We start from the raw sequence: 54,507 nt of genomic DNA on the forward strand, positions 1-54,507 counted from the left end.
CTTCATCATGCCGCTCCTTGCAGGGGGCGTCCTCCCCAGCGGATGCCTTTCTCGCTGCGGATGCGGGCGCGTTCGCGTCGTTGGGCGGCCAGGACGTAGGCGTGCAGCGCCCGAGTCTGGACGGTGTGGTTGGGGTGGTTCGAGTTGGCGAGGGTGAACTGCCGTAGCGGTCCGAAGTGGGTCTCGATGGGGTTGGGGCAAGAGGCGTAGGTCGAGGTGAAGCACAGTTCGACCTTGTTCTCGGCCGCCCATCGTTTCATCCACCAGTTTGTGTGGGCGGAGAGGTTGTCGAGGATTACGACTTGGTCCGCGATAGTGCTGTCTCGTGAGTGATCTACCGCCCGGTAGATGGTTGTGGGCGAGTCGTCATGCGGTGGCGGTGGTCAGTGACCTGATGTTTGGATGCCCCGCGTGACTTCTGCGGATCTTGATGATCGCCCTGAGCGGGTACTGCAGGATCGCCTTGAGTGGTACTACGACGCGGTGCCGCGCCATGGTGCCCGGGTCGAGGACTTCGGGCCGCTGACTCTGTTCGTGCGGGAAGGCCAGGGATGGCCGTTCTACGCACGTCCGGCTCGGGGATGGTCAGGCGCGGTGAGCGCCGCCGATGTGACCCGGGTCCGCGCCCGGCAGCGTGAACTCGGGATCCCGGAGAGTTTCGAGTGGATCGCCGAGACCACGCCCGCGCTGCGGACCGCGATCGAGGACTCGGGGCTTGTGGTTCACGAGCACCGCTTGATGGCGCTTGACCCGGGCGCCCCGATACCCGCTGCGGACGAGTTGTCCGGCGGATTGTGGGTGCGGACCCTGGGTCCGGACGACCCGGCGCTGGCGAGCGCGCTGGCCGTGCCGCATCTTGCATTTGCGGAGCCCGGAACGGGTGTCGGCTTGGCGGGAGTCACCGAGCTGGGAAGCCCGCAGCATCCTGGCCGCGGCACCGACCACCACCATGGCCGCGAAGCTGACCCGCAGGCGTCTGCAGTCTCTGCTCAAGCAGGCCGGCCGCGTCCGCGGCATCCAGGGCGAAGCCGAACGGCTCCACGAGGTCTTTAGCCGCGACTACCTCCACCAGCTCCCGCAGGTCGAGGCGGCTCTCGGACATCAGACTTCCGCTCTGCTCAGGCAGCTGGACACCGCCTGCGAAAACGCCGACCAGCCCGAAGAAGCCGTCACGCAGGCCTTCGAGGAACATCCGGACGCGCCGGTCTTCCGCAGCTTTCCGGGTCTCGCCGCACTGACCGGCGCCCGGGTCCTGGCGGAGATCGGCGACGACCGCACCCGGTTCGCCACCGCCGGATCTCTCAAGGCCTACGCGGGAAGCGCCCCGTCACCAGGGCCAGCGGCAAGAGCTGCAAGGTCATGAGCCGGAAGGTCAAGAACCAGAGACTGGCCCCCGTCGGCTGCGTCTGGGCATTCGGCGCTCTCACCAGGTCGCCAGGCGCCAGAGCCCACTACGACCGCCCGCTCTCGCGGATGATCCACAAGAAACGGCCTAGCAGGCGGGGGAGGAGCCCTTCTGGCCCTTGAGGTCGCGGTTGTACAGCCACCCGGTGGCGTTCGTGCCCTCCACGCGCACGAACGTCCACTGATTGCCGTACGAGTTGACGATGTAGCACTGGTACCAGAGCTTGGTGCCGTCCTTGACCAGGCTGCCCTGCGAGCAATGTTGGTACGGCGCGGCCAGCAAGTGGTGGTCGCCGGAGATGTAGCCGTAGGTGCCCGGGGCCGGGTCCCTGTGGGTCCAGCCGGCGCAGTCCGTCGGTACGGGGCTCGGCTCGGCCGCGGCGGGCGAGGAGCCCTTCGGGGAGGGCGATGACGAGTCGGCCTTCTTCGAGGCGCTCGCGGATGGCTTCGCCGTGGGTCCGGAGCCGGAGGGAGACGGTGCCGGGCTCTGCGCGTCCGGCTGCCCGCCGGCGGCCGGGGAGCCGCCGGGTGCCCCAGTCGGAGCCACCGTCCGCGCCTGGTTGCCGTCGCCGCCCGAGGTCACGGCGTAGGTGACGCCGCCGGCGGCGAGTACGGTGGCGACCGCAACGGCCACCGCGGCACGGCTGCGACGCCGCGCCCGGTCCACGGCCGCCGGGCCGGACTGGTCGACAGTGAACGGCTGACCGGACGGGGGGCCCTGCGCGGGTCCGTGCGACGGGAATCCGGGCTGCGGGGTGGGGGCGTAGGGCTGCGGAATCGATACGGCGCCGGCGTCGAAACCAGCCGGGGGCGGGGGCCCGAAGCCGGGAGCGGGCGCGGACACGGGCTGCGCGGTGGGGGTCGGCGGGACTGTGGCGGGCGCGGCCGTGGGGACAGCGCCGCCGCCGGCCGCCACCTGCTCCAGCATCGCGCGGGCCCGGTCGGCGGTGGGCCGGTGTTCCGGCTCCTTCGCCATCAGTGCCCGCAGCACCGGGGCGAGCGGCCCCGCGCGCCGAGGCTCGGGCAGCGGGTCGCCGACGATCGCGGCCAGCGTGGACCACACCGAGGTACGGCGGAACGGCGAGACCCCCTCGACCGCCGCGTACAGGGTCATCCCGAGCGACCATATGTCGGAGGCCGGTCCGGGCTCCCTGCCCTGCGCGCGCTCCGGCGGCAGGTAGTCGAGCGAACCGACCAGCTGACCGCTGCGGGTCAGCTTCGCCATGGCCTCGTCGTCGGAGGTCTCGATGGCGGCGATGCCGAAGTCCGTGAGCACGACCCGGCCGTCGCGCTCCAGCAGCACATTGCCCGGCTTCACGTCGCGGTGCAGGACGCCCGCGCGGTGGGCGGCGTCGAGCGCGTCCATCAGCTTGGCGCCGATCGCGGCGGCCTCGTACGGGTCGAGCGCTCCACGCTGCGTCAGCACCTCGTCGAGCGAGGGGCCGTCGACGAGCTCCATGACGATGACGGGCAGACCCTGCTCGTGCGTCACGTCGTGCACGGTGACGACGCCGCCGTGCCGAATGCGGGCAGCGGCCTGCGCCTCACGCCCCATCCGGGTGCGCAGGTCGGCCAGTTCGGCGTCACTGGAGTCGGTGTAGGCCCGCAGGACCTTGACGGCGACCTCGCGGGCGAGCAGCTCGTCGACGGCCCGCGCGACCACGCCCATGCCGCCGCGGCCGACCACGGAGGTCACACGGTAGCGTCCCCCGAGCACCTTTCCGATCAGGTCCCCGTCGTTCGCTTCCCCCGCTTGACCCGCTGGCACCACATGCTCCGTTCCACGACCGGTCGTCCGTCTCGACTCTCTGACGTGCACAAGCGTAGATGCATGATCCGCACGCCGACCACGCCGCTGCCCACCCCGCGGCGCGCGGCAGACGCGCCTCCGCTCACTCGCGGCTGCCCGCACCGTCGGGCCGGCCCCGCAGGAGGCCGCTCGCCGGGTCGCCGGGGCCGGGGCAGAGCTCGGCAACCTGGCAAGCATCGACTCGGAGGGGTGGGGACGTAGCCCCATCGGGGTGGCTCCCTCACCGCTGCTCCGAACCCGGCCCTCAAGAGCCTTCCCACGCGAAGCTGCCGGAGCCATCCGGCCACGACCACACGGCCTTGGACTTCAGGCGCCGGAGGGTGCCGGCACCGCCGCCGTGGCGCAGCGCACGGTGCGCGTCTACCACCTTCCGCACCGGCTGACCCGGGCCCTGCCCGTACGCCTTCCAAGGGCATCGACGTCGCTCGGATCCTCGCCGGCGCGCACGCGGCGGGGGCGGCGTGGACCAGGCCGTCACCGCGGCCCCGCCCCAACGCGAACGGCGCGCCGCCTCCCAGGGCAGGGACCGTTCTGCGTTCTGGTGCTCGGTCAGGGGAGTTCGGCGGCGCCCTTCTCGTAGTCGGCTGCCTGTGCCGGGGTGAGGAGTCGCCTGACGCGGATCAGGGTTGCGCCGTGGCGGTAGTCGTATGCGGTTCGGTCAGCCGGCCGCGTTCCGAGGCTGTGCGCGTATTGTCGAGGAGCCCTGCGTTCTGTGTAAACAGCCGCCGTCGGTACTTCCCTACGCTCGGGACCTGCAAGCCGCAGCCCCTCGAAGGAGCGGCCCGCTGGCACCGGCCATGAGGCCGGACGCAGAGGGAGGGACGTATGAAAACGGTCAAGCGCGTGGGAGCGGTCCTCGGGACCACCGTGCTGACGGCAACCACCCTGCTGGGGGTGTCGACCTCGGCCCAAGCATCGAGCTGGAACTGCTGTTCGGAGGTTACGGCCGACAGGCAGAGTGCCTACGCGTTCTGCGACGGAGACGGGCCCATGCGGGTCGCCGCCTACTGCGACCTGGACAGGTACCCGTACCGGACCACTGTCTACGGCTCCTGGGGCGGCAACGGGAGCTCCGTCCACGTGAGTTCCTGCTACATCAGCAAGGCGTGGTACGAGGTCCCCTGACGGCCTCGTGATTCCTGCACCTCCCTTCATCTCTTCGGACGCGGTGCAAGACCACAGCCGACCCTTGAGGAGAACAGACCATGAAGCTCCGACAGGCCGCGACCTTCCTCGCGACCGCCGCTCTCACGGCAACGACCTTGCTGGGAAATGGCTTTGTAGGCGAGTTTCAGGAACGTCTGCTGCTCAGCGGCAGGAGCACCCGATTCCACTGAAGAGTGATGTCGCTGAGTTTCGGGTTCTGGCACAGATCTTGGGGAGCGATCGCGGAGAGTCATCGCGGTGTTCGAGGACGGGGATGTCCTACCTCGTCCAATCGAGGCGTCTACTCAGCGAATCCCGTTGCTTGGCTGGCGCGGCCCGTCATTTAACCGTCCGAGTGTTCGCGGTGCAGGTGCTCAGAGCGGGACTGGAGGATGTCCAGGGCCTCGTGGATCGAGCAGCCGAGGTGGTCTCGGAACAGCTTGATGGCCTTGATGGTCATGCCGCTGAGGATCTCTTCGTCCGCGAAGGAGAGCGGGCCGGCCGTCCAGGGTGCGGAGGCGGGGTCTCCACCTGGCCAGTCGACGTCGGTCAGGGTGGCGAGCAGGCGGCCGTCCGCGAGCGCCACCGCCACGTCCATGCCGCGGGCCGCCTTCTCCGTGAAGGCAGCGGGTGCAGTGTGGTCCAGGAGGAAGACGAAGTGCTGGGCAATACGTTGCCGCCATTCATCGAGCTCGCCGTCGGCATCCAGGCGGAGGTTGGAGTTCCAGGCTGCCTGGACGAGAACTGATACGAACAGTCCGAGGAAGTCCGATTTCAGCAGGTCGTCCGCGTGCTCGATCAGGATCGCGAGGTCCTGGTTACCGTGGCCGGGACCGTGCCAGTCGTGGAGGCAGTCCACGAGCGCGTCCCAGTTGTGGCCGAAGTAGCCGAGGAACGACAGTTCCCGGGCGAAGGTGCGAAAGACGGACGCCGGATCCCGCATTTCCCGGCCGTCCATCCGCAGGACCAGACCGTTTCGCTGCACGAGCGCGGCCGTTTCCGCCGCCAGCCACGGGTCGGCCGGGGAGGTGAACACGACCCATGGGGAGCGGTGTTCCGTCAGCGTGGGCTTGGTCATCATGGGTGAGATCCTTGCACGGCATTTGCTCGGAGCCCGAGCGATTAAGGGAGGGGAGATCGTCCTCGACGAGCACCGTCCGCCCAGGTCAGGAGGCTGCCGATGACCTTCTTCAATCCTTGGGTCGCGGGGCTACTGCAGCAGGATCATCTTCCGCAGCAGGTGGAAGCCGGCTCGTCCGTAGAGCTGCCTTTTGATCTTCTTGATGCGATTGACGGCGCCTTCGATGCTGCCGGAGCTCCAGTGGAGGGTGAGTCCGGCTGTCACGGCGTCGAGGTCTCGGAGCAGGTGGAGTGCGAAGCCGGTGAGGCCGGGCAGTTGGCTTGCGTCGACTGCGTCGATCCAGGCAAGGAGCCTGGCGCCGAGGCGGGCGGTGAGTATTTCGCCGAAGTCGCGGACATGTTCGGCGGCGGTGTCCAGTTCTGGGCAGCGTGCCAGGACACCCTTCTGGCCGGCGCGGTCGTCCTCGCTCAGCGCGGTGGGGTGTCGGGTGAGCCAGTCGGTCACCTGCCGCACCGGCGGAGGCCGGGGCGGCGCGCCGGCCGGAGCCCCGCGGAGGGTGGCGATGTGGCTGCGGACCATCTGGTAGGTGACGGGCGCGTTGTCGGCGACGAGTTCGTTGTGGAGGTGGGTGACGCTGGTGCCTCCCTCGGTGAAGCGTCGCTCCAGGTGGGGCTTGTAGGGGTCCAGCCCGCTGGGTCGGGGCCGGTTCTCGCGAATGGTGTCCTGCCAGCGTGCGGCGTTCGCGTATCTGAGCACGGTGTTGAGGCCCCAGCCCAGGTGCCGGGCAATCGCTCGGCGCGAGTGACCTTGGGCAAGGAGCTCGTGGACCAGGGCGTGCGCGGCCTTCTTGCGCTCAGCCCGTCGGCCGATGGGTGCCGGGGCATCCTGCGGTCGGCCGGAAGTCAGTCGGGTGGCCTCCGGCAACGTGCTGCCGGGCGAAGGGGCGCGCAGGCAGTCGCGGTGGGCGGCAACGCAGGTTTCCACGGCTCGGCCGAGGCCCTGCCACAGGTGGAACCGGTCGGCGACCTGCAGAGCATCGGGGGCACCGCGCCGGGCACCTTCGGCGTAGGCGCCCGCCCGGTCCCGGCAGATGATCTCCACGCCGGGGTGGCGGATCGGCGAGGCGGCCAGAGGCGCGGCCTCGCGGGTCGGGAGCACGTCGAGGACGCGATGGTCTTCGACGCTGGTCAAGACGGTGGAGTAGGTCTGGCCGCGGCAGATCGCGAAGTCTTCCACGCCCAGGACGCGCGGAGTACCAAACTGCGGATCGGGCAATGCCATGACCCTCCGTAGCAAGGTCATCCGGCCCGCGCCGAAGCCCAGCTGGGCCGCCAGCCGGGCACCGGCCCGCCCGGCCAGCGCGAGCCCCACTCGCTCCAGGGCGTGGTTGAGCCGCGTGGTGAACCGTGCGTGCGGTGCAGCGAGCTGCGAGAACGGCTCGGCGAACGTCCGCCGCGGGCAGTCCACCGAGCCGCAGATGAAACGCCGAACCGTCAGCCGGATAACAAAGCCCTGCTCAGCGAACGGAAGGTCCTTCAGCCTGCGCTGGTAGCGGTCGTGGACTCGGTCCGAGAAATGGCCGCAGTCCGGACGTGCAGAGCCGGCCGCGCGGCCTCTCGCCGCCACCTCGACCGTGCCGAACGCGGCTGTGACCGCCTCGACATCCACGTCGTCGATTCCGTCGAACACGAGCGAGTCCCAGAACGGTGCATCGGTCTGCATGACCAGCACCATCACCGGCCACGACCGGCTGCAGCAGCGGGCGACAGGGACCTGGGGGAGCGTCAATTCTGATCGCTGGACGACAAGGCGTACGCGCTCTCACGCGAACCCGTCTCCTCGCAATCGAACAACGGGGTAACGCTCCGCGACGACTCCCCAAGATCTGTGCCAGAACCCCGTTCTCACGTACAAGGCCACCCACCACTGGGGGAGCTGCGAGCAGACGTAAGGGCGTACCCCCGGCAAGGCGATGGTGGCGGGGACGGTGCGCGGGGCCGGGAGGCGGTCTGCCGGTCGGGTGGGCGGACGTGGCCGAGCGCCAGGCGCTCCTCGGCTTCGCGGAGGACTGCCCGGTGACCTCCACCCGGCCCGCGTCTGCGGGAGGGCGGCGATACCTGCTCTGCGGGGGGTGGGTGGGGCGGTGCTGCGGCCGCTCGTTCATCGGGTGGGCGGACGCGCCATATAGCCGCGTTCGGACAGGACGGGCAGGCGGTAGCGATCGCGCGTGGACTCGTCGAAGTCGTCGAGGAACCCGTGGAGCAGGTCGGCGAGGTGGGCCAGGGATTCGACGGTGAAGAGGACGGGCTGGTAGCCGGCGACCTGGTACGGCATCCGGACCAGCTCGGCGAGGTCGAACGGCCGCAGGTCGGCCTTGGGGAAGCGCCCGAGCTCGCCGTAGGACGACAGCAGGGCCGCCCCGTACGCTCTGGGCCGCCGCTGCTTGAGGACGGTGCCGTATTCGAGGGTGAACCAGTACACGCGGCTGATCAGATCCAGCGCGTCGGCCGTCTCCACCCGGGCCGCGGCCCGGCCCACCGTGCGGTACAGGTCGGCGAAGAACGGATCGGCGAGATGGATGCCGTGCCCGAACACGTCGTGCAGGACGTCCGGTTCCGGCGTGTACAGGGGCATCGCTGGATGCCGTACGTACTGCACGGCATGGAAATACCCCTTGGCCATCGCGCCCAGGAAACGCTTGTTCGCAACGATCCCGCCTGCCAGCGTGAAGCGGAAACCCGTCAGGGCCTGCAGCCGGTTGGAGACTTCCTCGTGCTGCGGGACACCGCCGGCCGGAATCGGCGCGACGCCCCGGGCCCCCAGAACTTCCCGGCAGGCCCAGAGGTCCTGCGCGCGCAGCAGCGCACCGTGCACGGCGCGCCAGGTGGCATGCTCGGCGTCGGTGTAGTGCACCTCGGGTGAGGGCTCGCCCACCGGGTGGCCCTCCGCCCGTTCGGCGATCAGGTTCCTGCGGCGCACGTAGGCCGGGTCTGCGAAACCGGGATGTTTCCCGGCGCAGCCCACCGTGGTGCCGCTCGCGTCCAGCGGGGTCAGACTCATCCAATCGATCATGAACTGCATCGTGGACCGCCACCCGCTTCACCGCGCTGGCCGCGCCGTGCACCTCACCCACACCAGCGACCCGGCACCCGGTTGCGAGCACTCGCCGATTCGGTTCTCCTCGATGTTCTGGTCCAGGTGCGCGGCGCCAGGCCGGTGGTGCTGGCCGGGAGCTGCCGGGGTCGCCGGCCTGACCGGTGCGGTGGGCCTGTCCGGGGGCTGTGACGACACTGGGTGAAGGACACAGTGACCGGGGCTGCGGCGGTGCTCATGCTGGTGGTGGGGGCAGTACGAGGATGTGGTCGTCCAGGGTTTCGGTGGTGAAGCCTGCGGTACGGAGTGCGGAGTCCAGGGCGAGACCGGTGGCGTGGTGCAGCCCGGCCAGCCCCGTACCCGCCTCGCCCGGCGCGTGCGCACCACTGGTGCGGGCATGCAACTCGTCGATCTCTTCGGGCAGCCAGCCCACCATCACGCCCCGGGCATGGCGCACCAGATGCACGCCCTCCCCGCCCCCGCTTCCAGGGTCGAACCCCGCTTCGATGAGAGCGGTGCGCACCGCGTCCAGGAGGTCCGTCTCGTGATCATCCACAGGCGGCACTGTAGAGGACCGGCCAGGGCCGCCGGGGTGTCTGTGGCGCTGCCCGGGTCCGTGGCGGGACCCGGCCGGGGTGGCTTCAACCGGCCGGGTCCCGCGCGTGTGGACCTCTCGTCGCCCTGCCACCCTGACATGCACGAGGCCGGACTGCGCGCTGGGCTGGGGGATGGGTGGGCCGGGCGGGTGACACGCTCACACCTGCGGCTGCGCGGGAGCGCGGCTGGCATTTGGCCACCTGAGGATGGGGTTTCCGTTGTGCCTCTCGTCGAATGGAGCCCTTCATGTTGGAGCGCAGGTCGTGCAAGGACGGTACCGAGGTCACCTTCGTTCTGCCGGGGGAGGATCCGCCGGGGCCGGTGAGCGTGGTGGGGGACTTCAACGACTGGCAGCCCGGCGTGCACACGCTTCAGCCGCGCGAGGACGGCAAGCGGGCGGTCGCGGTCGCACTGCCGGGCGCAACGACGCAGTCTTTCCGCTATCTGGCGGCTGGCGATTACTGGTTCAACGAGGAGAGCGCCGAAGGCGACGGCGCCAACAGCCGCGTGCACACCTGACCCCCGCCCGCAGCATCCCCGAATCCGTCGGCGCCGCCGCGGATGCGTCGTGGACAGCGTTCTGTGTGTGGGAGTACCTTGCCGCCCATGGCGTGCTCCGCCAAGCGGGCTGCCGGATTCCGGCCCGAGGCCGTCGACCGGCGCAGATCCGACAGCGAGTCCGTGAAGCGGACCGATCACCTGCCCCCTCGCAACGAGCCCGCGCCGTAGACGAACACGGCGTGGCGCCGGGGGAGCGTCAGGCGAAGCGTGAGCCGATCCGGAACCGCAACTCGCTCGCGGCCCGGAGGATGTCCTCGCTCTGGGCGGTGTCGTCGAGGAGCCGGAGGAGCACCATCAACGCCCGTGCCTCGTCTGCGCTGATGATTTTCAGGCGGGGTTCGGTGACGCCGTCGAGGAGGGTGTCCAGCAGGTCCAGTGTCTCGTCCATGCCTGGGACAACGCTGCACGCGCTCGCACGGAGGTCTACGGCGCATTGTGCGGTCCGGGCCGTCGCGGCGCAGTGTCCGGCGGAGGTCAGGCCTTTTACCGCGCTCTGTCCCGGGTGAGTGCCTGCTGGAGTTCGTCGCGGGTCATGGTGAAGCGGCCGGGGATGCCAGCCGCCGTGGCCTTCTCATACAGCTTGGCAGCCCGTCCAGTTCTGTCGGCGCGGCGTGTGTCCGCTCCTTCGCGGGTGGTGCCTTCTTGGGCCGCTTGACGCCCGGAGCGGCGGCCTTCTCGCCGCCCGCTTTGAGGCCTTTGGCTTCTTCGGCGCTGGCGCGGAGGGCTTCCACGAGGTCGACGGCGCCGGTGCCCTTGGCTGGCGGCTCGGTCTTCTCCGCCGTCTCACCCGCCTGTTTCTCGGTGATCAGGGCGGCGGCCTTCTCACGGAACGGTATGCCTCGACGGCGGCTGGTGGCAGCGGCTGACCGAGCAGACCAGACTGCCTTTCTGTCGAAGCTTGCAGGCCGACTGGTCTGGCATCGGCATTCCTGAGTTTGGCCGTCCTTGGCGGAGCGCAGGATCGGGCCATGACCGAACACTGCGGACCCGTGGCCGGAATCGTGCGTGCCAGCTCGGCGGCACCTTTCCCGTGCGTGACGAGGTGAGGCTGCTGTCCGCAGAGGCTCGGACCGGTATGGTCGGGAACGCATCCGACCCTGCGGGACTGCCTCCTGCGGTGCGGGAGACAGTCGAGGCGATCGTGCGGGCGGTGGGAGCCGGAGACGACATCCTTATCGGCCGCCTGCTGAACCGGTTCACACAGATCGCAGACGTCGACGCCCTCGTTCACCTGCGCACCCGCCTGAACACTGCGCTGCGCGCAACAAGGGCGCGCGCCTGAACAACACGGTCCCGGTTACGCCCGGAGACCGCCGTTCGCTTCGCGGGTCCAGCAGCGTCGGGGTGTTCGGCCAGCAGGTGCTCGGTCTTCGTCTGGGAGGGGTGACGTGACGGCTGGCGGATCGTTTCAGCTGACGTGAATAATGGATTCCGTTTTTCCGGGCCGGGTTCCCGCTGTCCGGACCGCATCAGCCTGCCCGGTCGGGGCTTGCCGCCCGTAGCCGCCCGCATGCCGAGTCTGGGCAAGGGAGAGGCGGTGTGAGGGACCGGTCGTTTTACTGGTGTCGCTCCTGCCGCCGGCCGCTCTACGCCACGAGTTCCGCCACGCTGCCAGCTGGCTGGGACTGGGCGATCGACCACCAGCAGCCCGGCGACTGCTCCAACGGGCACCTGATGCCCCTGACCGGCACTGCCACCGTCCCTGAAGACCTGCCCAACGCCCCGCGTGTGCTGCGCGTCTTCGGATCCTGAGTTTGCCGTTCAACCTTCAGCGGTCGGCGAAGGAGGTTCGTTCCCGGTGGCGAGGGTGACTTGGGCGGTCCCCATGACCAGGGCTCCGGGGGCGGATCCCAGTGCACCTGAACGTCGGTGTCGTGGAAGTCGCGCGCGAGTTCCGTCACCATGCCGCTATCCAACATCGTCGGGATCGTGGCGATGAACTGGGGTGGAGGGGCCGCTGCCGCGGCGCGGTTTGGTGCCTGTCTTGTGGTGTGAGGGTCGGGTGTAGGACTCGCCTGTGGCGAGGATGCGTCCGACGTCGTAGCGGGTGGCGGGTCTCCGGTTCTTTGAGCCGAGGGGGCGGCCGGGGCCGGGGCGGGTGGGTTTTGGTGCACCGGCTGGCGTGCCGGTCTTCGCGCGCAGGTTCCTGAATCCGTGGCGGACCCGGGCAGGGGTGAGTCTGTTCGGTTCCGAACAAGTTCCCGACCCTCGTTCGGCGCCGGACCATAAACGACAAGCTCAGTCGGCTGACGAGGGCGCGACCGCCCGGCGCCAGACGGTGGCGTCGAGGGTGACGTGGAAGGCGGGGTCGGTGTTGGCCGTCTGTCCCCGGAAGGTGATCAGGCCGATGTGACCCGCCTTGGTGAGGACGCAGAACTGGGCGCCCGGGGACAGTTTGTCCAGGGGGATGTAGTTGGCGAAGCGCGTCTCGTCGCGGCAGGTCTCCAGGGATCCGGCCTGCCCCGGGTCGAGCAGCACGAGGTGGTTGCCCGCCTGGGTGCGCACGCGGTACGGGAGCGAGTGCCCGGCGAACTCCAGGTCGCCGGCGGAGCCGCCCGATTCCTGCGGCTGCAACTCACCGTCGCCGAACCTCAGGGTGTAGTTTTCCGGCAGGTTGATGCCCGTACGGGTGACCGGCTCCGGCGCCTTGGCCACGCCGGCCGGCGGCTGCGAGGCCTTCGGGGTGGACGAAACCCTCTTCCCCTTCCCGGCGGCCTGTTCTTCCGTGCCGGAGTTGCGGCTCACGAGGTACAGGCCTCCGCCGGCGAGCAGCGCCAGGGCGAGCCCGACCGCCACGGCGACGCCCGGCCGCCGGTTCGGTCGGCCCGGCGCGGACGGCCGGGGCGGGTAGCCCGGTGGCATCGACGGCTGGGCGTAGGGGCCCGGCGGGGGCGGCGTCGGCGGTCCGTACGCGCCCTGGACGGCGGGCGGCGCGGCGGGCGCGGCGGTCACCGTCGGCGTGTGGCCGGGCGGCGCCGGTGCCGGGGCCGCCGGAACCCGGGTCACCTCGGGCGGTGCGGGCGCCGCCGCGCGCAGCGTGATGTCGGCGGCGACCGCGCCGGGCAGCCAGGCTTCGGGGCGGCGCAGCGGCGCGTCGCCGTTGGCGGCCCGGCACAGCGCGAGGACCTCGTCGACCGAGGGCCTGGCCGCCGGGTCCTTGGCGAGGCAGCGGGCCACCAACTCCTGCAGCTGGGCCGGGAGGCGGGTGAGGTCGGGCTGCTCGTGGACGATGCGGTAGAGCACGCCGTGCGAGGTGCCCTCGCCGAACGCGGGCAGGCCGGTCGCCGCGTACGCTGCGACCTGGCCGAGCGCGAAGATGTCGGTGGCCGGGGTGACCGCACCGCCCGCGGCCTGTTCGGGTGCCATGAAGGTCGGGGTGCCGATGGTGACGCCGCTGCCGGTGAGGGCGGTCGCGTCGGCGGCCCGCGCGATGCCGAAGTCGATGACGCGGGGCCCGTCGCCCGCGAGCAGGACGTTGGACGGCTTGAGGTCGCGGTGGACGATGCCGGCCCCGTGGATGACCTGCAGTGCCTCGGCGACGCCCGCGACCAGGAGCAGCACGGTGGGCACGGGCAGCCCGCCGTGCCGCTGCACGGCGTCGGCCAGTGAGGGCCCGGGGACGTAGGCCGTGGCGAGCCAGGGGTGGCGGCCCTCGGTGTCGGAGTCGATCACCGGCGCGGTGTAGAGCCCCTGCACGCGCTCGGCGGCCCGCACCTCCTGCTGGAAGCGGCGGCGGAACTCGGTGTCCTCGCCGAACTCCGGCCGGATCACCTTGATCGCGACGGGCCGTCCGCCCGGCGTGTACGAGAGGTACACCTTGCCCATGCCGCCGGCGCCGAGCCTGGCCGCGATGCGGTATCCGGCCACGGACCGCGGGTCGTCGCCCTCCAGCGGATGAAAGACGGTGTCCAACTCGATTCCCCTACAGTCGTTTTCGGCCCGCGCCGCGGCATCCGCCCGGCGCACGCGGAACTTTACCGAACGCAAGATCCTCTGCCGGTCAGAGCCTGTGTCTGAATCCCGTTCGGATCAGCGTGCGTGCCAGACGGCGTACGTCCGGGCGGGTTCAGATGCAGGCTCTCAAGATGTCTGGCTGGCGCGGGCTTTCGCGATGAGGCGTTCGGCGGTGCGGGTGCTGACGTCGTAGCGGGAGGCGAGGGAGTTCGCGGTGACGGCCGGCCCCTGTCCGGTCTCGGCGGTGGCGAGGGGCGGCGGCGGTCTCGGGGACTCGAGTATCGGGCGTGGTGCGGCGGGGCGTGCGGTCTTTGGCGCCGGGGGTGCGGCTCTTGTACTGGACAGGGCGGGCGGCGCGGGCCTCGGCGGCCGCACGCGTCCACCACCTCCGTCCGTGCAGTTCGACGCCAGGGTCGATGAGTCCGGGGGCGGCGTCGGCGCGGATGGTCGAGGCGCTCAGTCCGGCGACGACGCCGGCCTGGGCGTCGGGCAGCAGGTCGCCGGGGTGCGGCTCCTGGGGCAGGGGCGGGACGGGCGTTCCGGCGAGGTGCGCGTGGACCTGCTGACGGCGCCAGCCGGCCGGGGCGGGTATCGGGCGGCCGGTGGGGGCGGGTTGGGGTGGGAGCGGTAGGGCCGGTGGATGCCGTCACCCCTTGGGGTGTCCCACCGGCCCCTTTTCGCGTACCGGGCCCTGGCCACCCTGGCCGCCCCGCCAAACGGTGGGGCGGCCAGGGCCCGGAGTTCAGGCGGTTGTCTGGCGGAGGGTGTTCAGGACGGCGGCCAGGAGGGCGGCGGTTTCCGCCTGGTACGGCATCGCCTGGTCGTAGGTGTCGTACACGACCTCGTAGAGGAGTGAGGACCGTTCCGCCCCCACGCGAGGAGGGGGGAAGTCCCGGGGAGGGGTGGTTAGAAGAGCCCGATTATGGACAGATCCGTGCCATGATTTTTGAATTCACCGGCGTGCTCCTCCGCGCCGCCGGCAATCAGCGGACGGTCTCGATCGCGGCCACCACCCTCTCGGAGGCCCTGACCGAGGTGGCAGCAAAGTTCCCTCAGCTGAAGCGCCTCCTGCTCGACAGCAACGGACAGCTGGGTGCGGCCCACAGGGTTGTGCTCAACCGTGAGGTGATCTTGCGTCCCGACGGGGCGATGCCGCTCGGTGACGACGACCAGATCGAGTTCCAGACTGTCATCGCTGGTGGCTGAGGCAGCCACCGCGTCAGCGGGGATGGGTCGAGGCCGCTGCGGCGTGATGGCTGCGACCTCGCCTTCCCGACGCTTGGACTTGCTGGAGGTCCTGACGTACATCTAGCTCGGCTGCGCCCACCCCACACCGGGGGCGGCCAGGGCGGCGAGCTGGCCCGCGTCGAGCCTGTCGCGGCGCTGCTTCTGGTTGGCGATCCCCCCCGGTCCGATGCTCTGACTAATCCGGCAGAAGTTCGACATGTGCTCGGGCGGGCAGGGCGCTGCCTTCACGTTCCTGGTACTGCGCGCGGGCTTGAACGCCCTTCTTGAAGGCTTCCGCGCCCCGCCCGGACGTGGCTGGTCGCGCCCGGCGTCGCGCTCGCGCGGGCGGTTCGTGCAGGTCAGCCCCGGCGGTGCGCGGGCAGGGTGTTTTGCGCCATCGTCGGGTTCCGGCCGTTCGCGCGGGAGTTCCGGCCCGGTGGTGATCTTCGGTGGAAGGCTCTGACCGGGAAGGCAGCGTGCCGTCCTGTGAGGAGAGACCATGCCCGACGAAGTGACCGACCTCGGCGCGATCCCGGGATCCGGGGACGGCCCCGCGGCGCCTGCTCTGGGCTCGATCCCGGTGACCGAGATCCACCCGGTGGCCGAGGTTCGCCCGGAGGCCGACAGCGGCCTGACCGTGGTCGCTCCGGCCGACGTGAAGGCGGAGGAGGTGGGCTTGTTCAGTATCCGGTACAGGGGATTGGTGCCCACGCTCGTCCTCACCGGCGGCACGATCGTCCCCTCCCTGATCACCGTCGTGGACGGGTCCGGGAGCGTTCTGGCCGAGTACGAGGCACGCCCTGCCCCGAAGCGGATCGCGAACCGGATGCTTCCCGACGACCAGAACGATCTCGTCTGCGCCACCCCTGACTGCAAGCCCATCAGCCTGACCAAGTAGGCCCGCCGGCCAGGGGCCCAACCGCCGGCACCAGCCCTGGGGCGGGACGCTCACCGCGCCCAGTCGAGTCCTGGGTCGGCGAGTGCCTGAGAGCTGAGTGGGGCGGACTGCGGTCGCGACGCTGCGCAAGTGAAGGGCTCCGGGAGCACGTGAGGAATTCGCGCTTCAGTTGGCGAAACGGGACCAAGTCGAGCGCTCAGTCACAAGTGCCCAGGGCCCAGTGCCCCACGGCAGCGCCGTCCTTGCCCCTGAGTGGGCGTCCGGCCGCGCGTCAGGGCTCCCCTGGGGCGGGCCTTTTGGCTGGTGAACCGAATGGGGTCGCCGTATGTCTGAGTGCCTTGCATAAGTGGTTGTACTGGCTGGACACCTTTCCGGCCCTTTATGGCCTATTTGTAGACACTCGCCCCGGTGTCGTGATCACCATGCGTAGCGTTCCACTTGGGCCTGCGTCAAGGCTGGCCTTGGTGCTTTCGCGTTGGGGAGGAACGCCATGGGTGGTGGGGAGACGACTGCCGAGCAGCGGTTGGAGCGGTTGCGGGGGCTGCTGTCGGGGACGCGGGGCGACTCGCGGGCTTCGCGGAACGCGGCTCGGGTGCCGCAGGCGAACGTGACGTTCGGGGCGCTGCTGCATGCCGCGGACCGGCTGCGCCAGGGTGAGCAGCTGACCGATCTGGAGGCCAGGCTGCTGGGCGTGCTGGAGGGGGTGCTGGCGGAGGACGAGGTCCTGGAGTGGGGTCGCGTCTACCGTGAGTCGGTGACCGCCCGCACGGTGCTGACGGGGGGTGCCCGAGGTCATCACGAGCCGTCCGGTCTCGCAGGGCTACAGCATGGCGGACCTGGCCGAGGACCTGCCGGAGGTGACCAAGCTGTGGATGGCGCAGCCCAACTGGTCGGCCGTCAGCCACGAGGACCTGGCCGCCGCGGGGGACTTCGACAGCCCGGAGTTCATCGAGGGCATGCGCGAGTGGGGCTTCGGCGTCACCGTGCCCGCCTGGCTGACCGCTCCCGGGGAAGGGAATGCGGGCCCGGAGCCTGCGCAGGAACTGGAGAGTGCGCGCGGGACGGACTACAGCTTCCGGCTGGAGTACGAGAACTTCTATGTCCACCGGGTGGTGGGTGACGGGTGGCCCACTACCAGGGATGAGATCCGCTGGCTGTCCGGCGGCCAGAGCGATCTCAGGTGGCGGGCTCAGCCGTTCATGTCGAAGGAGTTCGGCGGGGAGAGCGCACAGGCGGGCAGGACGCCGGCGTTCGGGACCTCGTGGAACGACCGGGTGGCCTTCGCGGGCCCGGCGGACCGGGCGGTGGCCCTGAACGTCGCGTGCTGGTAGTGGGACACCGGCGACGGCAGCAACGACAGCGTCGGTGAAGCCCTGAACCGGCTGAATAACGATCCCCTGTTCACCGCCTTGTGGGCGGCTCTCAGCGATGCCATGCCCACGGTCATCGGGTTCCTGATGGACATCACCTCCCTCGGCATCACCCTGATCAACCTGGTCGCACCACGCGATGGCACTTCAACGGTGACGGCCACCACGAGCTGAGGGTGAAGGTCACCGGAGACATCCCCATGCCCGTAGGCACCCTGGAATACGCGGTGCGCACCGGGAACACCTGGGGCACGCCGGCGGAGCTCCCCTGGCAGAGCATCACACCCCCGGCTCTGGCCTCGTACAACAACAAGCTCTACGCCCTGTACGTCCGCCCCGACGACAAGGCGGTGATGTGGACCCGCCTGGACGGCGACACCTGGAAGACCCCCGCCCGGGTCGGTGGTGACGCCAGCGTCTTCGCCCCGGCGGTGACGGTGAAGGACGGCAAGCTGTTCTACGCCGTCTCCGGCGCGGGCGCCCGGCTGTACTGGCGCACGTTCACCGAAGCCACAGGCTGGAGCGACATCACCCACCTCGCCGGCAACCAGTCCACCAAGAGTCCCGCCCTGACCTCCACCACGTACCGCGTCTGGATGACCCACATCGGCTTCGACGGCTCACTCTGGCACAACTGGTATGAAAACGGCGCCTGGAGTGTTCCGCAGCGCAGCAACCTCAACAGCTGGGTGGTGGACGACGGCGTCGCCATGACGCGCCACGGCGACCACCTGTGGCGGGTCGCCCGCGGCCGCGGCGACCACGTCTACACCAGCACCGGGGACGGATACGGCTGGCAGGACCGCGGCACCGTCACGCGCTGGTCCGTCACACACGCCCCGGCACTGGCCTCTCACGAGAGCACGTTGTGGATCTTCCTGCGCGGCCATGGACGGCAGCCTGCGCGCTGCCACGCGCCGCAGCCCGGACTACGCCTGGAGCGACACCCACCAGGTCGGCGGACAGAATCCCATCACGACAATAGACGAGGCGTCCGCGGTCTCTCACGACGGCAAGCTGTACGTGATGTACCGCCGCTGACCTCCTGGCCGGAAGCCCTGCCCTCCCATCGTTGAGGGCAGGGCCTGGTGACGGCGGGCAAACATACGGCGGCAGCGCAGGCAGCTGGACACTGCCCAGGCCCAATCGACCCCCAGCTGGGCGAGTGCTGCGAGCTGCGCCTGGTTGAGCTTGTCGCGGCGGGCCTTGATGTTTCCGATCCAGACCCCGATGCAGTGCTCGGTCCCGTCGGGCAGGACCTGGGCGACGCCGCGCCCGGGCAGCCGGCCTCCCCGCGCGACGTATTGCGCGAGCGCATCGAGGTCCTTCTGGAGGCCCCGCCGCCCGCGCCCGACCCGGACGTCACGACCTTCTTCGCGAGGGCCGGAGGCTCCCGTACTGCCTTCTTCACACCCAGCCCGCCGAGCCGGATCCGCTGCTCGTCGTTGAGCCGGTGCGACTCCCGTCGTTGGGTGTTGAGCCGGCGGCCGACGTCCTCGCCGTCCAGGGTGACCCCGGGCACGACATCGTCGAGTCTGGCGCCGCCCGCGAGGAGCTGGGCGAGGTAGGCGTGGTGCCGCTGCCAGTCGACCGTCCACCCCAGTTTGCGCGGGTTCCAGTCCGGATCGAAGGCTGCGAGTTCTTGCGCCCACCGGCGGGCGCGGTCGGGGTCCTTGCCGAGCCCGACGGGCCGGCAGATGTTGGTGAGCCACTGTCCGGCCGGCCGTTCGAGCGCGTAGGCGTGTCGCGGCGCGGCGAGCGTGCCGTCCAGTTCGTACGCGCGGGCGGCGGCGAGGTTCTCGGCGAAGCCGGCGTCGGCTGACAGCCGGGGATCCGCCCTGCAGGTGTCTCACGACAGCAGCCTGGTCACCACATGGCGGTCATGATCACCCTCGAAGGTCACGCGAGCAGCGGCAGCCAACCGCCAGTCGGTTGAGACCCAACCACTGCCACAGGCTCGCCCATTCACAGGGCGCGGGGCGTGCGGTTGCTGACGGCGATCGGCGATGCTGCCGGCGACGGGGCCGGGCTGTCGGGGGTGTTGTGGGAGTTCGAGCGGATCGTCCTCCATGGCGTCGCCGGACTCTCCGACCGGGAGTGTCTGCTGCCGGGCCATGGTTACCCGCGCGCGTGGACCGGCCCGTCGTGACTTCAGCCCGCCCGTCCGGGTTTCGCCGGCCGCCGGGTCGGTGTCACCGGGCTCGATCGTCTCTGCGCCTCCGCTAGGGCACTGTCCGTTCAGGTTGCTCGGTCGTGGCGTGTGCGGTGGCGCTGGGCTTTGGCGCGGTTGCCGCATACCGCCATCGAGCACCAGCGTCTTTCTCCCTTGCGTGATGTGTCGAGGAAGTGGAGTGGGCAGGGCGGGTTGGCGCATTTGCGTAGGCGCCCGGGTGTTTGGGTCATGGCGCGTAGCAGGTCGCGTGCGCACATCCAGGCGGCGTGGTGTGCCGGGTCTGCTACCTCGGGTGTTTCGACCGCGCTTTCGGCGTTGAGGGACAGCTTGATGCGTCCGTGGTCGAGGATGCGGTTCAGGGCGGTGGTGTCCGTGGGATCCGCCACCGTGGCGGCGAGGGCGGTCCGGGTCTCGCGCAGGTGGGTGCGGACGTCGGCTGCGGCGGCTTCCGTGTTCAGGCCGTGCTTGTCCAGCCAGGCCAGGGTGAGCGCGTCCTCCTCCAGCAGGTCGTATGCGTCCGTCCCTGCCAGCCACTGCGTATTGATGAGGTCGGCGGCCAGCGGCTCGTCCGTGAGGGGGCGCCCGGGCCATCCCCGCGCCTCCAGCCGCGCCTGCAGTCCGGTCTCGCTCTGCTCAGTCACGACAACACCAACCTCCCGATTAACCGCTCAACACCATTTGACAGGTTAGCAGAGGCGTGCTTTCCTCAAGTCGAGCTAACCGGTAAAAGCGTTCTAAGGGGTTACTGCGGTGTTGAAGCGTCGACATGTTGCGCTCCTGGCGGGGCTTGCCTGTATGACCGCAGCCTTCGGCGTGAACTTCGCGGCCGGCGCCCTGTTCCCCTTCCTCGCGGCCGAGCACGGATGGAACGTGGCGACGCTGGGCGCTGTCGCGGGCCTGAACACGGCGCTCACCGGGCTTCTGCAGCCGCTCGTGGGCCGGGCGGTGGACGCGTGGGGCGCTCGCAGGGTCCTGCTCACCGGCATGGCCCTGCTGGTCGCGGCCCAGCTGCTGCTGTCGCTGACCTCGCAGCTGTGGCAGTTCGTGCTGGCCTACGGCGTTCTCGGCGCCGCGGGTTTCGCCGCCTCCAGCACGCCGCCCGTCTCCGCGCTGGTGAGCCGCTGGTTCCCCCGCCGGAAGGCGACAGCCCTGACGGTCATCACCGCCGGCATCAACCTCGGACAGCTCCTCGTCGTACCGGCGGCGGCCTTCCTCGCCGGCGCCGAGGGCGTCCCGATGGCCTACACCGTCATGGGAACGGGCGCCGCCGTGCTGGTCGTCCCGCTGCTGCTGGCCATACCCACAGAACCTCCTGCCGTGTCCGCTCCAGCCGTGTCCGCTCCTGCTGCGCCCGCGAAGGCGGCCGGCGAGGCGACACGGTCGGGCTCCCTGACGCTGACCATCACGTTCGGCCTGCATGCCCTGTCGCTGTACATGGTCATGCTGGCCCTGCCCCAGTACGCGATCGACCACGGCGCAACACCGGCCGCCGGCGGAAACCTGCCGGCCCTCGCCGCCGCCGCCAGCCTCACCAGCATGATCGCCACCGGCGTCCTGGTGCGCCGTGCAGCACCCCGCAGCCTGCTCTACGCACTGCACGCACTGCGAACGCTCGCGCTCTTCCTGCTGGCTTTTGCGCCCAGCCCGGCCGTGGTCCTCGCCGGAACCCTCCTCTTCGGGCTCTCCAGCTTCGCGACCATCCCCCTCACGGTGGCGGCACTCACCGCAAAAACCCCCGCAACCCAGCTGGGCCGGTCGATGGCCCGCGCGTGGCTCGTCCACCAGAGCGCCGCAGCCCTCGGTGTCGCCGCGGGCGGCGCCGTGCACGCCTGGACCGGCAGCTACACCCCGCTGCTCGCCGGCATCGCCGCAGCCCCCCTTCTCGCCCTGGTGCTGCTGCTGCGCAACCGCACGGCCGACTCCCACGACGGCGCCGTGGCACGGCCGGCCCCCACCCAGACTTCCGGCACCCCTGTGCCGGACCTCCCCACCAGCCTGACCACGAAAGGCATGTCATGACCACCCGCCACAACTTCGCCGAGATCGACGGCCAGAGGGTCTTCTACCGCGAGGCCGGACCCGCCGACGCCCCCACCCTGGTCCTGCTCCACGGCTTCCCGACCAGCTCACACATGTTCCGCGAGCTGATCCCCGCCCTCGCCGACCGCTACCACGTCATCGCACCCGACCACATCGGCTTCGGACGCAGCTCCGCCCCTTCGGCCGACGCCTACGACTACACCTTCGACAACCTCACCGCCGTCACCCTCGCACTCCTGGACCACCTCGGGCTGCAGACCTTCGCCCTGTACATCCAGGACTACGGCGCACCCATCGGCCTCAAGATCGCCCAGGCCCACCCCGACCGGGTGACCGCGATCATCACCCAGTCCGGCAACGCCTACACCGAAGGCTTCACCCCCTTCTGGGAGCCCCTGTTCGCCTACGCCATAGAGCCGGGCCCCGACACCGAGCCCGCCGTGCGCGCCCTGCTGACCGCCGACGCCACCCACTGGCAGTACACCCACGGCGTCAAGGACACCGCCCTGATCAGCCCCGACACCTGGACCCACGACCAGGCACTTCTCGACCGGCCCGGCAACGCAGAGATCCAGCTCGCACTCTTCCGCGACTACAAGAACAACCTCGACGCCTACCCCGCCTTCCAGGAGTACTTCCGCACCACCCAGGTACCCCTGCTGGCCGTCTGGGGCCGCAACGACGAAATCTTCGGACCCGACGGAGCCGAGGCCTACCGCCGCGATCTGCCCGACGCCGAGATCCACCTCCTGAACGCCGGCCACTTCGCCCTCGAAGACCAGCTCGACACCATCGCCGGCTACATCCGCGGTTTCCTCGGACGCGTCCTGAACTGACAGACCGACGCGCTGGGCAGGCCGGCACCCGCCGGCCTGCCCAGCCCCCACCGCCGCCACCCACGACGCGCGGCACGGCGACACCTCCACCCACCATGCTGCAATCACCGAGGAGAGCGCATGCCTCAGCACTACGCACGCATCGCCTTCACCGACGAGGTCAAAGAAGCACAGCAGGCGAACGGCAGCAGACGCGCCATGCAGCGCTTCGAGGAAGCCGACTTCGACAACGACATCCTGGGACCCGCCGAAGCACGCTTCATCACCGAACGCGACGGCTTCTACCTCGCCACCACCAGCAGCAGCGGATGGCCCTACGTGCAGTACCGGGGCGGCCCCCCGGGATTCGTGCACGTCATCGACGAAACCACACTCGCCTGGGCCGAACTGCGAGGAAACCGGCAGTACATCAGCCACGGCAACCTCGCCACCGACCAGCGGGCCTCCGTGTTCCTCATGGACTACGCCCGCCAGCGACGCCTGAAAATCTTCGGCAGTCTCCAACTCCTCGACCCGGAGCAGCACCCCGAACTCCGGGCCCGGACCATGGCCTCAACCCCGCCCGCCCAGATCCAGCGGCTCGCACGGCTGCACGTCCACGCCCACGACTGGAACTGCCCACAGCACATCACCCCCCGCTACACCGCAGCCGAGCTCCAGGAGGCCCTGACCCCGATGAGAGAAGAACTCGAACGCCTGAGATCCGAGAACGACACACTGCGCGTGGAGCTGGCGCGCCGCTCGGCATAGGCAACAGATCCCTCGCCTGCACCCGGGCCGTAACCCCTCCACCGCGTCCGAGAACGACATCAACCGGCTCGGGACCCCTCTCGGAGCAGGCCCCGGTCAACCCGCTCCCGCACGCGGGAAGTCGTGTCCGGCCGCAGTGACCGGCAGCGCGCCCCCTGGCACGCCGCCGCATCACACCTCTGCCGAGGAGCCCCCATGAACGCCACCGCCCGAGTGCACACCGTCCCAGCGCCCTACGCCGCGGCGCCCGCCCCCACGGCGCCCGGCATCGGCGAGCCGCCCTGCGAGTGGGGTCTTCCGCACCGACCCGAGTCCGTCGGCACCGCCCGCCGCATCACCCAAGCCGTACTCGACGCATGGGACACGGACAACGACGCGACCGACCAGGCTCTCCTCGTCGTCTCCGAACTCGTCACCAACGCAGTCGAACATGCCCTGCCCCCCCGTAGTCCTCCGCCTTGCACAGCGCACCGACACCCTGCGCATAGAGGTCGACCACGGCGGCCCCGCCCCCGCAAACGGTGCCCGGAGCCCTGCCTGTGACCCAGAGGAACACGGCCGCGGCGGTCAAATCGTCGCCCAGCTGGCGACCGCATACGGCACCCGAGCCCTCCCGCGTGGCGCCACTCACTGGGCAGATCTTCCCGCCACCGACGGGGCTCGACTGGGGCGAGTACGGCGAAGGCAAGGGTCGCCATGCCCTGCCCCCACTCAATCGAGTCAAAATTCGGTGCAACCCGCCGGTCCGCCCCGGCCCAGCGCCTAGCGTCAGGCCGGGATCAACCAGGTCGGCGGTGCTCTGGGGTGAGCGCTGCTGAGGCGTACTCGAACGAATGGACCGGACTGCGATGGCGACAGCACCGGAAGTGACAGCCGCACCGGAATTGGCAGTGCTGCGGGCTCTGGAGCGAGCGGGAAACCGGATGTTCCCACGCTCGGAGCGGGCCAGACTCAAGGGTGTCCCGCCGTGGGAGATCTACATCCACCTGCCAGCGGACCCTAGTGACCTGAGTCGGAGGTTTGACGTTAGTTCGGTATGAGTCGTCCGGGTCCGAAGATTCCGCCGTTGTCGGTGACCGATGCCCAGCGGGCTGCGCTGGAGGGCTGGGTGCGACGTCGGACGACGGCTCAGGCCTTGGCTCAGCGGTCGCGGATTGTGCTGGAATGCGCGGACGGGCACTCGGTGATGGAAGTGTCGCGTCGGCTGCGGATCGCACCGGACACGGTCCGCACCTGGCGGCGGCGCTTCCTCGAACACGGCCTGGACGGGCTGGGCGATGACCCGCGGCCGGGTGTCCCACGGAAGATCACCGACGAAGATGTCGAGCGGGTCATCGTCAAGACGTTGGAAGAGAGGCCGAAGAACGCGACGCGCTGGTCCACCCGGTCGATGGCCACGGCCACGGGTATGCCGCAGTCGACGGTTTCACGGATCTGGCGCGCGTTCGCCCTGGCCCCGCACCGGTCGCAGACGTCTCTGCTGTCGACGGATCCGCTGTTCATCGACAAGGTCCGCGACGTCGTCGGCCTCTACCTCGACCCGCCGGAGAAGGCTCTGGTCCTCTGCGTGGACGAGAAGTCGCAGATCCAGGCCCGGGACTGGTCCCAGCCGGTTCTGCCGATGATGCCCGGCGTTCCCGAACGACGCAGCCACGACTACATCCGCGCCGGCACCACCACCCTCTTCGCAGCCCTCGAAGTCGCGACCGGCAAGGTCATCGGATCGCTGCACCGCCGCCACCGGGCCGCCGAGTTCAAGAAGTTCCTCGCCAAGGTCGGCAAAGAAGTACCGGCGGATCTCCAGGTCCATCTGATCCTCGACAACTACGCGACCCACAAGACGCCGGCCGTGAAGAAGTGGCTGTTGGCTCACCCGCGGTTCCACCTGCAGTTCACGCCCACGAGTGCGTCGTGGCTGAACTTGGTGGAGCGGTGGTTCGCCGAGCTCACGCAGAAGAAGCTCAAGCGCGGAGTCCACCGCTCCGTCCAGGCCCTCGAACGTGACGTCCGGACCTGGCTCGCCGACTGGAACGACCAACCACGGCCCTTCATCTGGACGAAGACGGCCGACGAGATCCTCGACAAGGTCGCCGCCTACTGCCACCGAATCTCTGACTCAGGTCACGAGACCTCCTGGCCTACCTGGATGCCTTGGAAGCGATGATCGCCGGAAACCTCGAATGGTCCCATGTCAGCCTCCGCTACAACGGCCCCGGCCACCAGTGGAACGGCCTCACCGACGCCACCCTCGTCCTCACCCCGGACCGCACCCTCTACCTCGCCCACGACCTCCCGTGCCCCACAGCCGGTGCCGGGAGCTGACCTCCCGCGAGGCGCGACCCCACTACACAGAGGCACGATGGCCGCTGCCTGGGCCGGCATCGACGCAGGCAAGAACCCGCCACCACTGCGTCGCAATCGACGAGAGCGGTCCTCGGCTGCTGTCGCGACGCGTCGCCAACGACGAGGGCGCCGTGCCCTCCCAGGGGAGGGGCCAAGTACGACGCGCTGTTCGGGATCAAGGGTTGAACGACAGCTTATTCATGATGGCTATGGCCCTTGCTTTCGGGGCGCCAGGGAGTTCGGCCTGCTGAGTCCTTTCATGGGAACCCTGTAATGGTTGTCATGCCTCGCAGCGTTACATCAACCTGTCGACATGCACTCTTCGATACCCAGTGCCCAGCGCGCTGACTGGTCCGACCCCTACCGGCTGGACGGAGCGGGCACCGGTTCTCCGGATGCTCCGTTTGTCTCGCGGAGGGCTGGCTGGTGACTGGCTGCCCGGTGACACCTTCCGGCTCGCCCATCCTGGAGATGGCCCGCCGCGCTGCCGAGTATCGCGCGGAAGGCCGTCGCATCATCGACCTCACGCTCGGCGAGCCCGACTCCGCCCCGCCCGCGCACGCGGTTCTCGCCGCTCAGGAAGCCGCTTCCCACCCGTTGGGCTACGCCCCCGCCAACGGGATACCGGAACTGCGCCAGGCCGCACGGCACGCGCTGGAACGAGACCGCGCCTTGAGTTACACGGATGCCGAGGTGGCCGTGGGATGCGGTGCCAAACAGGTCATCTTCAATGCGCTCCTCGCCACCCTGGGCCCCGGCGACGAAGTGATCATCCCGGCGCCCTACTGGGCTAGTTACCCGGACATGGTTCGCCTGTGCGGCGCCGTGCCCGTGATCGTTGCCTGCTCGGCCGAATCAGGGTTCAGACTCGCTCCCGACGCCCTGGAAGCGGCCATGACCGAACGCACACGCTGGGTCGTGCTCAACGCTCCCGGAAACCCCTCGGGCGCCACCTACAGCCATGACGCCCTGACCGGTCTCGCCGAGGTCCTGCGACGGTACCCCTCGGCGATGATCCTCTCGGACGAGATCTACGCCCACATCCGCTACGGCGAGGGCGAGTACATCAGCATCGCGCAGCTCGCGCCTGATCTGCGCGAGCGGATCCTGCTCGTCGACGGTGTCTCCAAGGCGTACGCGATGACCGGCTGGCGGGTCGGCTGGGGGTTCGGCCCGGCCGAACTTGTCCGCCGTATCTCCGCCGTACAGACACAGAACTGCACCCAGACGGCGACCATCAGCCAGATCGCCGCGGTCGCCGCCCTGGAGGGGCCGCAGGAACTGCTGGCGCAGCGGTGTGAAACGTACCGCCAACGGCGCGATGCGGCTCTGGCGATTCTGCGGCAGAGCCGGCACCTGGACACGCTGGAACCCGACGGCGCGTTCTACCTCTTTCCGCGCCTTGCGAATGACGACGACCTCACGGCAGCGAACTCCCTCCTCGAAGCGGGATGCGCGACCGTCCCGGGCAGCGCCTTCGGTGCGCCGGGCCACCTGCGGCTCTCCTTCGCCACCGACATCGCCACCCTGGAAGAGGGCTGCCGCATCATCGTCGCCACGCTGAACGGGATCCAGGCGTGATCGCACTGACCGCCAACGCGCTGATCCCGGTCGTCCTGCTGATCGCGCTGGGCTACGCGCTCAAGCGATCGGTGATCACCACCGAGCGGTTCTGGTCCGAAGCCGAGCGCCTGAGCTATCACGTGCTGCTCCCGGCTCTGTTCCTGCACAGTCTGGCGACGGCCGACACCGACGATCTGCCGGTAGCGGCCCTGGCAGGCACTCTGGTCGCCTCCACGGTGACAGTCGCCGTCCTGGTCATCGCCTTCAGGCCCATGATGCGACTGAAAGACGACGGCTTCACTTCCGTCTTCCAGGGCAGCGTCAGGTTCAACAACTACATCGGCGTGACCATCGCCGCCGGCCTGTACGGCACCCAGGGCATCGCCACCGCCGCGGTATGCAACGCGGCGATCGTGCCCACGGTCAACATCTTGTGCGTGCTGGTCTTCGCGCGGTTCGGGAGCGCACGCCTGCGCCTTGCGGGCATCGTCAAACAGCTCGTGACCAACCCGCTCATCCTCGCCTGCGCGGGAGGCATCCTCCTCCAGGCTCTCGATCTGCGCCTGCCGCCGGGCATCGAGCCCGCGCTCCAGGCACTCGGAGCCGCCTCGATGCCGCTGGGGCTGCTGTGCATCGGCGCCGCGCTGCGCTTCGGTGCAGCACGGTCGTGGGCGGCGCCGATCCTCACGTCGTCGTCCGTCAAGTTCGCCCTCATGCCAGCCGCGACCCTCCTGGCGGCTCAGATGGTCGGCCTGGGCTCCCAGGCGCTGATCATCGCCGTGCTCTTCCAGGCTCTGCCCACGGCATCGTCCTCGTACATCATGGCGAGGCAACTCGGCGGCGACGCACCGCTGATGGCCGGTATCACCGCGGCGCAGACACTGCTGGGGATCGCCGCCGTCCCGTTCGTCCTGGCGCTGGTCTCGGCATAACGCCTGCAACCGGGCGGAAGGCTAGCGCCGCTTCATGCGGTGGCGGCGGACCGCGTCGGTGTTGGCGCAGCGCGCGCAGCAGTAGGCGCGGCGACCGTTGCGGCTGGTGTCGACGAAGGCGGTCCGGCAGGACTCCAGCGAGCAGACGCCCAGCCGTTCCCCCTCGGCTTCCATGGTGAAGATGGCCAGAGCTCCCGCGGTCACGGCTTTCACACGGCTTTGGACGTCCTGGCCGTCCGGTGCGAAGTGCAGATGCGGGCGCAAGTCGTCGTGCGTGGTCAGGTACACGCTTCCAGCGCCGTCCGCGAGCAGAGCGTTGATCGTCTCGCACCGTTCGTCCTGCGAGGCAGCCTCGAAAACGGGCCTCAAACGCCGCGACCACGCCCTGATCTTCTCACCGGCCGAGCTAGTGACATGCGAACGCCGGATCGCGTGCTCCTGCAGTGCCCGTTCCAGTGCCTCAGACCCCCAGGCACCACTCGACTCGAGATTTACCAGCGACACGGCCAGGTGGACCCCGACCATGTTGTCATGTTCAAACTTCACTCAACCATTGCAACACATGCCGGGATCCGCCGGACAGGCCTTAGTGTCCTGAGTCGGAGATTCGTCGGCAGTATGCGGCGACTTTGTCGAGGATTTCGTCGGCGGTCTTTGTCCAGGCGAAGGGCCGTGGATGGTCGTTCCAGTCAGTGAGCCAGGTCCGGATGTCGCGTCGGAGCGTGGCACCGGGCGCAAGGGCCGGTCTGGCTCGGCGCCCAGGTGACGGGCTGGGGTCTGGCGGGGGTTTCGGGGGTGGTCATCGTGGGCTCCTGGCGGTGCGGAGGGCGTCACTCCTATTAGATCTCATGGTGTGCCACGAATGCGGAAAGGAATTCGAAATGTAGGCGGAATTCTAGAGGCAATGCTGCGCGAGAGATGAAGGTTTCGGCCCTTCGGAGCCGCCCTGCGGGGGGAGGGTTCAAACCACCACATGCTGCGGGAGTGGTAACGCAACCGGGGTGAGCGATGTGGAAAAGGTGTCTTGATGCGTCAGGTAGGGATGAGGAAGAAGAACGTAAGTGAACTGCTGACGAAGTGTCGTTATCTATAAAGTGGCATCAAAACCGGGGGATCATGCGCTCTCCGGGATGCTTCAGCGGCTGATCTGCGCAGCCTGTGATGGCGCGGGGTGGTCGGGTGCAGCCGTAACCGCGCGGCTGCTGAATCGTTTATCCATATCGTCGCGTCAGATGCACAACCGCTCCCCCTCTTGCGGTGCCGCGACCGGTGGCCCCGGGACGCCCCCCTGTCCCGGGGCCTTGCCATGTCTGACGGGAAGCTGCAGGTTTGCTGGTGCCGGGCTGGTTTCCACGGTTTCTCACTGGATGTCTGTGACTGCTGGGGTGAGGCATCCGTTGATGGCGTCGCTGCGGTATTGGGCTTGGCGGAGGCCGTCTCGTAACTGGCGGATGAGGCGGTCGGGCTCGACCCGCAAATGCGTACGCTGATCACTGTTCGCGCGCCACCGCCCTGCCTAATGCGGCAGTCCGTCCGGGAATCCCCCCGGAGGGCGTCGGCGGGTCCTGTTCCACGGGGAAAAGGGATAGGGCGCCTGTCACCTCAAGGAGACGCTGGAGCTGGGGGTTGGGGGCGGCGAGGCGGATGACGGTCCCGGTCTCCTGCGCTGCGCGTCGCGCTGTGAGGAGTGCGTTGAGTCCCGAGGAGTCGCAGAACGCGAGGAGGCTGCAGTCGACCGCCACGGGCCTGGTTGGTGAGGCGTGGGTGAGTGCTTCGGTGAGCGCGAGCTGCAGGGCAGGTGCTGTCTCGATGTCGATCTCGCCGACAGGCCGGACCGCGACCGTGCGGTCCTGAACCTCTATGGCGATGCCGTTGCCGCCGGCCTCCCGGGGCGGGTGTTCAGCCATGGTGGATCACTCCTTGGATCTACGGGTGTGCCCTCCAGACGCCGTTGGCCAGCCGGCGGTTCGGGGCTACGGGTCACGTGCTGCGTTGGTCGTGGGTGTCCTGGCGGAGTTGGTCGGTGTGGCGGGTCAGGGCGTCGATGCGGTCGGCGAGTTCGGCGTCCTCAGGGCGGAGGTGGGTCCGGGTGTCGGCCAGGGGGCGCACGAGGCGGGCGGCGTCGTTGTCGGCGAGGGCCAGGTTCAGGTCTCCGATGGTGGTCTCGGAGCCGGTCGGGAGGCTGGTGAGGGCGGTGATCTGGCCGGCGAGGCGGCGCAGGTCGGCCGCGTTGTCGCGAGCCCAGGCGTTCACGTTGCGGTCGGCGGCGCGCGAGTCGCGGGTGGCCTGGACGCGCTCCTCACCGGTACTCCCGGCCTTGCCGGGGCGCAGCCGGAGGTAGCGCCGTTCGGCGGCCTGACGGCTGGCGACTCCGAGAGGGCCTGCGAGATCGGCCCAGCTGGCGCCCTGGCCACGGGCGGTTTCGATCAGGCCGCTCTCCCAGCCGGCGAGCTGTTCGCGGATCTCGCGCAGCATCAGCAGTGCGGCCAGGGCCGGGTGCGGGCCCGCTTCGGCCTCACTTTCGCGCGGGCCAGGCGTTCCCGCGGAGGGTTGCTGCGCGTCCTTAACGGCCTGGTTGATGGCCTCCAGTGCCGCTGCGGCGGCAAGGAAGGGAATGGGCGCGGTCGGCTCTGCGGCCTCGTTCATGGCACTCTCCCCGGCCTGTCATCCTCCCGATGATGGCTTGCTTGTCATCGTTTCGATGACATGTTACAACGGGAGCACGTTGAAGCGCATTGGCAGTTTCTGCCTGAACCAACTGGAGGTGTTTCGCGATGTTGATGCGCACTGACCCGTTCCGCGAGATGGACCGGATCGTTCAGCAGCTGTCGGGTACGTCGGGCACGTGGTCGAAGCCGTCGGTCATGCCGATGGACGCCTACCGCGAGGGCGAGGAGTACGTGATCGCCTTCGATCTCCCCGGGGTGAGCCCCGAGGCGATCGACATCGACGTCGAGCGGAACATGCTGACCGTGAAGGCGGAGCGCCGCCCGGTCGCGAAGGCCGACTCCGTGAAGGTGGAGCTCTCCGAGCGGCCCCTCGGGGTCTTCTCCCGCCAGATCGTCCTGGCCGACACCCTGGACACCGAGCGCATCGAGGCCGCCTACGACGCGGGTGTCCTGACCCTGCGGATCCCGATCACCGAGCGCGCCAAGCCCCGCAAGATCAGCATCGGCGGCGAGAGCGGCCGCAAGCAGATCTCCGGCTGAACCTCCCGCATCAGCCGGCAGCGGAGGGCGGGTAGAGCCGATTCCCCCTCCGGCACCCCGCCCTCCGCCCTCCGCCCTCCGTGACCCCTTCACCCCCATGCCGGAGGTGACGTGATGTCAATGCGCAGAGAGTCGTTCCTGGCCCACGTCCAGGAACGCGGCGGGTACGAGTCCACGGAAGACGCCGACCGCGTTGCCCGCGTCGTCCTGGCCCTGCTGGGCGCACATCTGGTGGGCAGCGTGCGGGCCGAGCTCGCTGCCCGGCTTCCCGAGACCTATGCGCTGATCCTCCTGGATCCGCTGCAGGCAGCCGAACCGCTCTCGCCGGAACGGTTCGTCCGTGCGACCGCGGCGTGGATAGAGGGCGCCACCGAGAAGACCGCCCTGTGGGACATCGGCGCAGTCCTGTCCACCGCGGCCGCCGCCGCGGGCGACGTCCTCACTCGCGAGGTCCTCCTCCAGCTCCCGCACGGCTACGACCTCCTCTTCGGCCACCCCCAACCCACCTGACCGGCCCACCTGACCTCCACCGGCCGGAGGCCGAATGCTTCGCAGAGAAAGGCAACCGCAGTCATGTACGACCAGCCTCGACCGAACCCGGCCCATCACGCCATGACGTTCGACCAGATGCTGGAACGCGTGCGCTACGAAGGCGCCTACCCCACCCGCGAACGCGCCGCGGAAGCTGTCCACAACGTCCTGGCCGCCCTCGGACGCCAGCTCACCGGCGACGAACGCGTCGGCCTCGCCCGGTGCCTGCCCGTCGAGGCCGCCCTCACCCTGACCGCCCAGATCCCCGCGACCGAGCACCTCACCGGCTGGGGCTTCGTCAAGGACCTGGCGGCCCGCACCGGTGTGAGCCCGGCTGTCGCCCGCTGGGACACCGGCGCCGTACTCGCCGTCGTCACCCGCCTGGCCGGCCCCGACCTCCTCGCCCGGATCCTGCGCCGGCTCCCGGGCGGTTTCGCCCTCCTCTTCGGCCAGGCGGAACTGCGCCAGACCGAGCCCGCCGCCGCCTGACCCGCGCCGACAGCGCGCGGTCATACGTCAGGTCCGGGACCGCTCCCGCGGTCCCGGACCTGACGTATGACGATGGCGACCTCGATCGTGCCGGGGTGGGCGGCGAGGCGGAGGGCGTAGACGCCACCACCGTGGCGCGGGGCGTTGGTCACGAGCTCGGAGACGACCAGGGCGACCGTGTCGGCCTGCTCCCGGCCGATGGCCGGCTGCCCGCGGGCTTCGAGGAACGCCCGGGCGGCCTGGCGCGCTCCGGGTCTGTCGTCGGTGTCCGGCCCTGCCTGCCCGGCCGTTGTGCCCCGCCAGCAGTCGCTCAACCCGGCAGCACCCGATTACCTCAGAGACACGCACACAGAAATCTATGTTGGCCGGAGTAGACATTGGGTCGTGGGGTGGTTATGGTTTCTCTCGTAAAGCAGAGAGACCGCAGGGCCTGGCAGAGACGAACTGCCGGCAGCAATACCCGCAGTACAGGTAGTTGCAGTTCAGCAGGGCGGTGCGGTGGAGGAGTCTCGAAGCCAGTGCGGTTGCAGGACGGCGACGGGACTGACGGCCGGACCGGGTGGCCCGCAGTGATCAGGGGCCGCCGCGAGCAGTACCGCGGTTAACGCAGTGGCAGTACCCGTGAATGCAGTGCGCAGTATCCAGCAGTGAAGTCAGTGAGCAGCACCTCGGTGAAGGCGTCGGCTGCGGGCGCGCGCACCGGGAAGTTCGGCAGTGGGGTTCTAAGCCAGAGCAGACGCAGGATGGGCGACGGGGCTGGCTGCCGGAGCGTGGCGCTTGGTCGGGCCACGAGCAGTAGAGAAGTACGCAGTGCCGAGTGGAGCAGTACAGGCAGTTCGCAGTTTGCCACTCGGCAGGCAGGTTGATCATCCGAGGGATGAACGGAGGAATTGGGCGCCATCAGGATCGCCCGGGCGGAAGTCTGAGCCCGGGTACCGCAGGACATCGATAGCGAGGTGGTCTCCGGTCAAGCAACCGCGATCCCCGCAGCCCCGACAGCGTTCCGGTCGGGTCCGCGGACATAGAAGGCCGGCGCAGGATCAGGGCCGGCGGATGGTGTAGTAGTTCCTTCGGGGCCCTGGTGCCGTACGGCACCAGGGCCCCTCCACGCGTTCCATGAGAGAGGTGCAATGACAGCAGAGAACCCGAACGGCCCGCTCGGCGGCCACCTGGACGACGACGACTACCCCGCCTACACCATGGGCCGGGCCGCCGAAATGCTCGGCACCACCCAGGGCTTCCTCCGCGCCATCGGCGAAGCCCGCCTCATCACCCCGCTCCGCTCCGCCGGTGGCCACCGCCGCTACTCCCGCTACCAGCTGCGGATCGCCGCCCGTGCGCGGGAGCTCGTCGACCAGGGCACTCCCATCGAGGCGGCCTGCCGGATCGTGATCCTTGAGGATCAGCTCGAGGAGGCCCAGCGCATCAACGCCGAATACCGCCGCGCCGCCGATTCGGCGGATACGACAGCCGAGACCTGAGCCGGGGAGGACCTGCGACCCGCGCATCCAGGTCGGGTCGGCGGCGGTCTGCCCTTACCGGCGCGGGCACCTGGGAGCGCTGCTGCTCTCGGGCCTGGCCATCGGACTGTGGTGAGCTACCTGATGGCCTTGCGCCTGTTCACCGTGCGACGCTGCGAGATGACCACCAGGCGGACCCTCTTCCTGTTCGCCCTCGCCCCCGTGGCAGCCCTCTCGCGCGCGGTCGTCCTGCGACCCGTGTATCTCTACGCGATGGTCACCTGCCACCGGATCAACCGATGGGGCACCCGCAGCACCGTCGAGGTCGGCCTGTGACAGCGGTCCTGCTACTACGCGCCAGGACCGCTGCAGCGGGCCGGCCCACATACCGAGCGCCGAATTCCGGCAGTACGTGGCTAGATGCGGGGCAGCCAGCTGTCGGCGAAGTCGGAGTGCTCCCGTGCGCGCTGTGCCTTCTCCTCGAGGAGGCGGCGGAAGCCGGCCAGGGCGTAGCGCTCCCCGGTGCCCGCTCTGGGCCCGGGGATGCCGGCCACGGTGGCCATGCACTGCTGGGGCTGGGGCTGCCAGCCGGTGACCAGCACCCGAAGGCGCATCCGCTCGGCGCGCCGGTGCAGGCTCAGGAGGTGGAGCAGACCGTCGACGTCCATGGCCGCAACAGCGTGCAGGTCCACCAGGAGATCACACTCGTCCATGGTCGCGCCGTCCAGCGCGCGCTGGAGCACCTCTCCCGCACCCTCGTCGAGCTCCCCGGTGGCGCTGATCAGAATCGAGCTGCCGCAGTGCTCAATGTCCACGCTGATCAATGTTCTGCTCCCGTCACCCGAAGGCTCCGGACCCACGGGGCCCCATCCTGGCCCGGTACGGGGTAGGGCGGTGTGCGGCGCGCTGAAGCACGCATTGAGGGCCGGACCGGGGTTGCTCCGAGAGGGAGCTGAACCGTCTTCGAGGCCGCCATTGATGCCGAGGCGGTGGAGGAGGAGATCTTCGCCGGCTCGGCGGGGTGGAGCTGATCCGGGCCGCGATCGAGGCCGCGGTGAACGACAAGATGCGGGCCGCCCTGCACAAAGCGCAGGCGAGCCGGGCCCCGCGCCCGTGCAGCGCGGCTCGTCCCGCTGATGACGACGCAGGAGTTCCACGGCCCGGCGGCTCGGTGACCGCCTGGCCGCGTCCGCGCACGGACAACAGTCCGGCCCGTAGGGGTGTTTCGTTACGCGGGTGGGGGGTTTCGTGACGGGTGTGTGGTGTCGGTTTGGTGCCGTGTTTCTCCTGGGGATTGTCGTGTGCGGTAGGTGCGGGAGCGGCATTTGGGGCAGCAGTAGCGAGCCGGCCGGCCCGTGGTCCGGCCTTCAGGTCGTGCGGGGAGGGCTTGGCCGCAGGCCGGGCATGCCGGGCCTGGTGCGGGCTGTGGGGTGTACGGGGCCGGTGTCCGGGTGGCGGGGGCGTTGGGTGGTGGGTGAGGCCCGGCCGTTCGGCGATGACGCCTGCTTCGAAGCGGCTGTGCGCGCCCAGGCTCTCCAGCAGCTCGGAGACGTGTCGGCGGCAGGTGCGCAGTGAGATGCCGAGGCGGCGGGCGATGGTGTCGTCCTTGAGGCCTTTGGCGAGCATGACGAGGATCGTCTGTTTCCTGGTCTGGGAGACGCCCTGTGCGGCATGGGGGTCGGTGGCGTAGGGCGTGGCGTTGGCCCAGTCGCGTTCGAAGACGTCCAGGAGGTAGGCGAGGAGGTCGGGTTCGCGGATGATGAGGGCGCCTCCGGAGCGGGCTGGCAGCAGGGCCAGGGCCTGGTCCACGATGATCATCTGGGGAAGCGCTTCGGGCAGGGTGCGGATCTGGGCGCCGGCGGCGACCAGTTGCTCGGCGTGGGTGCGGGTGGGCTGGTCGAAGCGGGTGGCGTGCTGGTAGAGGCTGCGCATGCGGATGCCGCGTTCCAGGAGGGCCAGGTCGCGCGGGAGGGCTTCGCGCAGGGCGGCGACGGGGAAGGAGCCGCCGTGCTTGGAGACCAGGACCTCGCTGCGGCAGGAGCCGATGACCTCGGTGAGCAGCGTGCGGACCGCGAACTTGTCGGGCAGGTGGTCGATGGTGCCCTGGGGGAAGGCGTGCTGGCGGGCCTGGAGGTAGACGGGCATGAGGGCCGCGAGCCCGTCGTGCTGCTCCTGGATCTGGCGGCGCTGGGTACGCAGGGATTCCTCTTGGGCGCGGAGCGCGGCGTCGCGGGCGGAGAGCAGCCGGCCGGCGGCCTGGGGGCTCACCGGCTGCCAGCGCACGCCGGGATCCCCCGTGGCGGCGGGGACTTCTTGGAGGAGACAGGCACCGAGAAGAGAGTGCATCGCCTGGTGGCTCTGGTGCTCGCTGATTCCGGTCTCGGCGGTAGCCCGGGACAGGGCGGCGGGGGTGAGGCTCTCGTGAACGACGGTCCATCGGTAGAGCAGTACCGCGGCGCTGCCCAGTTCGGGTATGCCCGCTGCCACGCTCTCACCTGGTGTTTGGTCCAAGGGATCCCTCCTAAAAGTGCATGGCACACAGATGATGCCCCCTGGGGCTGCCGCGGACGGCGTCGGGTCGGCACAGTGGGATCACAGCCGGAACACGCGGCTGGCGAACCGTGCACGACATCGGCGGACTGACCGCTGCCGGGTGATACAGCAGGAGTTGACGCACATGCGGGGAAACACGACCCGGGCCCTGGTGGCCCTCGTACTGGCCACGGGCATCGGATGGGGCACCGTTGCCTCCGGCGTTTCGGGCGGGCCCGGCGCCGGGCACCGCGTCAGTGCTGACGCGGAACTTCCCGGGTGGATCGACCCTGGCAAGGACTGTCCCGTGACGACCGCGTGGGGCGACGAGCGCTGCCCGCCCCGGCAGTACTAACGCGGTGCGGTCCGCCTCGTTAGCGGACCGTTAGCGGCCCCCGACAGAGTCCCCCCCATCTCATCTCCTGCCTGGGAAAGGCGTCGACCTTGCCACGCTCCGACGTTCTTCACCCACGCACCAGGACGCTCGCCACGCTGATGGCGATGGCCGCGCTCGTCGGCTTGCTGATCGGCCTGCCGACATCGCCGGCCACCGCGGACACGCCCAACGCCCACACCATCGCGACGTACAACTCGCAAGGCGCCCGCTGGTCGGACGTCCGGCAGCTCAGCAACGAGAACGACATCGTCGCCGTCCAGGAGGCGGGGTCGGAACCGAGTTTGTACGGCATGATCCTCCAGCAGTCCTACAACCGCAGCGGCTACACCGTCCACCTGTATCGCTGGGGCGCCCGCTACGTGTACTGGATGAGTCCGCTGGGAGACACCCGGGTCAACCTCGCCATGGTCACGCACACCATGGCCCACGAGGTCTACGTCGCCCCGCCCGGCCGGGCTGGCGCCCGCCCCGCGCTGGGGCTGCGCTTCGACGACGACATCTACTACAACGTGCACGCGTTGGCTACGGGAGCGCACAACGAAGCGCAGGAGCTGGTACGCCAGGTCCGCAACCAGGCGACCTCGGCGGGCCGCTCGTGGACCGTCATGGGCGACTTCAACCGTGACCCGGACCAGGGCATGCACACCCTCGCCGCGGGTCTGGGCGCCCAGGTCTACCACACCGGCGATGCGACCCAGCAGAGCGGCGGCGAACTCGACTACATGATCTCCTCGCGCGCGCTGGCGAACTACCGCGGGGTACGCATGGGCGGCCGCGGCTCCGACCACTACCCGGTCTACTTCCGCACGCAGATGGTGGCGAACGGGTCCGTGGTCGAGCTGACCAGCGACAGCGACCACGAGAAGTACCTCACGTTCGAACGCGGGAGCAATGCCAACGGCACGCACCTGGTCAGCGACACCTGGAACCCCAGCAAATCCCAGTGGAAGCTGCGCAGCGTTCCCGGCGCCGGCAAGTACGACTTCAACTTCGTCAACAGGTCGACCGGCAAATGCATCGACGTCGACAACGGCCGCTTCGCGAAGATGGGCGACGGCCTCAACGAATGGGACTGCGAGGGCCAGACCTCCCAGGTCTTCAGCATCTACTACTGGGGCGAGGAGCCGGGGACCTGGCTGATCAAGCAGAAGAACACCGACTTGTGCGTGAACACCACGGGCGCCAAACCCAGGGTCATCTCCCTGTGGACGTGCGCTGACGGCACCCCCAGCCAGCGCTTCCTGCCGCACTTCTACGGCTAGGATCGTCCACTTCCAGGATCGGCCGCCGTCAGGTCAGGCCGAATCCCGGATGACCAGCCGCGGCTCGAACAGCACCGGCGTGGCGGCTTCCACCGCGGTCCCGACCGCCATGGGAGCCGCCACGGCGTCGAGCAGCAGCCGGACCATCTCCGCCGCCATGTCCTCCACCGGCTGGCGTACGGTCGTCAGCCGCGGGCGGCAGGACAGGGCGGCGCTGGAGTCGTCGAAGCCGACGACGGCCACGTCCTCCGGGATCCGCCGGCCGTGCTCGCGCAGCACCAGGCAGGCGCCCTGGGCCATCAGGTCGTTGGCCGCGAACACCCCGTCCAGATGCGGGTGTTCGGCGAGCAGCCGGAGCATGACCCCTTCGCCGCCCTCGACCGTGAAGTCCGCCCCGGCGACGGCGAGCGGCTGCCGCCCGGCGGCCCCTAGGCCTGTGTGATGTCGTGATCAGCTTCTGAGTTCTTCACTCTTCGCTGAGTGGGATCCGGTAGGACTGCGGTCGTGACGCGTAGGCAACTCACCAATGCCCAGCGGGAGTTCATCGAGCCGTATCTTGCCGATTGGTAGGTACGGCCCGCATCCGAATCGGTTGCGGGAGCAGTTCGAGGGTGTGATCTGGCGGTTCCGGTCCAGTGGTCAGTGGCGGGAGATGCCTGCCGAGTTCGGCCCCTGGGCCACCATCTACGGACGCTTTCGCGTCTGGCGGGACGCCGGTGTTTTCACCGCCCTGCTGGAAGGCTTGATCGCTGAGGGTGCCCGGGTGGGGAGAACGGACTTATCGCTGGTCAGCGTGGACTCACGACGGTCCGCGATGTCGCCCTTCCGGCGTGGGATGGCGATGGGCAGCTTCTCGGAACTCTCGTGGAAGTGCGTCCGCTGAGCCTGTGGCAAGGCATCAGTGGCGGTCACCAGCAGAAGCCGGAGTTGCCCCGAGCGGGGCCCGTTCAGGGCGCTGGCCGTGAGCGGGCTGCCTGGGTCAGGTAGTGCTGGGCCTGAGCTGCGTTCGAGGCCAGGTCGGCGGCCGAATCGAGCACCAGCCGATGGTCTGTCCAGGGCTCGTACTCGGCCTGCCGCTGCCGGACTGCTTCCCAAGTCGGCTCCTCGAAGCCTTCGATGCCCCGGGAGCGCCGTTCCAGCCGCTGGCGGTGGAGCCGCGAGTCGGAGCACACCACTTCAATGAAGGCGATGGGCACCCGGTGTCGGCCTGCCGGCGCTCGCCACTGCCGGCGTGCCCCCTGCACTGCGTTGACCGCGTCGATGATCACGCTCTGGCCCAGCCCCAGCACATTGTCGGCAACGGCCTCGGCCACCAGGTAGGCCGCCAGTCCCGTGGGCTGAGTGCGCTCCACGCCGGCCCGCCACATCGCGGCCTCGATCGGATCGACCGACACGACCGCGGCGGGCAGCGCCCGCCCCAGTTCCTGGGCGACGGAGCTCTTTCCCGCCGCGGGAAGACCGGCCATGGCAAGCAGCATGGCAGCACTCTCGCACACCCCTTGATCGCCCCGGCGAGGCCGTGACGGCGTCCGGGAGCGCAGGACAAGACGGTTCGCGTATCCACCATCGAAAAGCGCGTGAAGAGGCGGCGCGAGCGCGGCGGGGACGCCGCGGGGCTCGGCGGAGGCACGGTGTGACGGGTCACAGTGCCCCGTTCCTGACCGAAGGAGCCGGCTTCCGTACCAGACCAGTACGCTCCTGTATCTGTTCGATTACAGAAGGTTGTTCCCCTCGTGGGAGGGGAGAAATTGTCCCGCCTGCGGCGTGGGCGCGTCGAAGTCGCTGCGCAGGGGAAGGCTTCGGTGCCGGGGGATCGAGGGGGTTGTATGAGCTGGATCGGCAGCTGGTGGAGGGGTCAGCATGTGACCATGAAGGCCGCGATCCTCACTGTGACGGGCTCGATCATCGTGGGGTGCCTGGGGTTGTGGTCCGGCGTGTTCAGCGGAGAGGACGACCGCCGCGACCCGAAACCCGCCCCCTCTCCCTCCGCCTCCGCACCGCATCCGAGCCTTTCCTCCAGCGGCTTGCCTGCTCCCGGCCCGGCACAGGGCCTGCCCGACTGCGGTGACAAGCCAGGGCATGACGTGACGATCGAGCCCAAGCAGCTGACGGTCGCGTCGGACGGGTCTCTCACCGCCGAGGTCAACTGCAACCTTCAAGAGGGATGGCACCTGACGTGGATGGTGCAGCTCGATGGCGTCGGCAAGCCCGTGCCGCATACGAACTACTACCCCAAGGATGATCTGGGGCGGCCCGGCCCGTACACCTTCGATGTCCACCTGTCCTCGTCCGAGCCCGGTTCTGCCCGCACGATCTACGTCGTTCTCATGGACGGGTTCGCCTACCGTCAGCTGAGTGAGAACCGCAACCCGGACGGATCGCTCCTGAAACTCCCGAACGGTGCACGCAAGGTCTCCAACTCGGTTCTGGTCAAGCGCTACTGACCTGCCCCGGCACAGGAGCGAGGTTCGGGCATTGATCGGATCGACGGCATATCCGTATGCCGACGTAATTCCCGCAGGCCCCATGGAGCCCGAAGCGGCCAGGGCTGGAGCCGGCTACCGCGGCGTCTGCTCGTCGCCGTGCTGCCGTGGTCCGTCCTGGCTGCGGTCATCCTCCGCCTGGTGGATGTTGTCGGCGCGCAGACCGGCGCTGTCGTGGGTGAGGTCGAAGAGGACTCTGTCGCCGGGACGTAGGCGGGGCCCGTTTTCGCGAATGGCCCGGGCCTCGGCGTGGATGTCCGGTCCGGTCCCGTCCTGGCTGATGAGACCGGTACCTCGGTCGGGGTCGAACCACTTCACGATTCCACAGGGTGACATGCTCTGCCTCCTCATTGGACGGACCTGGGAGCCGATACTGTCCGCCTGCTCTCGGCTGGAGGGGAGGGCGTGTTCAGGGGCGTGATGCAGCGGATTCGGGCGTGGCTGCAGGCGGCGGGCGCCCCTCGCGCAGGTGGGCTGCGGGGGTATGTCGGCCCGGCTGGTTCTTGCGCCGGCGAGTCATGGTTCGGCGTGCTTTTGACCGGCTGACGGTGGGATCGGCCGCGGCGGCATGCGGGCTGCCTGCGCGCGGACGGTATGGGGATGCGAGAAGGGGGAGGGCTGCGGCGGGGGAGTGGCCAGTGTCAGCGTCGGCGTCAACCCGCGCCGCCGCATGTCACTCACGACGCCGAACGCTGTGCTTCTGGTGCCGGGTGGTGGCTGGCCGGGGCTAGGGTCGGGCTCAGTCCGCGTCGATAGGGCGTGCGCGGGCGAGGCCCGGTGACCAGAGCGCTCTGGCGGCAGTAACACCGGGCCGCCCAACCACCCAACGGACCGAGATCCGGCGTACGGGGCGTCTCCTCTGATGAGGGCCACTCCGCTCTGCCGAAGTGGGGAGCGCCCGCATTGATGCAAGGCCGGACGGGCACTCGGTGCCCCTGTAACGGCCAGGCCTGCGGTCCTGCACTCACCGCGCCGGCGCGCAGCGCGCGGTATGGGGTCTGTGCGGGTGGTTCCGGGAGTTGTGGGGCGGGTCGAAGGCGTGCGCCGCGGACGGATTGGGTGGGATGGGGCATGGCGAGGAGCCCACCTGCCGTGTCGGTGGCCTCTTCTCCTCGAGGTGCTGTCGGCCGGCCATCGGCCGCCGTCACACGTCGCCGCCAGCCGGCCGACAGCACTTGCTTACCCGTCCGCTGGCGGCCGCCCCGGCAGCCGACCATCGACGACCCGGCCGCCGTCGTCATGGACAAGGAGCCCGTCTGTGACGGTAAACGGCCTGCCGGATGGTCGTCCCGGGTGAGCGTCTGCTGCCCGTTGGCCGGGGCAGGGATGGATCGGTCGGTGTCGGTGAAGACTCTCCGCATGTCTGAGGACCCCGAAGAGCTTGTCGACGCCATTGCTGTCGCCGTGCGGGCGGGAGATGACCGCCGTATCGGCCTGCTCCTCGACCGGTTCAAGGAAGTGGCGGGCCTTTCTCACCTGATACGGCTGCGTGAGCGGCTGTGCGCTGTGAGCGTGCTGCGGGGGTGACGGGCGCCGGTGGTCGGGCCAGCACCCAGTCCAGGCGTGACTGTTGGGCGACGAACGCGGCCACCGGCGCGGGCATCGCAACCGGTGTCACGGTGGTTCCGCCCTCCTCGTGGTTTCCTTGTGCATCAGCGTGTTGAAGCTGATGCACCAGGTTTGTGGCTACGTAGGTGAGAGCGGTTCTGGCTCAACTTCTGTGGAGCTGCGCCCTGTGCGCTCGTGCCTGGCTAAGGCCAAGCCGCTGACCTGCTGGTTCTCATTGTTCAGCGTCCCGACGCACAGAACGTCGCACCGTCACCACGGAAGTTGTGCCAGAACCCGGGAACTGACAGCGCCGGGGCCTTCCTCCCTGCATGGCCGTAGGCGAAGCGTGATGGGCTCCTTGATCTTGATCTTCGCAACGCGATCCGTTCATGATCGCCTTATGAGTCAGCACTTGGTAACCTTGGGCAAGATCGTTTTGGAGGACTGGCCGGCCGTTCACTCGTGGGCGTCCCTCCCGGAGGTGTGCCGCTATCAGTCCTGGGGGCCGAACACAGAGGTCCAGACACAGGACTTCGTGGACTCCGCGGTCAAGGCCTGGTCGGGCACCCCCCAGCGCCGGTTCCCCTATGTCGCCCGCGTCGGGCGGGATGTGGTGGGCATGGGTGAGCTGCACGTCCGCAGCCATAAGCAGCGCCAGGGCGAGATCTCATACATCGTGCATCCCCGGGTATGGGGGCAGGGCATCGGCACGAAAATCGGTCGGCAGCTGCTCGCGCACGGGTTCGGCGAGCTGGGGCTTCATCGGATCCATGCCACCTGTGACCCGAGAAATCTCGGCTCCTCCCGAGTGCTGTCCAAGATCGGTATGACGCATGAGGGGCGCCTGCGCCATACGGCCCTGCTCCACGATGGCTGGCGAGACTCCATGATCTTCAGCAGCCTCGAAGAGGAATGGCGCTCCACTGCGTAACTCCGCCAGCCGGGTGCTGTCGTTTCTCGGGTTCTGGCACACACTCCGTGAACGATCTCTCTGGCTCTCCTCCAGCAGGAGGCACTCACCGCGTGAGCTGCGCGGATTGGATGTCACGAGAGGCTGGTGGAGCCGGAGTCAAGACCGTTCATGGAATGTGTGCCAGAACCCATTCTCGTGAACAAGGCCACTTGGGCCGGTGTCCTGCCCGCGACCGTGCGGGTCGGCCTCGCAGGCCGGGCGATCGGCACCGTCACCGATGAGGGCGGCGCCGTCCCTTCCCGGGGTAACGGCTCGGCGAGCTGCGGCGTTCAGACGCCGACCGATGCCGCCTCGCTGGGCTCGGTGGCGGGCTGCTCGGGCTTCGTCTGCGACGCAGGAGCAGAGGCCTGAGCGTGCCAGGTGTAGAGGACGATGCGCTGTCGGTTGTCCTTCTCGAGCACGCCCTTCGTCACGAGCTTCTCCAGCGTGGCGCGGATGGCCGGGTCCGACGACGTGCGCTGGGGGTGAGCGGCCTCGAGCTCGATCCGGATCTCACTGACCTTCTTGGGCTCACCGGGCTGCTTGGAGAGGATCTGGGTGAGGAGCTGGCCGAGCGTGGGTTCCGCGGGCTTCGCGTTCTCCTTTGTCGGCGGCGCTTGAATCGTGACCCACCCTGGCCGGTTGAAGGTTGACCCCCGGTCGTCAGTTGATGTTGTTCATTCCCCGGTGTTGGCGGGTGAGCCAGTCCCGCCAGGCGTCGTCCTGGAGGCGGGCGGAGGTGACGTCCACCAGTTCGGTGATCTCCCACTGGAAGCGCCACCATTCCGCCGTATGCCAGGCGATGGCCTCCCAGCCGACCACGTGCTCGATGTGGGGGCGGGATCGCGCCGAGCCGGCGCCATGACCTTGAGGTCAGGCCGTGCGGATGTGCCGCACCGCGGTTTCATCGAGCTCGGCGGCCAGGGTGTGGTCCGGCGCGCACTCCGCGGGGGCAACGAAGAGCTTGCAGATCATTTACCCGGCGCCGTTGCGGAGGCCGGGCGCTTGTTGTCCAAATTTTGGGGTGCATCCGGCGAGCAAGGCTGCGCCGGGTCGTTCAGCGGCCAAAGGCCCTTCGATACGCTCCGGGTGTCGTGCCCAGCATGGTTCGGAAGCGGCGTCGCAGGTTGACGGCGGAGGACAGGCCGACCCGGTTGGCGATGGCCTCGACCGGCAGCTGCGTCTGCTCGAGCAGAACTCGGGCGGCGCCAAGGCGCTGGGTGAGCAGCCATTTGCCGGGGCTGTGGCCGAGCTGTTCGGTGAAGCGCCGGGCGAGTGTGCGGGCCGACACTCCTGCCTGCTCGGCGAGGCGGTCCACAGTCAGTTCGGTGTCGAGCCGGGTCAGGGCCCACTCCAGCAGCGGTGCGAGCGACTCGTCGGGCCTGATGGCCACGGGCTGGGCGGCGTATTGGAGCTGGCCGCCCTCTCGGTGCGGGGGCAGCACCATGCTGCGGGCGATCTGGGCCGCGTAGGCGGCGCCGTGGTCGCGGCGTACCAGGTGCAGGGCCAGGTCGATGCCCGCTCCGGACCCGGCGCTGGTGGCCACGTCGCCATGGTCGACGTACAGCACGTCCGCGTCCACCTCCACCCGCGGAAACGCGGCAGCGAACTGCTCCGCCCGCCGCCAGTGCGTTGTCGCCCTGCGCCCGTCCAGCAACCCGGCCTGCGCCAGCACGAACGCCCCCGTACAGATGGACACCACCCGCGCCCCGCGCCGGTGCGCCGCACGCAGGGTGCTCAGGACGTGCGGTGACACGGTCGCTCCGGTCGGCTGCCAGCCCGGAACGACGATGGTGTTCGCGTCGGTCAGCGCGTCCAGCCCCGCCTGGACGTACATCGCGGGCCCGGTCGTTGCCGGGAGTACTCCGGGATGCTCGGCGCAGACAGTGAAGTCGTAATGCACCGGCAGATCCGGCCGCACGGACCCGAACACCTCAGCGGCGCAGGCGAGTTCGAACGGTGACTGCGGCGCGTTCAGCAGCGCGACCACACGATGACGGCTCATGGCAGAAAAGTACCTGATGATGTCTTTCCAGACTCTCGGCCCGGGTACCCGCTCCGCGCGATCGTGGGTGCATGAGCGAAACAACGCCTACGGGCCCGTTGAAGACCACCGTCCACATCGACGACATCGAGCCGGGAGAGGTCGCCCCCGGCATCGTCCGCCGCAGGCTCCCCGCGACCGAGTTCGCCACCGGCTGGCTGATCGACTTCGCCCCGGGCACCCAGTGGCCGGACGTCGACGTCCACGACACCGAGGAGCGGTACTACGTCCTGAGCGGCGAGGTGATCGAGGGAGAGGAACGCCATGGTCCGGGGACCTACGTGGTGTTCGCCCCAGGCAGCTGCCACCGCCCCCGCACAGAGACAGGCGCACGGATGCTGGGGGTTACAGTGCGGACACACTGATCACGGCCCATCGTCCTCGGCCACCACGACACCACGGGCCGGTCGGACGGCCGACCGGGCGGTCGGCGCGTGCCCGGGACGGGGTCCGGTCCGGGAGCAGGATGTTCGACTGTGCGGGTGGTTGCGGGCGGTGCGGGGCGGTTCGTGGTGTTCATCGACGGTGCTCAACGGCACGACCAGGAGCGCACCTGCCACGTCGGTGTCTTCCTGGCTTCCTGGTGGTGCTGCCAGCCGGGCAGCAGCGGCCGCCGTCACACGTCGCCGCAGCACAGCCACGGCCGGCACACCCGCCTTTCCGGCCGTCGGCCAGGGCTCGGCCACCGGAGAATGGCGAGGCCAGGTCTGACGCGGCACCTGAAGCCGCCCGCAGGAGCGCGTTGCGGATGAAGCCAAAGCCTGGCGCCCGCGGTCGTGCCAGGTGCCCGGCCCCGGCAGCCGTACGAGCCGTCAGCCGGCCAGGGCGACGAGCCGTTGATACTGCAGCTGGCCCTTCCGCCTGGCAATGAGCGGGGACGTGAATGTCGGTGAGGAACTCTTTCAGGGTGTTGTACCCGGCCGTGTACGCTTCCTCCTGCCCGCTGGCATCCGGGGGCATCCAGAAATCAGAAGGCGCTCGTGCCTTCGCGTGCGCTCCGGGCTGGCGAACGACAGCTCATGGACGATCAGCCGTGGCTCGTCTGCGGGCAAGGACTGCAGCAGCTCGTCATGGGTCAGGTTGCCCGCAACCTCCGGGACCAGGACACCCGGGACGTCCCCGTAGCGCAGGGTCACGGTGTTGATCTCCCGCGTCTCCCTCAGATGCTGCAGGGCAGCAAGGCTGCCTTCCGAAAGACCGACCGGTCTGCTCACAGGGGTCTCACCTCGCTGGTCAGGGCCTGGCAATCAAAGCGGTGCCCCGGAAGGGCGACTGCGCCCGGCCGGACGGGGACGGGTCGGGCGGGTGCCGGTAGGCCGTTGGTCAGGTGTGGATACGGCTGTTGGTGCCGTCGTGGCTGTCGGCGTGTTCGTCGCCGAACCAGTGGCCGCCGGCGGCGAGGTAGCGGAAGGAGTGGCTGCTGTGGGCGGGAAGGGTGACGGTGACGGCGCGGGTTCCGTCACCGCGGGGCGCGTACGCGAGCCGGGCTGCGCGGTACACGGCCGTGGGTGGGGCGCAGGTCACCCAGCCGGTCGCCGCAGGCGCTTGTTCACGCAACACCGTCGGCACGCCATCGAGCGCGCAGACAGGACGGCCAACCCGACCGGGTGCGGGCGGTCAGATTTCCAAGTGTTTCACGCAGCAGACACAGGTCGCATCGGCTGGGTGGCGTGTGCCGCGGCGGCCGTGGTGGTCCAGTCGTGCGCTGGAGGAGCGGCCCCTTGACCGCGTGCTGGGTGAGCGACTGATGCTGGCGGGGGCACGGAGGACTGGGTCTGGAGCGGTGAAGCTCTCGGACTCGGAGGTGTGGTCAGTCTTCGAAGTAGTTGGTCAGGACGCAGCCCTTCGCGAGGGCGGGGTCTTTGCGGTAGCCGCTGGGCGGGTTGAAGTCGGGGTGGCAGTTGAGGATGAGGAGGCCGCCAGGCTTGATCGCGTTGCGGATGACGGGCTTCTGGTCGGGCAGGACGGCGAAGTCCTGGCCGAGGAGGAATTTGCCGCGGTGGCCCTTGTTCGGGCTTTCCTTGCGGTCCTCGTCGAGTTCGGCCTTGTACCTGGCCTGGAAGGTCTTGAGGTCTTTGAACATGAAGATGCGGGTGCCTTTGCCGCAGGCGCCGCGTTCGGTGACGCCCCACTTCTGGTCGTAGGTCTCGTCTCCGGGGAAGAAGTCGTCGTCGTTCGGGTCGGTGGAGAGGCCACTGCAGTCGGCGTAGGTGCTGACGATCTGGGCTGCCTTCGCCATCGTGCCCGCCTTGGGCAGGCCGGGCGCTCCGGCCTTGCCGTTGCCGTCGAAGCCGCCCAAGCCGTCGGTGCCGCCGTTCTTCGCGGGTGCCTGATTGCCCAGTGCGCCGTCTAGAGCGGTGCTCTCGCTGTCGCTCCCGCAAGCGGTCACCGCCGTGAGGGCGAGCAGGGCTGCCGTCGTGACGGTGATGAGTTGTTGGATGCGCATGAAGCCTGAACTCCCAGGTGAATGATCAGAATGAGCCGACTCTAGGATTTCTGGCGTGGGCATGGCAAATGCTGTTGTGGGGAGTCGCGTCCCTCGATCACAGCCTGCATCATGCGGGACCAGGCGGCGGGTCGGGTTTGCCGTTGAGGCAGCTAGGCCGGTTCGTTTGGATCACTTCCGCTGGCCGAGGTTGTCGTTGATGATGTCCGTGTGACTCACCGCATCAGCGCTCTGATCTCGACCTTCGGCGTCCTTGCCAGCATGATGCTGCTCGTTCTGGCCGTTCGTGAGTACCGCTCCGGGGCATCGGCCCTCTGGATCGGAGCTGGAGCTGTGATCTTCCTCAGCGCTTCGTACACGCTCGTGCGGGACGTACGGCGGCTCCGCACTGGGCCGACCACCTGACGAGCAGCGCCGTTCCAACCAGCCCCGCCGGTCGTTGTTCGTGTGTGCCGTTGACCGCCGCGCAGTGGGCGCGAATCAAGCCGTTACTCCCAGATCGGACACCGCGGCGGGGTGGCCGGTGGAGGGACGACCGAGAGGTGATCGACGCGATCGCCTGGAAGTTCCAGACCGGATCGCAGTGGATCCACCTCCCCGAGAAGTACGGCAACTGGCGAGGCGTCTACAACCGGCTGCGGATGTGGGCCATCGACGGCACCTGGGAGCGGGCGTTCACCGAGCTGATGGCGCAGGCCGACGCCGACGAAGACCTCAACTGGGCCGTTTCGGTGGACTCCACCATCGTGCGCGCACACCAGCAGGCGGCCGGGGCCCGCAAGAAGGGGCCCCCGCAGGCGAACCAGCAGGCCACGCCATCGGCCGGTCCCGCCCCGGGCTGACCACCAAGATCCACCTCGCCTCCGATGCCCACTGCCGGCCCATGGCCTTCGTGCTCACCGCCGACAGGCCGGCGACGCACCCGCCTTCGCACACGTCATGGCCCGCCTTCACGTTCCTCGACGGCGAGGACGGCCCCGCACCAGGCCGGACGTGGTCCTGGCCGACAAGTCGTACTCCTCCCGCGCGATCCGTGAGCACCTGCGCAAGCGCGGGATCCGAGCTGTCATCCCAGTTCCGGCCGATCAACGCGGCCACCGCCTGCGGCGCGGAAGCCGGGGCGGCAGACCACCGGCCTTCGACCGCGAGGCATACAAGCAGCGCAACACCGTCGAACGCTGCATCAACCGCTTGAAACAGTGGCGGGGCATCGCCACCCGCTGCGAGAAGACCGCGACCATCTACCTGGCCGGACTCCACATCGCAGGCATCTTCCTCTGGTCCGCGAAGTGATCCAAACGAAACGGCCTAGGCGGGGCGAGTGTGGGAAGCGACCGGCAGGACCGGGGCTGACGCGCTCCGGCCTGAGCTCGGAGCTCTCCGCTTGGTCTGTTACGGTCGCCTCGGCGCGGGAAGCGCCCGAACACGACTCTGGTGCAGGGAGGTTGATGAGTATGGCCGTCAGTGGCCTTTCTCAGCATGCCCTTTTCCGGTCCGCGCGCTGAAGTGACGCGACGCGGTCCGGGTCGTTCCCACGATCAGGAGTCACACGTGCATTCCTCCCTTTCCAAGGATCTCACCGAGCTGACCACCGAGCGGCTCGTCCTGCGTACCTGGACCGCGGCCGAAGCCGCGGCTGTCCTCGACTGCGCGGGCGGCATCCGGCCGGCCGACTGGGCCGGGGACTTCCCCTCCGAAGGCGACAGCGTCATCGCGAGCCTCCTCGGCGACAACCCCGCATGGCTCGGCACGTACGGCCATCGGCTGATCATCGAACGAGACAGCAGTCTCGTCATCGGATCGATCGGCCTGTTCTGGCCGCCCACCGAGGGGGTCCTCGAGCTCGGGTACGGGGTCGTCGCCTCCCGCCGCGGCCGGGGCTGCGCCACCGAGGCGACCCGGGCACTCGCCGCCTTCGCCCTCATCGCGCCCGCCGTCCACACCGTGGCCGCCGGCGTGGAACTCTCGAACCCGGCCTCCGTCCGCGTCCTGGAAAAGGCCGGCTTCGAGCGGTACACCACCACGGCCGAAGACGCCGCAGGAACTGCCCGCTTCGCGATCACCCAGCACAACAGATCCGGCAAGTAGACGCCCTGGGCCGGCGGCACCCCCGCCGGCCCACCAGCTTCGACCACTCGCTCGCTCCGATCAACGGTCCACATCTGGCGGGAAAGCGGTTCGGGTGGCCTGGCGTCCTGCTGCGCGGGCCGCGGAGTCGTCAGGGCTCTGCACACAGGTGGGCCTTCTGGGCCAATGCGGGCGCGAAGATCCTTTGAGTTGCGTACGCGGGCGCGGAGAATGCCGCAGAGCGGTTGTTACTTGATCGACTACTACGGGTGACTGAGGCCGGGCCGGAGTGCACATGGTGGTGCGCTGGGGTGCGTTGTTCTGGGGTGCCGCTGGTGGCGCAAGTTCACCGGCACAGACGACTTGATGGCGCGCGCCGTGACTGGCATGGGGGCTGGCTCGGCAACCGGTGTGTTGAAGGCGTTGCTGCCCCGGTCGCTCTGGCCGGGTCGGTCCGGTTCTGGCCTTGGGGACGCAATGGCTGTTGGCCGCGGTGTCGTGAGGCTGCCGGCGGGCCGCAGGTCACTGGGCTGCGGCCCGGATGTCGGGGCGCCGGCGTCACTGGGTGACTGTGTCTGCGTGGCGGTGGGCCGCTCGCCACGCCGTGTTCTCGCGGCGGTACACCTGGGTGGCCCGCAGTGTGTAGGTGCGCGGCTCCCCGTCCACGGAGGCGCTGACGTGCTCCAGGCCGGCTGTGTAGGCCATGTTGCCCACGACGTCATACGCCAGTAGCTCGAACGCGTAGGAGGTGCAGTGTGAGAAGGACTGGCCGAGGGCGGTGAAGAGGGCGTCGACTTCCGCCAGGCCGCAGGCGTTGTGCCAGGCGCCCAGCACGCTGACAGGCTCTTCATGCGACCAGAGCGCCCGTCTGGGCTCCGGGTCGCCGTCGTGCAGCGCGGCCTCCGCCTGGTAGAGGTCGGTCTTGATCCACGTCAGGAAGTCCTCGCGGTCGCCCATGTAGCCATCATGCGATGTGGAGCGCACGAAACGTGCCGGACCATGCCGATGGCCCGAGGCGTTTCGTGCGATGCGGGCAGTTGCGCTCGGTCAGGCCAGCCGCGCGGAAGAACCATGAACATCTCGTTGCCGCCGTCGGACGTGCCCTGGGCTGCTGATGCGCTCAAGGAGATCCACTCCGCGCGTGCCACGCACCATGGGAGGGGCCGGAACGATCACTTCCCGCGGGTGCCTCGACGTGACCGACGCTCAGCTCCGCGATGAGGTTCAACGGCTCAGCGACACAGGCCAGTGACAGAACGGCGAACCGGACGTTGTCGTCATGTGCGACGTCGGCTACGACGTCACCGCCTGGCCGGGGTCCTTTGGGACCTTGCCGTCGAGTTGGCGGGTCGTGTCCGGGGTGATCGAGTGATGCGCTTGCCGAAGCGGCCTGGTGTCCGTGGCCGCCGGGGGCGGGCGGCCACCGAAGCACGGGCCGGAGTTCCGCTTCCCCGATCCGGAGACCTGGCCCGGACCGGCCGTCGTCACTCTCACGGTGACCGCGAACTACGGCAAAGGTGAGATCCAGGCGTGGGATCGAATCCACCCCGGTTTACCCACCGAGCCAATTCGGATGGAGCATGAGGGCGGACCGCCGCTGATCGAGGGCACCGCAGCCGAAGTGCTTGGGGACGGTGGCCAGTTGTGCGGGCGGTTTTGGTGTTCGTCCTGCCGAGGGCGGTGGTTCCTGACAGCGTCGGCGTGACTGAGACAGAGGGCTGGACACATGCGCGCACGTATCCGTGTTCGCCGTGCCGTGACCGGGGCGGTGCCCGTCGCGGTCCTGCTGGCGGGGTGGCGGGGTTGGTCTTTTCCACGAGAACGGGCCGCTCACTTGTCTCGTCGTGCTCCCCACTTGCGTACTCCCCAGACGGCGAGCGCGGTGGACGCAGCCGTGATCAGGCTTGCGGGGAGTTCGGTGAGCAGGCCCTGCACTACGAGGGTCAGCGCTGCATCGATCATGGTGTCTCCCGGTGCGATTCCAATCGGTCTCACCCAGGTTCGACCTGGTTGCCGGCACGCTGACGTGGTTGGACGTCGCAAGACAACTCAAGGCGCAGATTTACGAGTTCGGACGCTGTACGGTGCCCGTCGTACGTAGTTGGACACTTCTGGACACTCGGCGAGGATGACGCATGGCTCGGCTCACGGCTCCCACGCTTCCGCCTGGGCCTCGCAAGAGGCTGAGCGATGAACTCCACTCGGTTCATCGACGGGCAGGATGGCCTTCGGTGCGCGAACTGGCTCGTGCGCTTGGCACGGGGGTGGTCAGCTCAAGTCGTATCCATGACGCCTTCACAAAGCCCCGTCTGCCGACGTGGGGGCTCGTGCAGGTGCTGGTGGTCGAGCTTGCGAACCGGACGCCCGGGGCAGATGCGACAACCGAGGTGAAGCGGCTGCACACCCTCTGGGACGAGGCCGCGCAGGCAGACGCTTCGCCGCCGGCCGACATCGAACTGCGGCAGGGGCAGGATGTGGCGTTGCCGCACGCTCCTGCAGTCGACTCGGGGAGGCTTATGCGGCGAAGCCTGCTGCTTGTAGACCTGGAGGACTTCGGTGAACGGGACGAAGTCGAGCAGGCGTACCTGCGTCGGAGTCTCTACAGTCTCCTTGACCGCGTTGCGAGGACGGCCGGAGTCGGCTCGGGGGAGCGGCAGCAATCGGACCTGGGTGACGGCGTTGTGGAGCTGATCGATGCCGCTGTCCCCGTTGTCGACCTCCTGCGCGCCTTGCTCCAAGTCCTTCCTTCAGACCTGAATGCGTACAACCGGTTGGCATCAGATGCGGCCCGGATTCGTCTGCGCCTGGTCCTGGCAACGGGCAGCGCGAACGTGGAGGAGTGGGGCTCGACGACCGTTGGCCTCAACGACGCCTACCGACTGCGTGATGCGGATGTACTGCGAATGGCGCTGCGTGAACGGATAGACGACTACGCGCTGTGCGTATCGGCGGCGGTCTACCAGGACACCGTGCGCCACAATTACGGCGGCGTTCCCGCTCAAGAGTTCCGTGAGGTCGCCGTCCCCACGAAGAACGGCGTGTTGCAGGCGTGGCTGCACCAGCCGCTCCGACTCAACTAGGCCGTTTCTTAGCGATCACCTCGCGGCCCGGATGTGGATGGCCGCGAGGTGAAGGGCCGCCTGGTAAGCGGTTGCTGTCTTGTCGTAGCGAGTGGCGATGCCGCGCCACTGTTTCAGCTTGTTGATGCAGCGTTCGACGGTGTTCCGCTGCTTGTAGGCCTTGCGGTCGAAGCCCGGCGGCCGACCGCCCTTGCTGCCAAGTCGTCTGTGGTTGGCAGTCTGGTCGGCTGGCTGCGGGAGCACGGCCCGGATCCTGTGTTTGTGCAGGTGCTCGCGGATCGCGCGGGACGAATACGCCTTGTCGGCCAGCACGACGGCGGGGCGGGTTCGCGGCCTGCCTTTCGGTCTCGTCACCCGGATTGTGGCCATGACCTGGGTGAACGCCGGTGCGTCCCCGGCCTGGCCGGGAGTGAGGATGAACGCGGGCGGGCGGCAGCGGCCGTCGGAGGCCAGGTGGATCTTTGTGGTCAGCCCGCCGCGGGATCGTCCGAGGGCATGGTCGGCCGGCTCGCCGGCCGGAGCCCCTTTTGACGGGCCCCGGCGGCGTGCTGGTGGGCACGGACGATCGTGGAACCGACGGCGACGACCCAGTCCAGGTCCTTCTCGGCGTCGGCCTGGCGAGCAGAGCGACGAACACTCGCTCCCACGTGCCGTCGATCGCCCACATTCGCAGGCTGCTGTGGGCGCCCTTCCACGAACCGAAGCGCTCGGGCAGGTCCATCCACGGCGTGCCGGTGCGGTACTTGAACGCGATCGCGTCGATCACCTGCCGGTGATCACGCCACCGCCCACCCCGCTTCGGCGTCCGGTCCGGCAGCAACGGCTCGATCCTCGCCCACTGCGCGTCAGTCAACGACACATACCAACCGACGATCAGAGGATCTGTAAGGAACGGCCTCGGGCGAGGCCCGCCCAGTCGCACACGGCCAGGGCGAGGGACTCGGCGGCAGTGTCGAAGAGGACTTGGCGCTCCCACGGCCGACCGGTCACGGCCGCCAGGAAACGCCACTGGACGAGCGCGCCCAGTGCTGCCACACCGTCCGCGTCCTTGAGGAGCGAGAGGAGCATGGCCTTGCGGACCCGGTGTGCCCGGCAGTCGAGGGTGTGGACGGCGCCGTGCCCGAACAGGGTGTCCAGTACGGGGTCCGGCAGGGCAGCGGCCCGGTACGACATGGTCCTCGTCGTAGAAGAAGGCGACCGCTTCCGGACCGCGCAGCGCGATCGTCGGCCGGCCCAGCAGGTGGGTTCTGACCGTGCCGTCTGCGGCGACCCGCATCCGGTCGGGAAGCCACGCGTAGCCCTGCGTCATCAGGGCTAGCGTACTGTCGTGCCAGGGGGCTACGGAATGTCCCAAAGGGTCATGTCCTGCGTCTGCCCGATGGGGCGGGCCGCACACAGCGATCACAGGGCCGTCGATTTCGGATGGGTCGGTCGTTTGCCGGTGGCCTGCGGGGTGGGCGATGCGAGGGGAAGACGTCATCAGGTAGGGCAAGCTCTGGCTCGAAGCGCAGACGATCGGCACCGGCCGGGCCCCGGTCAGAAGTCAGGTGGAGGCGAGGCATCCGTCGTTGACGTCGCTCCGGTAGTGGATCTGACGGTGCGCGTCGATGAGGGGCGCAGATTTGCGGCGGTGGCCGCCATGACGCCGGTCCCGGCACCCAGGAGGTGTCGGGACCGGCGTCATGGTGCGGGAACGCGCTCAGGCGGGGCGGCCGCCGAAGGGGGCGCCGGTGCCGTAGTACGTGCCCAGCTCCTCCCGGTACCTGGTGTCGCCGAGGTGCTTGTCCCGGTGGAACTCGGGGGCGTTCTTGATTTGTTCCTTGGTCTGGTTGACGAAGATCTTCCGCTCCTCCGGGTCGATCCTGACGACGGTGCTAGCCGGCAGCAGGACCTCCTTGCCGAAGATCCATACGCCGGTGTCCACGACCAGGTAGGCGTCACCGACCTCGTCGGAGTGCTTGTCGACCTTGCCGATGCTCCCGTCGGACGCCTCGACCTTGTATCCGGTCAGGTCCGTACCGGCCAGGTGGCCCGCGGTCGGCTGGTAACTCCACACATGTTCAGTCACGCGAAAACAACTCCTCGGTCAATGGAAGATGGCGGGGAAATGCTTCTCCGCAGGTCCTCTTTGTTCTGTACGTGATGCACGGCGGGTCCTCTGTTCCGCCTGAACCTCACCTGCCCCGCTTTTTCTGCTTCACGCTCCCGGAGCGCTTTCTGAATGCACTG

At 69.0% G+C, this 54,507-nt stretch carries 60 protein-coding genes and 6 pseudogenes; 35 read left to right on the forward strand and 31 right to left on the reverse strand.

Annotation, left to right across the window (positions count from 1 at the left end):
• Positions 1 to 5 precede the first annotated feature (5 nt).
• Positions 6 to 299 (reverse strand): annotated as a pseudogene (locus OG509_RS38755) (IS630 family transposase); the annotation flags it as partial.
• Between the two features lie 650 nt (positions 300 to 949).
• Here OG509_RS38755 and OG509_RS38760 point away from each other — a divergent pair.
• On the forward strand, positions 950 to 1,363 hold the full coding sequence (locus OG509_RS38760; protein WP_406187250.1) for a transposase: 414 nt from the start codon (positions 950 to 952) through the stop codon (positions 1,361 to 1,363).
• A gap of 129 nt (positions 1,364 to 1,492) precedes the next feature.
• Here the strand turns inward: OG509_RS38760 and OG509_RS38765 are convergent, their stop codons facing one another.
• A complete protein-coding gene (locus OG509_RS38765; RefSeq protein WP_406187251.1) occupies positions 1,493 to 3,175 on the reverse strand; it encodes a protein kinase domain-containing protein in 1,683 nt (560 codons plus the stop codon).
• Positions 3,176 to 4,039: 864 nt separating this feature from the next.
• Between OG509_RS38765 and OG509_RS38770 the strand changes: the two genes are divergently transcribed.
• Together OG509_RS38770 and OG509_RS38775 are read left to right on the forward strand one after the other, a co-directional pair.
• A complete protein-coding gene (locus OG509_RS38770; RefSeq protein ID WP_406187252.1) occupies positions 4,040 to 4,339 on the forward strand; it encodes a hypothetical protein in 300 nt (99 codons plus the stop codon).
• An 80-nt stretch (positions 4,340 to 4,419) separates the two neighbouring features.
• A complete protein-coding gene (locus OG509_RS38775) occupies positions 4,420 to 4,551 on the forward strand; it encodes a hypothetical protein (RefSeq protein ID WP_406187253.1) in 132 nt (43 codons plus the stop codon).
• A gap of 152 nt (positions 4,552 to 4,703) precedes the next feature.
• Here OG509_RS38775 and OG509_RS38780 read toward each other — a convergent pair whose 3' ends face one another.
• From OG509_RS38780 to OG509_RS38795, 4 genes are all read right to left on the reverse strand, one after another.
• A complete protein-coding gene (locus tag OG509_RS38780) occupies positions 4,704 to 5,441 on the reverse strand; it encodes a barstar family protein (protein WP_406187254.1) in 738 nt (245 codons plus the stop codon).
• Positions 5,442 to 5,570: 129 nt separating this feature from the next.
• The gene (locus OG509_RS38785) at positions 5,571 to 7,163 is read right to left on the reverse strand and encodes an ISL3 family transposase (protein WP_406187255.1); all 1,593 of its coding nucleotides are present in this window, start codon (positions 7,161 to 7,163) and stop codon (positions 5,571 to 5,573) included.
• A 438-nt stretch (positions 7,164 to 7,601) separates the two neighbouring features.
• Positions 7,602 to 8,513: a phenylalanine 4-monooxygenase gene (locus tag OG509_RS38790; RefSeq protein WP_406187256.1), complete on the reverse strand. Its 912-nt coding sequence runs from the start codon at positions 8,511 to 8,513 to the stop codon at positions 7,602 to 7,604.
• A 256-nt stretch (positions 8,514 to 8,769) separates the two neighbouring features.
• Positions 8,770 to 9,090: a hypothetical protein gene (locus OG509_RS38795; RefSeq protein ID WP_406187257.1), complete on the reverse strand. Its 321-nt coding sequence runs from the start codon at positions 9,088 to 9,090 to the stop codon at positions 8,770 to 8,772.
• Positions 9,091 to 9,377: 287 nt separating this feature from the next.
• Between OG509_RS38795 and OG509_RS38800 the strand changes: the two genes are divergently transcribed.
• Positions 9,378 to 9,650, forward strand: coding sequence for a hypothetical protein (locus OG509_RS38800; protein WP_406187258.1), 273 nt, complete (start codon positions 9,378 to 9,380; stop codon positions 9,648 to 9,650).
• A gap of 238 nt (positions 9,651 to 9,888) precedes the next feature.
• Here the strand turns inward: OG509_RS38800 and OG509_RS38805 are convergent, their stop codons facing one another.
• Positions 9,889 to 10,080: a hypothetical protein gene (locus OG509_RS38805; protein ID WP_406187259.1), complete on the reverse strand. Its 192-nt coding sequence runs from the start codon at positions 10,078 to 10,080 to the stop codon at positions 9,889 to 9,891.
• Between the two features lie 142 nt (positions 10,081 to 10,222).
• On the reverse strand, positions 10,223 to 10,672 hold the full coding sequence (locus tag OG509_RS38810; protein WP_406187260.1) for a hypothetical protein: 450 nt from the start codon (positions 10,670 to 10,672) through the stop codon (positions 10,223 to 10,225).
• Between the two features lie 137 nt (positions 10,673 to 10,809).
• Between OG509_RS38810 and OG509_RS38815 the strand changes: the two genes are divergently transcribed.
• Entirely contained in the window at positions 10,810 to 10,974 is a 165-nt protein-coding gene (locus OG509_RS38815) for a hypothetical protein (RefSeq protein ID WP_406187261.1), read from the forward strand.
• Positions 10,975 to 11,600: 626 nt separating this feature from the next.
• Here the strand turns inward: OG509_RS38815 and OG509_RS38820 are convergent.
• The 3 genes and pseudogenes from OG509_RS38820 to OG509_RS38830 form a co-directional block, all read right to left on the reverse strand.
• Positions 11,601 to 11,885: pseudogene (locus OG509_RS38820) on the reverse strand (hypothetical protein); the annotation flags it as partial.
• A 45-nt stretch (positions 11,886 to 11,930) separates the two neighbouring features.
• The gene (locus tag OG509_RS38825; RefSeq protein WP_406187262.1) at positions 11,931 to 13,604 is read right to left on the reverse strand and encodes a serine/threonine-protein kinase; all 1,674 of its coding nucleotides are present in this window, start codon (positions 13,602 to 13,604) and stop codon (positions 11,931 to 11,933) included.
• 784 nt (positions 13,605 to 14,388) lie between these two features.
• Positions 14,389 to 14,520, reverse strand: coding sequence for a hypothetical protein (locus OG509_RS38830; RefSeq protein ID WP_406187263.1), 132 nt, complete (start codon positions 14,518 to 14,520; stop codon positions 14,389 to 14,391).
• An 86-nt stretch (positions 14,521 to 14,606) separates the two neighbouring features.
• Here OG509_RS38830 and OG509_RS38835 point away from each other — a divergent pair, with 86 nt between their 5' ends.
• From OG509_RS38835 to OG509_RS38860, 6 genes are all read left to right on the forward strand, one after another.
• A complete protein-coding gene (locus OG509_RS38835) occupies positions 14,607 to 14,852 on the forward strand; it encodes a MoaD/ThiS family protein (protein WP_406187264.1) in 246 nt (81 codons plus the stop codon).
• A 520-nt stretch (positions 14,853 to 15,372) separates the two neighbouring features.
• Entirely contained in the window at positions 15,373 to 15,771 is a 399-nt protein-coding gene (locus OG509_RS38840; RefSeq protein WP_406187265.1) for a hypothetical protein, read from the forward strand.
• 782 nt (positions 15,772 to 16,553) lie between these two features.
• Positions 16,554 to 17,102: a hypothetical protein gene (locus OG509_RS38845; RefSeq protein WP_406187266.1), complete on the forward strand. Its 549-nt coding sequence runs from the start codon at positions 16,554 to 16,556 to the stop codon at positions 17,100 to 17,102.
• A 239-nt stretch (positions 17,103 to 17,341) separates the two neighbouring features.
• Positions 17,342 to 18,217, forward strand: a complete 876-nt coding sequence (locus tag OG509_RS38850) for a hypothetical protein (protein ID WP_406187267.1) — start codon at positions 17,342 to 17,344, stop codon at positions 18,215 to 18,217.
• Positions 18,218 to 18,609: 392 nt separating this feature from the next.
• Positions 18,610 to 18,963 (forward strand): hypothetical protein, encoded by a 354-nt coding sequence (locus OG509_RS38855; protein WP_406187268.1) that lies wholly within the window; start codon positions 18,610 to 18,612, stop codon positions 18,961 to 18,963.
• A 159-nt stretch (positions 18,964 to 19,122) separates the two neighbouring features.
• Positions 19,123 to 19,290 carry a hypothetical protein gene (locus OG509_RS38860; protein WP_406187269.1) on the forward strand — a complete coding sequence of 56 codons (168 nt, stop codon included), beginning with the start codon at positions 19,123 to 19,125 and terminating at the stop codon, positions 19,288 to 19,290.
• 89 nt (positions 19,291 to 19,379) lie between these two features.
• On the opposite strand, the gene OG509_RS38865 is transcribed toward OG509_RS38860, so the two are convergent.
• Positions 19,380 to 19,955 (reverse strand): CGNR zinc finger domain-containing protein, encoded by a 576-nt coding sequence (locus OG509_RS38865; RefSeq protein ID WP_406187270.1) that lies wholly within the window; start codon positions 19,953 to 19,955, stop codon positions 19,380 to 19,382.
• Positions 19,956 to 20,109: 154 nt separating this feature from the next.
• On the opposite strand from OG509_RS38865, the gene OG509_RS38870 reads away from it, so the two are divergent.
• From OG509_RS38870 to OG509_RS38905, 8 genes are all read left to right on the forward strand, one after another.
• Positions 20,110 to 21,333, forward strand: coding sequence for an MFS transporter (locus OG509_RS38870; RefSeq protein ID WP_406187271.1), 1,224 nt, complete (start codon positions 20,110 to 20,112; stop codon positions 21,331 to 21,333).
• Entirely contained in the window at positions 21,330 to 22,190 is an 861-nt protein-coding gene (locus tag OG509_RS38875) for an alpha/beta fold hydrolase (RefSeq protein ID WP_406187272.1), read from the forward strand. Before OG509_RS38870 ends, OG509_RS38875 begins: the two co-directional genes overlap by 4 nt.
• A gap of 120 nt (positions 22,191 to 22,310) precedes the next feature.
• Positions 22,311 to 22,940: a pyridoxamine 5'-phosphate oxidase family protein gene (locus tag OG509_RS38880; RefSeq protein ID WP_406187273.1), complete on the forward strand. Its 630-nt coding sequence runs from the start codon at positions 22,311 to 22,313 to the stop codon at positions 22,938 to 22,940.
• Positions 22,941 to 23,135: 195 nt separating this feature from the next.
• Entirely contained in the window at positions 23,136 to 23,483 is a 348-nt protein-coding gene (locus OG509_RS38885; RefSeq protein WP_406187274.1) for an ATP-binding protein, read from the forward strand.
• A gap of 493 nt (positions 23,484 to 23,976) precedes the next feature.
• On the forward strand, positions 23,977 to 25,104 hold the full coding sequence (locus tag OG509_RS38890; RefSeq protein WP_406187275.1) for an IS630 family transposase: 1,128 nt from the start codon (positions 23,977 to 23,979) through the stop codon (positions 25,102 to 25,104).
• Positions 25,101 to 25,262, forward strand: coding sequence for a hypothetical protein (locus OG509_RS38895; RefSeq protein WP_406187276.1), 162 nt, complete (start codon positions 25,101 to 25,103; stop codon positions 25,260 to 25,262). Before OG509_RS38890 ends, OG509_RS38895 begins: the two co-directional genes overlap by 4 nt.
• A gap of 492 nt (positions 25,263 to 25,754) precedes the next feature.
• Positions 25,755 to 26,864: a pyridoxal phosphate-dependent aminotransferase gene (locus OG509_RS38900; protein WP_406187277.1), complete on the forward strand. Its 1,110-nt coding sequence runs from the start codon at positions 25,755 to 25,757 to the stop codon at positions 26,862 to 26,864.
• The gene (locus tag OG509_RS38905) at positions 26,861 to 27,778 is read left to right on the forward strand and encodes an AEC family transporter (protein WP_406187278.1); all 918 of its coding nucleotides are present in this window, start codon (positions 26,861 to 26,863) and stop codon (positions 27,776 to 27,778) included. The genes OG509_RS38900 and OG509_RS38905 overlap by 4 nt, the downstream gene beginning before the upstream one ends.
• A gap of 21 nt (positions 27,779 to 27,799) precedes the next feature.
• On the opposite strand, the gene OG509_RS38910 is transcribed toward OG509_RS38905, so the two are convergent.
• The 3 genes from OG509_RS38910 to OG509_RS38920 all read right to left on the reverse strand — a co-directional run bounded on the left by OG509_RS38910 (position 27,800) and on the right by OG509_RS38920 (position 30,424).
• Positions 27,800 to 28,324: a CGNR zinc finger domain-containing protein gene (locus tag OG509_RS38910; RefSeq protein WP_406187279.1), complete on the reverse strand. Its 525-nt coding sequence runs from the start codon at positions 28,322 to 28,324 to the stop codon at positions 27,800 to 27,802.
• Between the two features lie 944 nt (positions 28,325 to 29,268).
• Positions 29,269 to 29,685, reverse strand: coding sequence for an STAS domain-containing protein (locus tag OG509_RS38915; protein ID WP_406187280.1), 417 nt, complete (start codon positions 29,683 to 29,685; stop codon positions 29,269 to 29,271).
• A gap of 73 nt (positions 29,686 to 29,758) precedes the next feature.
• Positions 29,759 to 30,424, reverse strand: coding sequence for an HSP18 transcriptional regulator (locus OG509_RS38920; RefSeq protein ID WP_406187281.1), 666 nt, complete (start codon positions 30,422 to 30,424; stop codon positions 29,759 to 29,761).
• Positions 30,425 to 30,552: 128 nt separating this feature from the next.
• On the opposite strand from OG509_RS38920, the gene OG509_RS38925 reads away from it, so the two are divergent.
• The 3 genes from OG509_RS38925 to OG509_RS38935 all read left to right on the forward strand — a co-directional run bounded on the left by OG509_RS38925 (position 30,553) and on the right by OG509_RS38935 (position 32,007).
• Positions 30,553 to 30,987 carry an Hsp20/alpha crystallin family protein gene (locus tag OG509_RS38925; protein ID WP_406187282.1) on the forward strand — a complete coding sequence of 145 codons (435 nt, stop codon included), beginning with the start codon at positions 30,553 to 30,555 and terminating at the stop codon, positions 30,985 to 30,987.
• A gap of 114 nt (positions 30,988 to 31,101) precedes the next feature.
• Complete coding sequence (locus OG509_RS38930) at positions 31,102 to 31,497, forward strand: DUF2267 domain-containing protein (protein ID WP_406187283.1); 396 nt, start codon at positions 31,102 to 31,104, stop codon at positions 31,495 to 31,497.
• 63 nt (positions 31,498 to 31,560) lie between these two features.
• The gene (locus tag OG509_RS38935) at positions 31,561 to 32,007 is read left to right on the forward strand and encodes a DUF2267 domain-containing protein (RefSeq protein ID WP_406187284.1); all 447 of its coding nucleotides are present in this window, start codon (positions 31,561 to 31,563) and stop codon (positions 32,005 to 32,007) included.
• A 20-nt stretch (positions 32,008 to 32,027) separates the two neighbouring features.
• On the opposite strand, the gene OG509_RS38940 is transcribed toward OG509_RS38935, so the two are convergent.
• Positions 32,028 to 32,321 carry an ATP-binding protein gene (locus tag OG509_RS38940; protein ID WP_406187285.1) on the reverse strand — a complete coding sequence of 98 codons (294 nt, stop codon included), beginning with the start codon at positions 32,319 to 32,321 and terminating at the stop codon, positions 32,028 to 32,030.
• 816 nt (positions 32,322 to 33,137) lie between these two features.
• Here OG509_RS38940 and OG509_RS38945 point away from each other — a divergent pair.
• Entirely contained in the window at positions 33,138 to 33,488 is a 351-nt protein-coding gene (locus OG509_RS38945; protein ID WP_406187286.1) for a MerR family transcriptional regulator, read from the forward strand.
• 111 nt (positions 33,489 to 33,599) lie between these two features.
• A complete protein-coding gene (locus OG509_RS38950; RefSeq protein ID WP_406187287.1) occupies positions 33,600 to 33,803 on the forward strand; it encodes a hypothetical protein in 204 nt (67 codons plus the stop codon).
• Between the two features lie 80 nt (positions 33,804 to 33,883).
• On the opposite strand, the gene OG509_RS38955 is transcribed toward OG509_RS38950, so the two are convergent.
• Complete coding sequence (locus tag OG509_RS38955; RefSeq protein ID WP_406187288.1) at positions 33,884 to 34,282, reverse strand: STAS domain-containing protein; 399 nt, start codon at positions 34,280 to 34,282, stop codon at positions 33,884 to 33,886.
• A 22-nt stretch (positions 34,283 to 34,304) separates the two neighbouring features.
• Entirely contained in the window at positions 34,305 to 35,954 is a 1,650-nt protein-coding gene (locus tag OG509_RS38960) for a LuxR C-terminal-related transcriptional regulator (RefSeq protein WP_406187289.1), read from the reverse strand.
• A 190-nt stretch (positions 35,955 to 36,144) separates the two neighbouring features.
• On the opposite strand from OG509_RS38960, the gene OG509_RS38965 reads away from it, so the two are divergent.
• A complete protein-coding gene (locus OG509_RS38965) occupies positions 36,145 to 36,354 on the forward strand; it encodes a hypothetical protein (RefSeq protein ID WP_351782231.1) in 210 nt (69 codons plus the stop codon).
• A gap of 146 nt (positions 36,355 to 36,500) precedes the next feature.
• Complete coding sequence (locus OG509_RS38970) at positions 36,501 to 37,658, forward strand: RICIN domain-containing protein (RefSeq protein ID WP_406187290.1); 1,158 nt, start codon at positions 36,501 to 36,503, stop codon at positions 37,656 to 37,658.
• Positions 37,659 to 37,691: 33 nt separating this feature from the next.
• Here OG509_RS38970 and OG509_RS38975 read toward each other — a convergent pair.
• Positions 37,692 to 38,078: pseudogene (locus OG509_RS38975) on the reverse strand (substrate-binding domain-containing protein); the annotation flags it as partial.
• 84 nt (positions 38,079 to 38,162) lie between these two features.
• On the opposite strand from OG509_RS38975, the pseudogene OG509_RS38980 reads away from it, so the two are divergent.
• A pseudogene (locus OG509_RS38980) lies at positions 38,163 to 38,460 on the forward strand (transposase); the annotation flags it as partial.
• 145 nt (positions 38,461 to 38,605) lie between these two features.
• On the opposite strand, the gene OG509_RS38985 reads toward OG509_RS38980, so the two are convergent.
• Positions 38,606 to 39,136, reverse strand: coding sequence for an AAA family ATPase (locus OG509_RS38985; protein ID WP_406187291.1), 531 nt, complete (start codon positions 39,134 to 39,136; stop codon positions 38,606 to 38,608).
• Positions 39,137 to 39,526: 390 nt separating this feature from the next.
• Between OG509_RS38985 and OG509_RS38990 the strand changes: the two genes are divergently transcribed.
• Entirely contained in the window at positions 39,527 to 40,102 is a 576-nt protein-coding gene (locus OG509_RS38990) for a hypothetical protein (RefSeq protein ID WP_406187292.1), read from the forward strand.
• Positions 40,103 to 40,216: 114 nt separating this feature from the next.
• Here OG509_RS38990 and OG509_RS38995 read toward each other — a convergent pair whose 3' ends face one another.
• The gene (locus OG509_RS38995; protein WP_406187293.1) at positions 40,217 to 40,477 is read right to left on the reverse strand and encodes a cold-shock protein; all 261 of its coding nucleotides are present in this window, start codon (positions 40,475 to 40,477) and stop codon (positions 40,217 to 40,219) included.
• A 1,023-nt stretch (positions 40,478 to 41,500) separates the two neighbouring features.
• Here OG509_RS38995 and OG509_RS39000 point away from each other — a divergent pair.
• The 3 genes from OG509_RS39000 to OG509_RS39010 all read left to right on the forward strand — a co-directional run bounded on the left by OG509_RS39000 (position 41,501) and on the right by OG509_RS39010 (position 43,013).
• Positions 41,501 to 41,668 (forward strand): hypothetical protein, encoded by a 168-nt coding sequence (locus OG509_RS39000; RefSeq protein WP_406187294.1) that lies wholly within the window; start codon positions 41,501 to 41,503, stop codon positions 41,666 to 41,668.
• Positions 41,669 to 42,089: 421 nt separating this feature from the next.
• Positions 42,090 to 42,620, forward strand: coding sequence for a GNAT family N-acetyltransferase (locus OG509_RS39005; protein WP_406187295.1), 531 nt, complete (start codon positions 42,090 to 42,092; stop codon positions 42,618 to 42,620).
• Positions 42,621 to 42,797: 177 nt separating this feature from the next.
• Entirely contained in the window at positions 42,798 to 43,013 is a 216-nt protein-coding gene (locus OG509_RS39010; RefSeq protein WP_406187296.1) for a hypothetical protein, read from the forward strand.
• A 291-nt stretch (positions 43,014 to 43,304) separates the two neighbouring features.
• On the opposite strand, the gene OG509_RS39015 is transcribed toward OG509_RS39010, so the two are convergent.
• On the reverse strand, positions 43,305 to 43,463 hold the full coding sequence (locus OG509_RS39015; RefSeq protein WP_406187297.1) for a hypothetical protein: 159 nt from the start codon (positions 43,461 to 43,463) through the stop codon (positions 43,305 to 43,307).
• Between the two features lie 235 nt (positions 43,464 to 43,698).
• On the reverse strand, positions 43,699 to 44,646 hold the full coding sequence (locus tag OG509_RS39020) for a helix-turn-helix domain-containing protein (RefSeq protein ID WP_406187298.1): 948 nt from the start codon (positions 44,644 to 44,646) through the stop codon (positions 43,699 to 43,701).
• A 71-nt stretch (positions 44,647 to 44,717) separates the two neighbouring features.
• Between OG509_RS39020 and OG509_RS39025 the strand changes: the two genes are divergently transcribed.
• Complete coding sequence (locus tag OG509_RS39025) at positions 44,718 to 45,050, forward strand: cupin domain-containing protein (protein WP_406187299.1); 333 nt, start codon at positions 44,718 to 44,720, stop codon at positions 45,048 to 45,050.
• 537 nt (positions 45,051 to 45,587) lie between these two features.
• Here the strand turns inward: OG509_RS39025 and OG509_RS39030 are convergent.
• The 3 genes from OG509_RS39030 to OG509_RS39040 form a co-directional block, all read right to left on the reverse strand.
• Positions 45,588 to 45,899 carry a hypothetical protein gene (locus OG509_RS39030; RefSeq protein WP_406187300.1) on the reverse strand — a complete coding sequence of 104 codons (312 nt, stop codon included), beginning with the start codon at positions 45,897 to 45,899 and terminating at the stop codon, positions 45,588 to 45,590.
• A gap of 109 nt (positions 45,900 to 46,008) precedes the next feature.
• Entirely contained in the window at positions 46,009 to 46,245 is a 237-nt protein-coding gene (locus OG509_RS39035) for a hypothetical protein (protein ID WP_406187301.1), read from the reverse strand.
• A 250-nt stretch (positions 46,246 to 46,495) separates the two neighbouring features.
• Positions 46,496 to 47,131, reverse strand: coding sequence for a hypothetical protein (locus tag OG509_RS39040; protein ID WP_406187303.1), 636 nt, complete (start codon positions 47,129 to 47,131; stop codon positions 46,496 to 46,498).
• A gap of 449 nt (positions 47,132 to 47,580) precedes the next feature.
• On the opposite strand from OG509_RS39040, the pseudogene OG509_RS39045 reads away from it, so the two are divergent.
• A pseudogene (locus OG509_RS39045) lies at positions 47,581 to 48,424 on the forward strand (IS5 family transposase).
• Positions 48,425 to 48,682: 258 nt separating this feature from the next.
• Positions 48,683 to 49,219 (forward strand): GNAT family N-acetyltransferase, encoded by a 537-nt coding sequence (locus OG509_RS39050; RefSeq protein WP_406187305.1) that lies wholly within the window; start codon positions 48,683 to 48,685, stop codon positions 49,217 to 49,219.
• Positions 49,220 to 49,756: 537 nt separating this feature from the next.
• Here OG509_RS39050 and OG509_RS39055 read toward each other — a convergent pair.
• Together OG509_RS39055 and OG509_RS39060 are read right to left on the reverse strand one after the other, a co-directional pair.
• Positions 49,757 to 50,155 carry a nuclear transport factor 2 family protein gene (locus OG509_RS39055; RefSeq protein WP_406187307.1) on the reverse strand — a complete coding sequence of 133 codons (399 nt, stop codon included), beginning with the start codon at positions 50,153 to 50,155 and terminating at the stop codon, positions 49,757 to 49,759.
• Between the two features lie 873 nt (positions 50,156 to 51,028).
• Positions 51,029 to 51,160, reverse strand: a complete 132-nt coding sequence (locus OG509_RS39060) for a hypothetical protein (RefSeq protein ID WP_406187309.1) — start codon at positions 51,158 to 51,160, stop codon at positions 51,029 to 51,031.
• 269 nt (positions 51,161 to 51,429) lie between these two features.
• Here OG509_RS39060 and OG509_RS39065 point away from each other — a divergent pair, with 269 nt between their 5' ends.
• The gene (locus tag OG509_RS39065; RefSeq protein WP_406187311.1) at positions 51,430 to 52,278 is read left to right on the forward strand and encodes a hypothetical protein; all 849 of its coding nucleotides are present in this window, start codon (positions 51,430 to 51,432) and stop codon (positions 52,276 to 52,278) included.
• Between the two features lie 15 nt (positions 52,279 to 52,293).
• On the opposite strand, the pseudogene OG509_RS39070 reads toward OG509_RS39065, so the two are convergent.
• The 3 genes and pseudogenes from OG509_RS39070 to OG509_RS39080 all read right to left on the reverse strand — a co-directional run bounded on the left by OG509_RS39070 (position 52,294) and on the right by OG509_RS39080 (position 54,346).
• Positions 52,294 to 53,137: pseudogene (locus tag OG509_RS39070) on the reverse strand (IS5 family transposase).
• A 14-nt stretch (positions 53,138 to 53,151) separates the two neighbouring features.
• Positions 53,152 to 53,451, reverse strand: coding sequence for a hypothetical protein (locus OG509_RS39075; RefSeq protein WP_406187313.1), 300 nt, complete (start codon positions 53,449 to 53,451; stop codon positions 53,152 to 53,154).
• Positions 53,452 to 53,977: 526 nt separating this feature from the next.
• Positions 53,978 to 54,346 carry a PRC-barrel domain-containing protein gene (locus OG509_RS39080; RefSeq protein WP_406187315.1) on the reverse strand — a complete coding sequence of 123 codons (369 nt, stop codon included), beginning with the start codon at positions 54,344 to 54,346 and terminating at the stop codon, positions 53,978 to 53,980.
• Positions 54,347 to 54,507 lie beyond the last annotated feature (161 nt).

The sequence above is a fragment of the Streptomyces sp. NBC_01006 genome (genome assembly GCF_045162725.1).
In the GTDB taxonomy this organism is placed as follows: Bacteria; Actinomycetota; Actinomycetes; order Streptomycetales; family Streptomycetaceae; genus Streptomyces.

Bases quoted from the DNA above. Each gene is read 5' to 3' on its own strand.
- OG509_RS38760 (WP_406187250.1), top strand. From the start codon at position 950: ATGGCCGCGAAGCTGACCCGCAGGCGTCTGCAGTCTCTGCTCAAGCAG.
- OG509_RS38770 (WP_406187252.1), top strand. From the start codon at position 4,040: ATGAAAACGGTCAAGCGCGTGGGAGCGGTCCTCGGGACCACCGTGCTG.
- OG509_RS38775 (WP_406187253.1), top strand. From the start codon at position 4,420: ATGAAGCTCCGACAGGCCGCGACCTTCCTCGCGACCGCCGCTCTCACG.
- OG509_RS38780 (WP_406187254.1), bottom strand. From the start codon at position 5,441: ATGATGACCAAGCCCACGCTGACGGAACACCGCTCCCCATGGGTCGTG.
- OG509_RS38785 (WP_406187255.1), bottom strand. From the start codon at position 7,163: ATGCAGACCGATGCACCGTTCTGGGACTCGCTCGTGTTCGACGGAATC.
- OG509_RS38790 (WP_406187256.1), bottom strand. From the start codon at position 8,513: ATGATCGATTGGATGAGTCTGACCCCGCTGGACGCGAGCGGCACCACG.
- OG509_RS38800 (WP_406187258.1), top strand. From the start codon at position 9,378: ATGTTGGAGCGCAGGTCGTGCAAGGACGGTACCGAGGTCACCTTCGTT.
- OG509_RS38805 (WP_406187259.1), bottom strand. From the start codon at position 10,080: ATGGACGAGACACTGGACCTGCTGGACACCCTCCTCGACGGCGTCACC.
- OG509_RS38840 (WP_406187265.1), top strand. From the start codon at position 15,373: ATGCCCGACGAAGTGACCGACCTCGGCGCGATCCCGGGATCCGGGGAC.
- OG509_RS38850 (WP_406187267.1), top strand. From the start codon at position 17,342: ATGCCCGTAGGCACCCTGGAATACGCGGTGCGCACCGGGAACACCTGG.
- OG509_RS38870 (WP_406187271.1), top strand. From the start codon at position 20,110: ATGACCGCAGCCTTCGGCGTGAACTTCGCGGCCGGCGCCCTGTTCCCC.
- OG509_RS38875 (WP_406187272.1), top strand. From the start codon at position 21,330: ATGACCACCCGCCACAACTTCGCCGAGATCGACGGCCAGAGGGTCTTC.
- OG509_RS38880 (WP_406187273.1), top strand. From the start codon at position 22,311: ATGCCTCAGCACTACGCACGCATCGCCTTCACCGACGAGGTCAAAGAA.
- OG509_RS38885 (WP_406187274.1), top strand. From the start codon at position 23,136: ATGAACGCCACCGCCCGAGTGCACACCGTCCCAGCGCCCTACGCCGCG.
- OG509_RS38890 (WP_406187275.1), top strand. From the start codon at position 23,977: ATGAGTCGTCCGGGTCCGAAGATTCCGCCGTTGTCGGTGACCGATGCC.
- OG509_RS38895 (WP_406187276.1), top strand. From the start codon at position 25,101: ATGATCGCCGGAAACCTCGAATGGTCCCATGTCAGCCTCCGCTACAAC.
- OG509_RS38900 (WP_406187277.1), top strand. From the start codon at position 25,755: ATGGCCCGCCGCGCTGCCGAGTATCGCGCGGAAGGCCGTCGCATCATC.
- OG509_RS38915 (WP_406187280.1), bottom strand. From the start codon at position 29,685: ATGGCTGAACACCCGCCCCGGGAGGCCGGCGGCAACGGCATCGCCATA.
- OG509_RS38920 (WP_406187281.1), bottom strand. From the start codon at position 30,424: ATGAACGAGGCCGCAGAGCCGACCGCGCCCATTCCCTTCCTTGCCGCC.
- OG509_RS38925 (WP_406187282.1), top strand. From the start codon at position 30,553: ATGTTGATGCGCACTGACCCGTTCCGCGAGATGGACCGGATCGTTCAG.
- OG509_RS38930 (WP_406187283.1), top strand. From the start codon at position 31,102: ATGTCAATGCGCAGAGAGTCGTTCCTGGCCCACGTCCAGGAACGCGGC.
- OG509_RS38935 (WP_406187284.1), top strand. From the start codon at position 31,561: ATGTACGACCAGCCTCGACCGAACCCGGCCCATCACGCCATGACGTTC.
- OG509_RS38945 (WP_406187286.1), top strand. From the start codon at position 33,138: ATGACAGCAGAGAACCCGAACGGCCCGCTCGGCGGCCACCTGGACGAC.
- OG509_RS38965 (WP_351782231.1), top strand. From the start codon at position 36,145: ATGCGGGGAAACACGACCCGGGCCCTGGTGGCCCTCGTACTGGCCACG.
- OG509_RS38970 (WP_406187290.1), top strand. From the start codon at position 36,501: ATGGCCGCGCTCGTCGGCTTGCTGATCGGCCTGCCGACATCGCCGGCC.
- OG509_RS38985 (WP_406187291.1), bottom strand. From the start codon at position 39,136: ATGCTGCTTGCCATGGCCGGTCTTCCCGCGGCGGGAAAGAGCTCCGTC.
- OG509_RS38990 (WP_406187292.1), top strand. From the start codon at position 39,527: ATGAAGGCCGCGATCCTCACTGTGACGGGCTCGATCATCGTGGGGTGC.
- OG509_RS38995 (WP_406187293.1), bottom strand. From the start codon at position 40,477: ATGTCACCCTGTGGAATCGTGAAGTGGTTCGACCCCGACCGAGGTACC.
- OG509_RS39000 (WP_406187294.1), top strand. From the start codon at position 41,501: ATGTCTGAGGACCCCGAAGAGCTTGTCGACGCCATTGCTGTCGCCGTG.
- OG509_RS39005 (WP_406187295.1), top strand. From the start codon at position 42,090: ATGAGTCAGCACTTGGTAACCTTGGGCAAGATCGTTTTGGAGGACTGG.
- OG509_RS39020 (WP_406187298.1), bottom strand. From the start codon at position 44,646: ATGAGCCGTCATCGTGTGGTCGCGCTGCTGAACGCGCCGCAGTCACCG.
- OG509_RS39025 (WP_406187299.1), top strand. From the start codon at position 44,718: ATGAGCGAAACAACGCCTACGGGCCCGTTGAAGACCACCGTCCACATC.
- OG509_RS39040 (WP_406187303.1), bottom strand. From the start codon at position 47,131: ATGCGCATCCAACAACTCATCACCGTCACGACGGCAGCCCTGCTCGCC.
- OG509_RS39055 (WP_406187307.1), bottom strand. From the start codon at position 50,155: ATGGGCGACCGCGAGGACTTCCTGACGTGGATCAAGACCGACCTCTAC.
- OG509_RS39060 (WP_406187309.1), bottom strand. From the start codon at position 51,160: ATGATCGATGCAGCGCTGACCCTCGTAGTGCAGGGCCTGCTCACCGAA.
- OG509_RS39075 (WP_406187313.1), bottom strand. From the start codon at position 53,451: ATGTCGTACCGGGCCGCTGCCCTGCCGGACCCCGTACTGGACACCCTG.